Origin of the sequence: Mesorhizobium sp. M8A.F.Ca.ET.202.01.1.1 (assembly GCF_004791595.1) — a bacterium.
Taxonomy (GTDB): Bacteria; Pseudomonadota; Alphaproteobacteria; order Rhizobiales; family Rhizobiaceae; genus Mesorhizobium.
Genome location: NZ_SRUN01000008.1, coordinates 113472 through 170867, shown reverse-complemented (window position 1 = coordinate 170867; position 57396 = coordinate 113472). Strand labels below are relative to the sequence as shown.

Annotated in this window: 52 protein-coding genes and 1 pseudogene (2 of these 53 running past the window's edge); 27 read left to right on the top strand and 26 right to left on the bottom strand. The window is 65.0% G+C overall.

Features of this window, described 5'->3' with window-relative positions:
* Positions 1-1213: the 3' portion of a hypothetical protein gene (locus EN845_RS18770; protein WP_127871186.1), read on the top strand. The gene continues 380 nt to the left of window position 1, outside the view; only the last 1213 of its 1593 coding nucleotides appear in the window; the start codon falls outside the window, past its left edge; the stop codon is at positions 1211-1213.
* A 53-nt stretch (positions 1214-1266) separates the two neighbouring features.
* Here EN845_RS18770 and EN845_RS18765 read toward each other — a convergent pair whose 3' ends face one another.
* From EN845_RS18765 to EN845_RS35535, 5 genes are all read right to left on the bottom strand, one after another.
* Complete coding sequence (locus EN845_RS18765) at positions 1267-2829, bottom strand: DegQ family serine endoprotease (RefSeq protein WP_127871185.1); 1563 nt, start codon at positions 2827-2829, stop codon at positions 1267-1269.
* Between the two features lie 188 nt (positions 2830-3017).
* A complete protein-coding gene (locus EN845_RS18760; protein ID WP_127279475.1) occupies positions 3018-3737 on the bottom strand; it encodes an MBL fold metallo-hydrolase in 720 nt (239 codons plus the stop codon).
* A 34-nt stretch (positions 3738-3771) separates the two neighbouring features.
* A complete protein-coding gene (locus tag EN845_RS18755) occupies positions 3772-4938 on the bottom strand; it encodes a diphosphate--fructose-6-phosphate 1-phosphotransferase (protein WP_127279474.1) in 1167 nt (388 codons plus the stop codon).
* A gap of 92 nt (positions 4939-5030) precedes the next feature.
* Positions 5031-5798, bottom strand: a complete 768-nt coding sequence (locus tag EN845_RS18750; RefSeq protein ID WP_127279473.1) for a L,D-transpeptidase — start codon at positions 5796-5798, stop codon at positions 5031-5033.
* A 250-nt stretch (positions 5799-6048) separates the two neighbouring features.
* A complete protein-coding gene (locus EN845_RS35535; RefSeq protein ID WP_167531394.1) occupies positions 6049-6198 on the bottom strand; it encodes a hypothetical protein in 150 nt (49 codons plus the stop codon).
* A gap of 110 nt (positions 6199-6308) precedes the next feature.
* Between EN845_RS35535 and EN845_RS18740 the strand changes: the two genes are divergently transcribed.
* A complete protein-coding gene (locus EN845_RS18740; protein ID WP_127279471.1) occupies positions 6309-6932 on the top strand; it encodes a LysE family translocator in 624 nt (207 codons plus the stop codon).
* Positions 6933-7005: 73 nt separating this feature from the next.
* Here the strand turns inward: EN845_RS18740 and EN845_RS18735 are convergent, their stop codons facing one another.
* Complete coding sequence (locus EN845_RS18735; RefSeq protein ID WP_127871184.1) at positions 7006-9795, bottom strand: autotransporter outer membrane beta-barrel domain-containing protein; 2790 nt, start codon at positions 9793-9795, stop codon at positions 7006-7008.
* Between the two features lie 227 nt (positions 9796-10022).
* Here EN845_RS18735 and EN845_RS18730 point away from each other — a divergent pair, with 227 nt between their 5' ends.
* Both EN845_RS18730 and xylB read left to right on the top strand, forming a co-directional pair.
* Positions 10023-11348, top strand: a complete 1326-nt coding sequence (locus EN845_RS18730; RefSeq protein WP_127871183.1) for a tetratricopeptide repeat protein — start codon at positions 10023-10025, stop codon at positions 11346-11348.
* A gap of 80 nt (positions 11349-11428) precedes the next feature.
* Positions 11429-12883 (top strand): xylulokinase, encoded by a 1455-nt coding sequence (gene xylB / locus EN845_RS18725; RefSeq protein ID WP_127871182.1) that lies wholly within the window; start codon positions 11429-11431, stop codon positions 12881-12883.
* Positions 12884-13146: 263 nt separating this feature from the next.
* On the opposite strand, the gene EN845_RS18715 is transcribed toward xylB, so the two are convergent.
* Entirely contained in the window at positions 13147-13509 is a 363-nt protein-coding gene (locus EN845_RS18715) for a nuclear transport factor 2 family protein (RefSeq protein WP_127279346.1), read from the bottom strand.
* A 112-nt stretch (positions 13510-13621) separates the two neighbouring features.
* Between EN845_RS18715 and xylA the strand changes: the two genes are divergently transcribed.
* Positions 13622-14947, top strand: a complete 1326-nt coding sequence (gene xylA / locus EN845_RS18710) for a xylose isomerase (protein WP_127871181.1) — start codon at positions 13622-13624, stop codon at positions 14945-14947.
* Positions 14948-15155: 208 nt separating this feature from the next.
* Positions 15156-15365, top strand: a complete 210-nt coding sequence (locus EN845_RS18705) for a hypothetical protein (RefSeq protein ID WP_127279348.1) — start codon at positions 15156-15158, stop codon at positions 15363-15365.
* Positions 15366-15452: 87 nt separating this feature from the next.
* On the opposite strand, the gene EN845_RS18700 is transcribed toward EN845_RS18705, so the two are convergent.
* A complete protein-coding gene (locus tag EN845_RS18700) occupies positions 15453-16430 on the bottom strand; it encodes a GlxA family transcriptional regulator (RefSeq protein WP_127871180.1) in 978 nt (325 codons plus the stop codon).
* A gap of 79 nt (positions 16431-16509) precedes the next feature.
* On the opposite strand from EN845_RS18700, the gene EN845_RS18695 reads away from it, so the two are divergent.
* The 7 genes from EN845_RS18695 (at position 16510) to EN845_RS18665 (ending at position 24266) form a co-directional block, all read left to right on the top strand.
* Positions 16510-17427, top strand: coding sequence for a 3-keto-5-aminohexanoate cleavage protein (locus tag EN845_RS18695; RefSeq protein ID WP_091586279.1), 918 nt, complete (start codon positions 16510-16512; stop codon positions 17425-17427).
* 22 nt (positions 17428-17449) lie between these two features.
* A complete protein-coding gene (locus tag EN845_RS18690) occupies positions 17450-18079 on the top strand; it encodes an HD domain-containing protein (RefSeq protein WP_127871179.1) in 630 nt (209 codons plus the stop codon).
* Positions 18076-19170, top strand: a complete 1095-nt coding sequence (locus tag EN845_RS18685; protein ID WP_127871178.1) for a carnitine 3-dehydrogenase — start codon at positions 18076-18078, stop codon at positions 19168-19170. Before EN845_RS18690 ends, EN845_RS18685 begins: the two co-directional genes overlap by 4 nt.
* Before the next feature lie 4 nt (positions 19171-19174).
* Positions 19175-20338, top strand: coding sequence for an acyl-CoA dehydrogenase (locus EN845_RS18680; protein WP_127871177.1), 1164 nt, complete (start codon positions 19175-19177; stop codon positions 20336-20338).
* An 87-nt stretch (positions 20339-20425) separates the two neighbouring features.
* Positions 20426-22504 (top strand): acetate--CoA ligase family protein, encoded by a 2079-nt coding sequence (locus EN845_RS18675; RefSeq protein WP_127871176.1) that lies wholly within the window; start codon positions 20426-20428, stop codon positions 22502-22504.
* Positions 22497-23279: a carnitinyl-CoA dehydratase gene (locus tag EN845_RS18670; RefSeq protein WP_127871175.1), complete on the top strand. Its 783-nt coding sequence runs from the start codon at positions 22497-22499 to the stop codon at positions 23277-23279. Before EN845_RS18675 ends, EN845_RS18670 begins: the two co-directional genes overlap by 8 nt.
* A gap of 45 nt (positions 23280-23324) precedes the next feature.
* Positions 23325-24266, top strand: coding sequence for an alpha/beta hydrolase (locus tag EN845_RS18665; RefSeq protein WP_127871174.1), 942 nt, complete (start codon positions 23325-23327; stop codon positions 24264-24266).
* 19 nt (positions 24267-24285) lie between these two features.
* On the opposite strand, the gene EN845_RS18660 is transcribed toward EN845_RS18665, so the two are convergent.
* Complete coding sequence (locus EN845_RS18660; RefSeq protein ID WP_167531393.1) at positions 24286-24987, bottom strand: GntR family transcriptional regulator; 702 nt, start codon at positions 24985-24987, stop codon at positions 24286-24288.
* Between the two features lie 215 nt (positions 24988-25202).
* Here EN845_RS18660 and EN845_RS18655 point away from each other — a divergent pair, with 215 nt between their 5' ends.
* From EN845_RS18655 to EN845_RS18620, 7 genes are all read left to right on the top strand, one after another.
* The gene (locus tag EN845_RS18655) at positions 25203-26243 is read left to right on the top strand and encodes an ABC transporter substrate-binding protein (protein WP_127277784.1); all 1041 of its coding nucleotides are present in this window, start codon (positions 25203-25205) and stop codon (positions 26241-26243) included.
* A 74-nt stretch (positions 26244-26317) separates the two neighbouring features.
* Positions 26318-27403 carry an ABC transporter ATP-binding protein gene (locus EN845_RS18650; protein ID WP_127277783.1) on the top strand — a complete coding sequence of 362 codons (1086 nt, stop codon included), beginning with the start codon at positions 26318-26320 and terminating at the stop codon, positions 27401-27403.
* Positions 27400-28326, top strand: a complete 927-nt coding sequence (locus tag EN845_RS18645; RefSeq protein WP_127871173.1) for an ABC transporter permease — start codon at positions 27400-27402, stop codon at positions 28324-28326. The genes EN845_RS18650 and EN845_RS18645 overlap by 4 nt, the downstream gene beginning before the upstream one ends.
* On the top strand, positions 28323-29123 hold the full coding sequence (locus EN845_RS18640) for an ABC transporter permease (protein WP_127871172.1): 801 nt from the start codon (positions 28323-28325) through the stop codon (positions 29121-29123). The genes EN845_RS18645 and EN845_RS18640 overlap by 4 nt, the downstream gene beginning before the upstream one ends.
* Before the next feature lie 47 nt (positions 29124-29170).
* Positions 29171-30757 (top strand): gamma-glutamyltransferase, encoded by a 1587-nt coding sequence (gene ggt, locus EN845_RS18635; protein ID WP_127871171.1) that lies wholly within the window; start codon positions 29171-29173, stop codon positions 30755-30757.
* A 293-nt stretch (positions 30758-31050) separates the two neighbouring features.
* Positions 31051-32571 carry an acyl--CoA ligase gene (locus tag EN845_RS18625; RefSeq protein ID WP_167531392.1) on the top strand — a complete coding sequence of 507 codons (1521 nt, stop codon included), beginning with the start codon at positions 31051-31053 and terminating at the stop codon, positions 32569-32571.
* Between the two features lie 2 nt (positions 32572-32573).
* Entirely contained in the window at positions 32574-33554 is a 981-nt protein-coding gene (locus EN845_RS18620; RefSeq protein WP_127871168.1) for a 2-dehydropantoate 2-reductase, read from the top strand.
* Between the two features lie 73 nt (positions 33555-33627).
* Here EN845_RS18620 and EN845_RS18615 read toward each other — a convergent pair whose 3' ends face one another.
* The 11 genes and pseudogenes from EN845_RS18615 to EN845_RS18560 form a co-directional block, all read right to left on the bottom strand.
* Positions 33628-34467 (bottom strand): hypothetical protein, encoded by an 840-nt coding sequence (locus EN845_RS18615; RefSeq protein WP_127278045.1) that lies wholly within the window; start codon positions 34465-34467, stop codon positions 33628-33630.
* Positions 34468-34789: 322 nt separating this feature from the next.
* A pseudogene (locus tag EN845_RS18610) lies at positions 34790-35068 on the bottom strand (branched-chain amino acid ABC transporter permease); the annotation flags it as partial.
* 26 nt (positions 35069-35094) lie between these two features.
* Positions 35095-36858, bottom strand: coding sequence for an ABC transporter ATP-binding protein (locus EN845_RS18605; protein ID WP_127871167.1), 1764 nt, complete (start codon positions 36856-36858; stop codon positions 35095-35097).
* Positions 36859-37072: 214 nt separating this feature from the next.
* Positions 37073-38017 carry an acetamidase/formamidase family protein gene (locus tag EN845_RS18595; protein ID WP_127871165.1) on the bottom strand — a complete coding sequence of 315 codons (945 nt, stop codon included), beginning with the start codon at positions 38015-38017 and terminating at the stop codon, positions 37073-37075.
* Entirely contained in the window at positions 38007-39650 is a 1644-nt protein-coding gene (locus EN845_RS18590; protein WP_127871164.1) for an ABC transporter substrate-binding protein, read from the bottom strand. The genes EN845_RS18595 and EN845_RS18590 overlap by 11 nt, the downstream gene beginning before the upstream one ends.
* A 46-nt stretch (positions 39651-39696) precedes the next feature.
* On the bottom strand, positions 39697-40617 hold the full coding sequence (locus EN845_RS18585) for an ABC transporter permease (RefSeq protein ID WP_127278048.1): 921 nt from the start codon (positions 40615-40617) through the stop codon (positions 39697-39699).
* Between the two features lie 30 nt (positions 40618-40647).
* Positions 40648-41553, bottom strand: a complete 906-nt coding sequence (locus EN845_RS18580) for an ABC transporter permease (RefSeq protein ID WP_127871163.1) — start codon at positions 41551-41553, stop codon at positions 40648-40650.
* The gene (locus tag EN845_RS18575; protein WP_127278050.1) at positions 41531-42148 is read right to left on the bottom strand and encodes an ANTAR domain-containing protein; all 618 of its coding nucleotides are present in this window, start codon (positions 42146-42148) and stop codon (positions 41531-41533) included. The genes EN845_RS18580 and EN845_RS18575 overlap by 23 nt, the downstream gene beginning before the upstream one ends.
* Positions 42145-43239 carry a transporter substrate-binding protein gene (locus EN845_RS18570; RefSeq protein ID WP_127871162.1) on the bottom strand — a complete coding sequence of 365 codons (1095 nt, stop codon included), beginning with the start codon at positions 43237-43239 and terminating at the stop codon, positions 42145-42147. The genes EN845_RS18575 and EN845_RS18570 overlap by 4 nt, the downstream gene beginning before the upstream one ends.
* A 196-nt stretch (positions 43240-43435) precedes the next feature.
* Positions 43436-43918 (bottom strand): hypothetical protein, encoded by a 483-nt coding sequence (locus EN845_RS18565; protein ID WP_127871161.1) that lies wholly within the window; start codon positions 43916-43918, stop codon positions 43436-43438.
* A 148-nt stretch (positions 43919-44066) separates the two neighbouring features.
* Complete coding sequence (locus EN845_RS18560) at positions 44067-44936, bottom strand: helix-turn-helix domain-containing protein (protein WP_127871160.1); 870 nt, start codon at positions 44934-44936, stop codon at positions 44067-44069.
* Between the two features lie 93 nt (positions 44937-45029).
* Between EN845_RS18560 and EN845_RS18555 the strand changes: the two genes are divergently transcribed.
* Together EN845_RS18555 and EN845_RS18550 are read left to right on the top strand one after the other, a co-directional pair.
* Complete coding sequence (locus EN845_RS18555; RefSeq protein ID WP_127871159.1) at positions 45030-46574, top strand: 4-hydroxyphenylacetate 3-hydroxylase N-terminal domain-containing protein; 1545 nt, start codon at positions 45030-45032, stop codon at positions 46572-46574.
* A 5-nt stretch (positions 46575-46579) separates the two neighbouring features.
* The gene (locus EN845_RS18550) at positions 46580-47089 is read left to right on the top strand and encodes a flavin reductase (protein WP_127871158.1); all 510 of its coding nucleotides are present in this window, start codon (positions 46580-46582) and stop codon (positions 47087-47089) included.
* 323 nt (positions 47090-47412) lie between these two features.
* Here EN845_RS18550 and hpaR read toward each other — a convergent pair whose 3' ends face one another.
* Positions 47413-47808 (bottom strand): homoprotocatechuate degradation operon regulator HpaR, encoded by a 396-nt coding sequence (gene hpaR, locus EN845_RS18545; protein ID WP_245511762.1) that lies wholly within the window; start codon positions 47806-47808, stop codon positions 47413-47415.
* Between the two features lie 215 nt (positions 47809-48023).
* Here hpaR and EN845_RS18540 point away from each other — a divergent pair, with 215 nt between their 5' ends.
* The 5 genes from EN845_RS18540 (at position 48024) to hpaH (ending at position 52846) form a co-directional block, all read left to right on the top strand.
* Positions 48024-48410, top strand: coding sequence for a 5-carboxymethyl-2-hydroxymuconate Delta-isomerase (locus EN845_RS18540; RefSeq protein WP_127871156.1), 387 nt, complete (start codon positions 48024-48026; stop codon positions 48408-48410).
* A gap of 12 nt (positions 48411-48422) precedes the next feature.
* Positions 48423-49940 carry a 5-carboxymethyl-2-hydroxymuconate semialdehyde dehydrogenase gene (gene hpaE, locus EN845_RS18535; protein ID WP_127871155.1) on the top strand — a complete coding sequence of 506 codons (1518 nt, stop codon included), beginning with the start codon at positions 48423-48425 and terminating at the stop codon, positions 49938-49940.
* 14 nt (positions 49941-49954) lie between these two features.
* Positions 49955-50935 (top strand): 3,4-dihydroxyphenylacetate 2,3-dioxygenase, encoded by a 981-nt coding sequence (gene hpaD / locus EN845_RS18530; protein ID WP_127871154.1) that lies wholly within the window; start codon positions 49955-49957, stop codon positions 50933-50935.
* 238 nt (positions 50936-51173) lie between these two features.
* On the top strand, positions 51174-52043 hold the full coding sequence (locus tag EN845_RS18520; protein ID WP_127871153.1) for a fumarylacetoacetate hydrolase family protein: 870 nt from the start codon (positions 51174-51176) through the stop codon (positions 52041-52043).
* Positions 52040-52846 (top strand): 2-oxo-hept-4-ene-1,7-dioate hydratase, encoded by an 807-nt coding sequence (gene hpaH / locus EN845_RS18515; RefSeq protein WP_127871152.1) that lies wholly within the window; start codon positions 52040-52042, stop codon positions 52844-52846. The genes EN845_RS18520 and hpaH overlap by 4 nt, the downstream gene beginning before the upstream one ends.
* 24 nt (positions 52847-52870) lie before the next feature.
* Here the strand turns inward: hpaH and EN845_RS18510 are convergent, their stop codons facing one another.
* The 5 genes in view from EN845_RS18510 to EN845_RS18490 are tightly spaced (at most 48 nt apart) and all read right to left on the bottom strand, a layout consistent with a single transcriptional unit that may run on beyond the window.
* Positions 52871-53893, bottom strand: a complete 1023-nt coding sequence (locus EN845_RS18510) for a phosphotransferase (protein WP_127871151.1) — start codon at positions 53891-53893, stop codon at positions 52871-52873.
* Positions 53890-55194 carry an aminotransferase class III-fold pyridoxal phosphate-dependent enzyme gene (locus EN845_RS18505; protein WP_189522876.1) on the bottom strand — a complete coding sequence of 435 codons (1305 nt, stop codon included), beginning with the start codon at positions 55192-55194 and terminating at the stop codon, positions 53890-53892. The genes EN845_RS18510 and EN845_RS18505 overlap by 4 nt, the downstream gene beginning before the upstream one ends.
* Before the next feature lie 48 nt (positions 55195-55242).
* Positions 55243-56592, bottom strand: a complete 1350-nt coding sequence (locus tag EN845_RS18500; RefSeq protein ID WP_127871149.1) for an aminotransferase class III-fold pyridoxal phosphate-dependent enzyme — start codon at positions 56590-56592, stop codon at positions 55243-55245.
* A 21-nt stretch (positions 56593-56613) separates the two neighbouring features.
* Positions 56614-57282 (bottom strand): HAD-IA family hydrolase, encoded by a 669-nt coding sequence (locus EN845_RS18495; RefSeq protein ID WP_127871148.1) that lies wholly within the window; start codon positions 57280-57282, stop codon positions 56614-56616.
* Positions 57279-57396 carry the 3' end of a Tm-1-like ATP-binding domain-containing protein gene (locus EN845_RS18490; RefSeq protein ID WP_167531391.1) on the bottom strand. The gene runs 1154 nt beyond the window's last position, so the window shows 118 of its 1272 coding nt (coding positions 1155-1272); its start codon lies beyond the right edge, outside the window; its stop codon occupies positions 57279-57281. The genes EN845_RS18495 and EN845_RS18490 overlap by 4 nt, the downstream gene beginning before the upstream one ends.

Sequence of the window (57396 nt, the reverse complement as noted above, 5' to 3'; positions counted from 1 at the left end):
GCGATACGCCCGGCTCGCTCCGGTCGCGGTGTTTTGCGTGCTGTTCCTGCTGCCGCTGGATTTCGGCCAACGCGAGCAGATTTCCGTCATTGCCTTGCTGCCATGGCTGGCTCTGTTCTCGGTGCGCGATCACAGAGTGGACTTCCACGCCGGCAGCGCTGCCGAGCAGATCGTTGCGGGTGTAGGCGCCGCTGTCTTCGTCATGATCAAGCCTCCTTACAGTGTGCTGGCGCTGGCGGTGCCGGCCTTGGTGGTTGCGCTGCAACGACGCTCATTGCGTCCGCTTTGGACGACGGAGAATATCGTCGGCGGCATCTTGACCGTCATCTATCTGACTGCGGTCGCAGTCTTCATGCGCCCCTTCTTCACCGATGTCTTGCCGTTGCTGCGTCAGGTCTATCTGCCGATGCGCGCGCCGGTCGTTGATATGTTGACGCTCTGGCCGATCGAAGCGTTCCTGGCAATGGCGGCGACCACGCTCGCAATGGCTCGCCCCGACCGTATTCATCGCGATGCGAAAATACTGCTTCTGGCCGGGACAGCTTATGTCCCCGCTTTCCTCATGATGGGCAAGGGTTGGACCTATCAGGCGCTGCCGTTCCTGACATTTGGCGCCTTGGCGTTCCTGCTCCAATTTGTCCGGCGGCCGCCGTGGCGGGACCTGACCATCTTGGCCAGGACCGGAACCGCGCTCGGCCTGCTTCTCTTGATACTGATCGCCCTTCAGGGACAGGTCTCAGCGCTGTTGCAGCCTCGCGGCGATCTGGACGCGGCTACAGCCGCCATCGCCATCGCCGTCGATCGCCCCACCGTCATGTCGATCGGCTCTCGGCTGCAGGTCGGCAACCCACTCGTGCGGGCGGTCGGTGGCCGCCTTGTCGGTCGTCACCCCTCCGCGTGGATGGTCAGGGATTCCGGGCTGCTGATCGAGGCGGGGAGGGATCCGGTCACACGGAAGGAACTGCAAGCACTGCGGGACACATACATTCTCGATATTGCGAAGGAAGTGACCACCAAACGGCCGGACATCGTCCTTGACGATGGGACGGCGGTACCCAGTGCCCCGGTATTGCTGAAGATCGCGGACAACCCCCCTCCGCCGAGGCCACTTCGCGACAACCCCGCGGTCGCAGAAGCGCTGCGGGGCTACCGCTTGCTGCTCCAGAATGGTTCGGTGACAGTGCTCATCCGCGCCGATACAGCCGCGCGCTAGCAGCTCGTAGCAGGTTCGTCGAACCTGCTACGAGCGAAATGCGGGATCACGGTTCAGCCATTGGCGAACGGGACGGCGACATAGATCTGGCTGCCCTCGCGTTCGACCAGCAGCAGCACCGACTTGCGGCCTGACTTGCCGGCCTGCGCGATGGCTTGCGTGACCTGCCTGGCGTTCTTCACCGGCGCCTGGTTGACGGCGACGATGATGTCGCCCGGCTGGATGCCTGCGGTGGCCGCGGCCTTGTCCGGGTTGACGGTGGCGACCACCGCGCCGCGCTCGTTGTCGGCCAGGTTCATCTGCTGGCGGATGTCGGGCGTGATGTCCATCAGGCCGAGGCCGATGGCCGGCGCGCGGGAGCCCTGTTCTGTCCCCGGCGCGCTGGAATCGCCGGTGGATGCCGTTTTCACATCGTCGCTGTTGCGGCCGACATCGACGGAAATCCGCATGGCCTTGCCCTTGCGCCAGACATCCAGTGTCTTCCTGGCACCCGGCGCGACGTCGGCGACAGCCCGCGACAGATCCTTGGGATCCTTGACGTCCTGTCCGGCGAAGCTGGTTATGACATCGCCGGTCTCGACACCGGCCTTGGCCGCGGGCGAGCCGTCATTGACCTGCGAGACCAAGGCGCCGGCGGGATGATCGAGCCCGATGGCGCTGGCCACGTCCGGGGTGACCGGCTGGATCTCGACGCCGAGATAGCCGTATTCGATGTCGCCACCCTTCATCAGCTTGGCAACCACCTTCTCTGCTTGGTCCGACGGAATGGCGAAGCCGACACCGACGCTGCCGCCATTCGGCGAATAGATCGCCGTGTTGATGCCGACGACATTGCCGCTGACATCCACCAGCGGGCCGCCGGAATTGCCGTGATTGATCGGCGCGTCGATTTGAATGAAATCGTCGAACGGCCCGCTGTGCAGGTCACGGCCACGCGCCGAGACAATGCCGGCCGTGACCGTGGTGCCGATGCCGAACGGATTGCCGATCGCCAACACCTGGTCGCCTGTCATGAGCTTGTCGGAGTCGCCCCATTTCACGGTCGGCAGCGACTTGCCGGCCTTGATCTTCAGCACCGCGAGATCGTTCTTGGCGTCGTGACCGACCAGCTTGGCCGGAAGCTCCGTGCCGTCGTCGAGCGTGACCTTGATCGAGGAGGCGCCGTCGACGACGTGGTTGTTGGTGACGATGGTGCCGTCGGCGCTGACGATGAAGCCCGAACCGAGCGCCTCGGCGCGCTGCGACTGCTGTTGCTGCGGAGGCGTCTTTGGACCAGGCATGCCCTGATCGCCGAAGAACTGGCGGAAATAGTCGTCGAAGGGCGAATTGCCGCCAAAGGGCGAACTCTCAGGCGAACCTTCGCTCATGGCATCCGGTTGCGCCTTCATGACTGTCGTGACCGTGACGACAGCGGGCTTGGTCGAAGCCACGATGGGCGCGAACGATCCGTTCGGAGCCGTTATCCCTGCGACAGGGGTCTGCGTCGTCGCAGCGACGTTGCTCAAGCCGCCATTGCCGGCATTTTGAGCGAGGGAGACGACGGCGGGGGAGATGATCAGCGCGGCGCCCAGCAGGGCGGCGACGCGATGCCTACGAAGAATACCAAGAGGTGACATGGTCGTTCTGTCCGGGCGAGGGTTGATCCGGCGCCTCGGGCGGCTCTTGGGAGAAGGCGCCCGTCAGCGTGTCGACGGCCGGGATGGCCTGTCTCGCCGTACATGGCGGCCGGCCGGATCGACACGAGGTATCTAGGGTGCCGAATGGCCCGAATTAGGGTTTTTGCCCGACCTTACGAAGATTTAATTCAGAGCGCGCTTACGGATCGCAGATAGGCCGACGCGATTTCACGCATGCGCTTGCCGTCGAAACTCGGGCCGTGGCCGCCATGGCCGATGCGGATCGGCAGGTCGAGCAGGCGCCGCATCGTGCTGGCATAAGCGCCCCTGTCGGAATCCGGCAGATCGTCGATCAGCGTGTCGTCATAGATGGCGTCGCCACTAAAGAACAGGCCATCGGCCTCGTCGAAAAGCGCGATCGAATCCGGCGAGTGGCCGGGAAGGTGCAGCACGCGAAATTGCCGGTCGCCGAGGTCGACCACGTCGCCCTCGTCAAGGGTCCGCGTCAGCGGCGCCGATGGGATCTTGTAATCCGCCGACTTCCAACCCGGCTCGGGCAGCTTCGAAACCGCGCCCTCGAGATCGTGAAACATGTAGGCGTAGGTCGCGGCCTCATCCATGCTCTCGAATTGCGCCGCGCTCATCCTTGGCCCGGCCCGCAGCGGAAATTCGTGCAGCGAGCCGACATGGTCGAGGTGGATATGGGTGGCGACGACCAGAAGCGGCTTGCCTGCGGGCGTCTCTATCTGCGGCGCCAGTGGACAGATGCCCATGCCGGTGTCGACCAGAAGGTCGGCGTCGCGACCGGTGAAATGCCAGATGTTGGCGCGCACATAGTCGTGCACGAACGGCTCGGTCAGCATCATCGTCCTGTCGTCGACGATGCGCTTGCTGAACCAGTTTTCCATCAGGCGGGACCGGGCATTAATTCCAAGCCCAAGATCAGACGAACGGTTTTCCGACCTTGTATTTTTCCGGCACCAGCCGCTTGAGATAGGCCATGCCGGTCTCGGACAGTTGGTTGGCGTCGGACTTCATGAAATCGTCGGGCATGTGCCGGGTCTTGCCGGCGACGTTCTTCAGCGGCACCTTCTTCAGCACTATTTTGCTGCCATCATACTGCAGCGCGACCGAGCCGCCGCCCTGTTCGGCGACGCCGACGGCGAAGGCGCCGGCATCGAAGGCCTCCTGCGCGTCGACCGCGCTGATGGCGCCGACATAGCCGCGCGGCATGTAGCCGAGTGCGTCGACGCGGGCGCGCTTGCCCGGCAGCCCTTCGGCCAATGCCCGTTCGAGCGCCGCAGGCAGGTCGCTGCCCGACAATTTGACGTTGCCGTGCTGGTCGCGTTCGAGCTTGTCCGCCGGCACCAGGCTTTCGACCAGCGCCTTGCCGTCGGCGGTGCTGACGCCTTCCGACACGGCGACGATACAGCGCTTGTGGCGGTCGAGCGTGGCGCGCACGTCCTCGATGAAGCCTGCGGCGGAGAACGGCCGCTCCGGCACGTAGACGAGATGCGGGCCGCTGTCGGGGTCGAGCTGCCAGGCCGCGGCGGCCGCGGTCAGGAAGCCGGCATGCCGGCCCATGACGATGCCGACATAGATGCCGGGCAGCGCGCGAAAATCGAGGTCGACCGACAGGAAGGCGCCGGCGACGAATTCGGCCGCCGAGATGAAGCCCGGCGTATGGTCGTTTTCCTCGAGATCGTTGTCGATGGTTTTCGGCGCATGGACGAAAGCGATCTTGCCGCCGGCGGCATCGGTCAGGATCTGCTGCGTGCCCGAGGTGTCGTTGCCGCCAATGTAGATGAAGGCGTCGGCGCCCGCCTTCTGCAGGCCCTTCAGGATGACCTCGCAATAGGCAGCATCCGGCTTGTCGCGCGTCGAGCCCAGTGCCGCGCTCGGCGTTCCGGCAATCAGCCGCAGCCGGTCCTCGGGAATGGCCGAAAGGTCGACATAGTTGCCGTCACGAATGCCGCGCACGCCGTGGATCGAGCCCAGCACCTTGGCGCCGGGATGTCGCTTGCGGATCTCCAGAGTGGCGCCCACCACCGTCTGGTTGATGACGGCGGTAGGACCGCCGCCCTGCGCGATAACAAAAGTTCCGGCCATTCCTGACGTCTCCCGAGGTTTTCAAGGCACCTTGGCCTGTCTTCTCGCCTCGCGCAACGGAAGAGTCTGGCGGCCGCAAAACGTGGCCACGATCACATGACGACGACGGGGTTTTTCTTCGATACCCGGCTGTAGAGGTCGATGATGTCCTGGTTGATCAGGCGCACGCAGCCCGACGACATCGCCTGGCCGATGCTCCACCATTCGGGCGAGCCGTGGATGCGGTAGCCGGTGTCCTTGCCATCCTGGTAGATGTAGAGCGCGCGGGCGCCAAGCGGATTGGTGAGGCCGCCGGGCTGGCCGCCCTGCCACTTCACCAGTTCCGGCTTGCGCTGGATCATTTCGGGCGGCGGCGTCCAGGTCGGCCATTCGCGGCCGTACTGGATGTTGGCCCGGCCGGACCAGCGGAACCCGTCCTTGCCGATGCCGACGCCGTAGCGGATGGCGTCGCCACCCGGCTGGACGAGATAGAGCATGCGCTCCTTGAGATGCACGACAATCGTGCCGGGCGCCTCGCCTGTCGTGTCGACGACGATCTGGCGGCGGAATTCCGGCTTCACCTTGAGATAGGGCACCTCGGGCACGTTGAAGCCGTTGTCGGTCAGCGCGGCATACATGACGTCGGCGCTGGTGATGTTCTTGTCGACGCTGATCGAGGGCCGGATCGGCACCGACCCGGTGACCGTATCGTCGAGCTGGAGCGCCGGCAGGCCGCCGCCACCCGAAGTCGAGCAGCCGGCGACGCCGAGCAGCGCCAAGGCGCCCGCCCCGGACAGGACGGCGCGGCGGGAGAGGAGAAGATCGGTTTCGATTGCGTCGCCGTTTCGCGGCGGCGTCGGACCTTGCGGCAACTCACGCATATACCCAAACCCTACGCTGTCGGCGGGAAGCACGGTCCGGCCGGATAGCGGGCATTTTCATCATTCATGGTTGATAAAGCGTGAATGCCTTGCGCTGCTTGCGTTTGCGCATTGCCGGAAACGCCGTTCCGCCCTCCCGGCGACCGTCATCCAGTGTCAGGCACAAAATCACCCCTGTCAGGTCACAATCCCGGCGCTGGTGTTTCCTACCTCTCCCGATGATCAGCGAGGGGCCTCCATGTGCAAGACGTTAAAAACCGACATCAAGCTTTTTGCCGCTGCCATTGTCGCGGCCGCCACGGTTCTCGGTGCCAATGTCAGCCTGGCCGATATCGTGAGCACGCTGGGCGGCGCGAACTGACACCGGGCTGCCGCTGGCGCAATTGATGTCGTAGTCCATAAGGTCGTACCGGTTGCCCGACCGGAATGCGCAAAAAACAAAGATTCGGCCCTTTACATTTTTCGGGACCCAAGGATTTATCCTCTTCTTTGAGCTCAAAGGAGACGAGCATGTCCTTCGAAAACTGGGCCGCCTTCGCTGCCGCGTCGACCATCCTCCTTGTCATCCCGGGTCCGACCATCCTTCTGGTCGTGTCCTATGCGCTGGGCCAGGGCTGGCGCACCGCTTTGCCGATGGCCGTCGGCGTGGCGCTCGGCGACTTCACCGCCATGACCTTGTCGATGCTGGGCATCGGCGCGCTGCTGGCGGCTTCCGCTGGTGTTTTCACCATCCTGAAGCTGATCGGCGCCGGCTATCTGATCTATCTCGGCGTGAAACTGTTCCGCGCCGGCGGCACGCTGAGGGCCGAACCGCGCACCGACGCGGTGTCGTCGGCCAAGATGATGGCGCATGCCTGGCTGGTCACCGCGCTCAACCCGAAGAGCATCACCTTCTTCGTTGCGTTCCTGCCGCAGTTTCTCGACCGGCATGCCAGTTTCTGGACGCAGATGCTGGTTTTCGAGACGACCTTCCTGGCGCTCGCCTTCGCCAACGCCTTCGGTTACGCGCTGATCGCGGCACGCGCCCGCAACGTGGTGCGCAATCCCAGGGCGATCCGCATCTTCAACCGCACCGGCGGCACGCTGCTGGTCGGCGCCGGCATCGCCACGGTGGCGATGCGGTCCGGCAATTGAGAAAGCAGGCGCGGCCAAGGCGTGTTGAGATTCAGGTCAGGCTGGCACTAGCTGAACATCAGCACAGCTTGCTTCACCATTTGACGCTGAAGCCCAGATTGCCCTCGAGGATGCGGCGTTTGTCGCCGTCGAGGTTGGTGGTGTAATCGCCGGTGGCGAAGATGCTGACCTTGTCCGTCACCTTGGCGACGATACCGCCGCCGAACTCGAACGAGGTCGACCTGCCCTCGGTCGAGATGTCGGTGGTGTCGAAGCTGACACGGTCGGTGCCGCCGAAATCATGCCAGATATTGGCCTTGAGATAGGGCTGCAGCGCTATGCCGTTGACAGAGGCTTCGCCCTGCAGCCGAGCGCCCAGCCGGCCGGTGACGCTGCCGTCGCTATCGAATGAGACCGACGAGAAACGGTCCTTGGTATCGTCGAGCGACAGATGCTGCCAGATCAGTTGCGCCTGTGGTTCCAGCGTCCAGCCCTGCGCCAGCGCTATGGGATAGCCGCCCTCCAGCGAGGCGGTGACACCTGTTCCGCCAATGTCGATGCCAACGTCGCGCGACGACGTCGCGTCGCCGCCGAAGAAGGTGGCCATGAGCACCCCGTCGAGGTACCAGCCGCCCTGGCCGATGCGGGTCCAGTAGCCGCCGACGCTGGTGCCGCTGACATCGAGCCCGCCCACGGACAGATCATTCTGCCCCAGAGCCTGGCCGCGCACGTCACCCTTCATGCTGGCATAGGCGACGAAGAGGCCGGCGCGATCGATGCCGCCCGAAGCGGTTTCGCGTCCGAAGACGTCGAAGCCCGCCTGCAGGCCGAACAAGGTGCCGTCGAAAGACGGCGACACCGTTCCCGACCAGCCCATTTCGGCGTCCTGGCCGTAGATGCGGCCCCAGACAGGCGACAGCTCGGCGTTCGACAACAGACTCTGTTCGCCGCGCCGCTCGTGGAAGGTGCCGAGCGTCGTCATCGCAAGGTGCTCGGCCACCGGCGGCAAAGCCGAATAGGTCGGCACCTCGATGCGGTAGAGCAGGATCGTCTCGCCGGCTGCCGGCGTCGGCAGGGCCGGAACGGCGGTCGGCACCACCGGTGGTGGCGGTGGTGGATCCGCCGGCGGCGCTGGCGGCGGTGGCGGCGGCGCCTCGGGTTCGGGGTCGCTCGCCTGCACCGGCGGTGTCGAATCGACCGGCGGATTGTTGATGTCGCCGTCGGTCGGCACCGGCACCGGCGGCAGCTCGGACGGCGGTGGCGGCGGCTCGGCCTGCGGCGGCTCCGGTTCTGGTTGCGGCGTCGGTTCGAGCGCCGACGGCCCGGCGGCCGGTGTTGCCGGTGTGTTCAGCGTCGAACGCAGATACCAGTTCTCCGCGCTGCCGGCGCTGACGCCGCCCTTGAAGAGATAATATTCGAAGGCGCCGGCGGCGACCGGCGCATCGAGGGCAAAGGCGCTTGCGCTCGACGTGGCGCCGTTGACCGCCTGGACGAGCATGATGCCGTCGGACGTGGTCTGCGCCCCGGCGCCGCCGACATTGACCACAGCGATGCCGGTCGAGCCGGAGGCCGTGCCGCCGGACAGCACCAGCCGGTCGGAAGCGGAGCTGTCGTCGCCAAGCTCGGTCTGGAGGAGGAGCAGCCCGCCCATGCCGACATAATTGCCCGATATGGTCAGGCGATCGGAAGCGCCGGTGCCGCCGTTGGTCAGGTCGATGCGGCCGGCATTGACCACATCGGCCAGTTGGCCCGAGGTGAAGGCCTGGATGGAACTGTTGAAGCCACCGCCGCCATAGAGCGTGCTTGCCTGGTCGACGCTGAGCCTTCCGGTGCCCGTGCCGCTGTCGCCCAGTACGAGATTGCCGTCGAGGATCAACTGGGTATCGTTGGTGGCGTCTATGGTTTCCCAGTTCTGGACCCTGGCGATGCCTTCCAGCTTGACGTTGTCGAAGGTAAGCGCATCGGTGCCGAGGCCGCCATTCAGCGCATCGGCTCCGCCGAGATTGGCGTTGGTGAGATTGCTGAGCTTGGCGGTATCGTTGTCGGCGCCGAGGTCGACCGAGCCATAGATGATGCCGCCGCCGTTCCAGACGAAATTGTCCGCGCCGAAGCTCATCAGCACATCGCCGCCCACCGTGCCGCCTGTGATCGTCACGCTGTCGTTGCCGCCGCTGACGCTGATGTTGCCGCCGATCGTGCCACCGGAGAGAATGATGGTGTCCTGATCGAAGCCGGTGACGAGGTTGCGGTCGATGATGCCGCCCGACATGTTGAAATAGTTCTTGTCGAGCTTCATGTTGACGCGGCCGATGCGGCCGCCGGTCATCACGGCACGGTCCCCATCGTCGAAGAAATCGACGATGCGGCCGCCCGTCATGGTGAAGGTATCCAGCCCGTCGCCCTGGTTCAGCGAACCGACCTGGCCGCCGCTCATGCTGAAGTCGTCGATGCCGGCGCCCTGCTGGACATTGCCGGCGACCGTGCCGCCGCCGATGGTGAAGAAATCCGTGCCGTCGCCCTGATCGACCGCGCCGGTGATGGTGCCGGACTGCATGTCGATGCGGTCCGTGCCGGCGCCGAATGTGACATTGCCGCTCACCTGGCCGGTACCGCCGGCAGGGAAGGTCAGCGTGTTGTTGCCGCTGGTATCGTTGAGGCTGCCGCTCGAATCGCCACTATCGCAAGTGAAGGTGTCATTTCCCGGAGACGGAACCAGCACGCATGCCGCGAAGGCCGCGGAGCCAGGCAGCAACATAAGCGCTGTAGTTGCAAGTAAGCTAATAAACCCAGGATTGATTCGCCTGGGCCTTCGCCGCGTCAAAGAAATAGCCTCGCCGATGTGCTCCGAACCGCTGTTCGGAGGCTGTAATTCAAAGTGCCGCATCGCGTCCCCTCTCAGATCGCGATTTCAAGCCCCTTACCCGCGCCACATTGAAGCCACAATTCGTCCAGTTTTACAAAGCCTAATCTGCCTCTCATGGTTGATGAACTGCAAAAATAACTGACGTGGCGCAGATGTGTCCGTGAAATGGCATCGCCTTGGCCCATGCTTTAAGATGATGTTGGACCGAGGGGCATCATGCTCATCCGGGTCTGACCAAGGACTCTCGCATGCCAATCAAAGACACATTCGGCTTGGCAGTTTCGGGCGCGACGGAAGCCGGATTCGCGCTCTACGGCCAGGCCGTGCGCGAATTGCAGTGTTTCATCGGCGATCCGGTCAACTCCGTCGATCGCGCCATCGCGCAGGACCCCGGTTTCGTCATGGCGCATGTCTTCAAGGGCTACCTTTTCGGCCTTGCCACCGAGCCAGAGGCGACGGCCGTGGCCAGGACCTGCCACGAGGCGGCGCTGCCGCTTGCCGCGACAACGCGCGAACGGGCGCATGTCTCGGCTCTCGGCCACCTCGCCAACGGCCGCTGGCATCGGGCTTCCGGCATCCTTCAGGACATAGCGATCGATTTCCCGCTCGATGCCGTGGCGCTCCAGGTCGGACACCAGGTCGATTTCTTCACCGGCAACGCCCGCATGCTGCGCGACCGCATCGCCCGCGCCCTGCCGTCATGGCAGGCGGACATGCGGGGTTACCACGCCATCCTCGGCATGCAGGCCTTCGGGCTCGAAGAGATGGCTGAATACGCACAGGCCGAAAGGCTGGGTCGCAGAGCGGTCGAGATCGAACCGCGCGACGGCTGGGCGCAACATGCGGTGGCGCATGTGATGGAGATGCAAAGCCGGCAAAGGGACGGCGTTGCCTGGATGCGTGCCGATCCCGATGCCTGGACCAAGGAGAGCTTCCTCCAAGTGCACAATTGGTGGCACCTGGCGCTGTTCCACTACGATCTCGGCGAGACCGGCGAGGTGCTGGCGCTCTATGACGGACCGATCTACGGTGCCAGGTCGACGCTGGCGCTCAACATGGTCGATGCATCGGCGATCCTGTGGCGGCTTCATCTGGGTGACGTCGATGTCGGCGACCGCTGGGCGGCGCTGGCCGCCAATTGGGCGCCCAAGGCCGCCTCCGGCAATTACGCGTTCAACGACGCCCATGCGATGATGGCCTTTGTCGGCGCCGGGCTCGACGCCCCGGCCCGGACCTTGCTCGAGGCCCAGCGCGAGGCGATGCGGGGCGATGCGGACAATGCCGCTTTCACGCGGGATGTGGGGCACCCCCTGACGCTTGCGATCAAGGCGTTCGGGGAGGGCAATTACGCCGAGACCATCCGATTGATCCGGCCCATCCGGGCGATCGCGCACCGTTTCGGCGGCAGCCATGCCCAGCGCGACGTCATCGACCTGACGCTGATAGAGGCCGCCCTGCGCGCCGGCGACGCCGCGCTCGCCAAGGTGCTGACGATGGAGCGCTCGATGGTACGCCCGGACAGTCCGCTGTCCGCGCTGTTTTCGCGGCGTGCCGCCGATTTGTCGGAGAATTGACCCGGAGCGGATCTTGCCTTAAAAACTGGCTCAAGCATATTTTTCGGGTTCCGAAAAAAATAAGAACGTGGGAGGAAACCATGTATCTCGGCCTCGACCTGGGGACATCGGGCGTCAAGGCGTTGCTGATCGATGCCGGACAGGGCGTCATCGGCTCCGGCCATGGCACGCTTGACGTTTCGCGCCCGCATCCCGGCTGGTCCGAGCAGGATCCGCTGCACTGGATACGCGCCTGCCAAGACGCGATCGCCGAACTGAAGGCGTCGCATCCCGGGCAGTTCGCGGCGGTTAAGGGCATCGGCCTGTCCGGCCAGATGCATGGCGCGACCTTGCTCGACGCGGCCGATCAGATGCTGCGTCCCTGCATCCTCTGGAATGACACGCGCAGCCATGTAGAGGCGGCCGCGCTCGACGCCGATCCACGCTTCCGCGCGCTCACCGGCAACATCGTCTTTCCTGGCTTCACCGCGCCGAAGCTGGCCTGGGTGAAGAACAACGAGCCCGCTGTCTTCGCCAAGGTAGCAAAGGTGCTTTTGCCCAAGGACTTCCTGCGGCTTTGGCTGACCGGGGAACACATTTCCGAAATGTCTGATGCAGCCGGTACGTCCTGGCTCGATGTCGGCAAGCGCCGCTGGTCGGCGGACCTGCTCGCGGCGACATCGCTCGACGAGAGCCATATGCCGGCGCTGGTCGAGGGCACCGCGAAGGCTGGCGGGCTGCGCGCCGAACTCGCCTCGCAATGGGGTATCGCGGCCGGCATTCCGGTGGCTGGCGGCGCCGGCGACAACGCGGCTTCCGCCTGCGGCATGGGCACGGTCCGCGCCGGCCACGCCTTTGTCTCGCTCGGCACGTCGGGCGTGCTGTTTGCCGCCAACGCCGCCTATCTGCCCAATCCGGCAAGCGCGGTGCATACCTTCTGCCATGCGTTGCCCAACACCTGGCACCAGATGGGCGTCATCCTGTCGGCGAGCGATTCGCTCAACTGGCTGTCGGAGATCACGGGCAGGGGCGCAGGCGAGTTGACGTCGGAACTCGGCGAGACGCTGAAAGCGCCGACCGGCGTGTCCTTCCTGCCCTATCTTTCGGGCGAGCGCACGCCACACAATGATTCCGCCATTCGCGGTTCCTTCACCGGCCTCGCGCATGAATCGGGCCGCGCCGTGCTGACCCAGGCCGTGCTCGAAGGCGTCGCCTTCGCCTTCCGCGACAGCCTCGAAGCGTTGAAGACAGCCGGCACCACCTTGACGCGGGTGACGGCGATCGGCGGCGGCTCGCGCTCGCGCTACTGGCTGAAGGCCATCGCCACCGCGCTGCAGGTGCCGGTCGACATCCCCGCCGACGGCGATTTCGGCGCCGCGTTTGGGGCTGCGCGGCTTGGCCTTATCGCCGCGACAGGGGCGGATCCGCTGGCCGTGTGCACGGCGCCGAAGACAGACGCCACGATCGAACCGGATGCGGCGCTCGGCAACGCCTATGCCGATGCCTATCACCGCTACCGGGCGCTTTACCCGGCGATCAGGGCTGTAACCGCGTGAGTTGGGGCGTGTCCCACCCTCTTTATCAGGGCGCCGGCGCTGCCCCTCACCTGCCTGCCGGCATCCTCTCCCCGCATAGGGACGGGGAGAGGGGCGCTCCCGTCACCGGTTTCGCCAATCACCAGCGTAGTGACGAAGGCGCCAAGGTTGCGGCCAGCCCCCTTCTCCCCGTCACTATACGGGGAGAAGTGCCCGGCAGGGCGATGAGGGGCAGCACCGACTTTGGCGATTGGTATTCTCCACCACGTCTTGACGAGGTGACCTCACTGCGCCGGCACCTTGTCGAGGAAGCCGGTCACGCTTTTCAGGCGACCGTCCTCGATGACGCCGATGTCGGTGCCTTCGATGACGGACGGGACCCCTTCCGGCCCGAGATTCCACGAAAACCGGATCTTGTCGGCAAAGCCGTCCGGAGTCCCCTTCAGAGAGAAGCGGAAGCCGGCAAAGCGCTGCTGCACGCCGTCGATCAGCGCCGCGACGCCTTCATGGCCGTCGCCCTGCATGAGCGGATCGCGATAGCTGATGTCTTCGGTGAAAACAGCCTTGAGCAACGCTGCCCGGCGGCCGGCATCGCTCTCGTTCCAGGCGGTGATGTAGTTTTGGGCGATCGTGTTGAGGTCGGTCATGATCTGTCTCCTTCGTTTGACGGTTTTGACGTGACCGTTTTCGACCAGCACCGGCGTGAAACCAATTACGCCTGAGGTAATCAGGCAAAACTATCTTGGAGAGGAAGAGAACATGAGCAGCGGCTTTTTCGGCGACATCCAGAAGATCAAATATGAGGGACCGGATTCGACCAATCCGCTGGCCTATCGTTTCTACAATCCCGACGAAGTGGTGGCTGGCAAGCGTCTGGAAGACCATCTGCGCTTTGCCGTCGCCTACTGGCATTCCTTCGCCTGGCCGGGCGGCGACCCGTTCGGCGGCCAGACCTTCGACCGTCCCTGGTTCCCCAAGGCCGGCGGCGTCGACACGATGGAACTGGCGAAACTGAAGGCGGATGTGGCCTTCGAGATGTTCTCGCTGCTCGGCGCTCCCTATTTCTGCTTCCATGACGCCGATGTACGGCCCGAGGGCAAGGATTTCTCCGAAAGTGCGGCCCGGCTGGATGAAATCGCCGATTATTTTGCCGGAAAGATGAAGCAGACCGGCGTCAAGCTTCTCTGGGGCACGGCGAACCTGTTCTCCAACCGCCGTTTCATGTCCGGTGCCGCGACCAATCCCGATCCGGATGTGTTCGCCTATGCCGCTGCGACGGTGAAGAGCTGCATCGACGTCACCAAGCGGCTGAAGGGCGAGAACTACGTGCTGTGGGGCGGGCGCGAGGGTTACGAGACCCTGCTCAACACCGACCTTGCCCGCGAGCAGGAACAGGCCGGCCGCTTCCTGAACCTCGTCGTCGACTACAAGCACAAGATCGGCTTCAAGGGCACGATCCTGATCGAGCCGAAGCCACAGGAGCCGACAAAGCACCAATATGACTACGACGTCGCGACCGTTTACGGCTTCCTCAAGCGCTTCGGCCTGGAAAAGGAGGTCAAGCTCAACATCGAGCAGGGCCACGCCATCCTGGCCGGCCATTCCTTCGAGCACGAACTGGCCCTGGCCAATGCGCTCGGCGTCTTCGGCTCGATCGACATGAACCGCAACGACTACCAGTCGGGCTGGGATACCGACCAGTTCCCCAACAACGTGCCGGAGATGGCGCTCGCCTACTACCAGGTCCTCCAGGCCGGCGGCTTCAAGACCGGCGGCACCAATTTCGACGCCAAGCTGCGCCGCCAGTCGCTCGACCCGCAGGACCTGCTGATCGGCCACATCGGCGGCATGGATTCTTGCGCGCGCGGCCTCAAGGCGGCGGCCCGCATGGTCGAGGACAAGGCATTGTCGGGCCCGCTCGCCGAACGCTACGCCGGCTGGAACAGCGCCGAGGCCAAGGCGATGCTGTCGGGCAAGCGGACGCTGGAAGAGATCGCCGAACGCGTGGTGAAGAAGAAGATCGAGCCGCAGCCGCGTTCCGGCCGCCAGGAACTGCTCGAAAACATCGTCAACCGCTACGTCTGACGCTGCCTGGCCGTCGGCAATCCAAGCCGGCGCACTATGCGATTCGAAAGCTTGGCGCGCGGAAACATTTTGCGCGCCATGCTGAAACCGACGACAAGGTTTTGCCCCTTGCCGCCTCTCAATGACCTCGCTCTTGCCTTCAAACTGCCGTCACGAATCTCGTATAGGTATCGCTCGTGGCGGGAGAGGAAGAAGGAGGCGAACCGATATGCAGAACGAACGTGAAATCGACGCCCTGCTCTCACCTGGCGAAGCCGGATCGATCATTGACCGGCTGATGGCAATGCCGCATCCAAAACAGGGCGCACGCAGCACCAATGAATGGGACCGCGCCGTTGCCAGCCGCTTCGAGACCCATCTCGCGCGGCAGATGCGCTCGCAGATCGACGGCGGCAGCGACCGCCGGAATGCTGCCTGACTTCCCGAATCAACCCTGGCCGAATCAACCCTGGCCGAATCAACTCCGGCCCGAATCAACCCCGGCCCCAATCAACCCCGGCCCCAATCAACCCCGGCGAAGCCTGACAGGGGCTTCGCCGAAAGCTCTTGAAAATGCCCTGGAAAAAGCCGCGGCCGACGAGAACCCCGTCCGCCCGGCAATATCCGCCATGGCGATCCGCGTGTCGACCACGAGCCGGCGCGCGGCGCCCAGCCGCAGCCTGAGATAATAGGCGCCCGGCGTCTCGCCGATCGACTTGCGAAAGATGCTTTCCAGGGTCCGCGCCGTCACCCCGGCGCGTTTGGCGACCGCCTCGACGGTCAACGGCTGATCGACATGCGATTCCATCAGCCGGATGGCCTGCGCCAGGCGCGGATCATAGCCGTCGAGCCGGCCGAGCGAGACCAGCGGCTGGGCATCGGTCGCGGCCCGGGCCTGGTCGTAGATGAAGACGCTGGCGACATCGAGCGCCACGGCCATGCCGAGGCGCGTGCGAATGAGATGCAGCATCAGGTCGAAAGTCGGCGACGCGCCGCCCGAGGTGAACATCGGCCCGTCGATGACATAGCGGTCCGGACGGACGTCGACGCCAGGGAAGGCCGAGGAAAAATCCTCCATGTCCTCCCAATGGGTGGTAGCGCTGCGCCCTTCCAGCAAGCCGGCACGCGCCACCAGCCAGGTGCCGGCCTCGACCCCGCCGCACGCGCGGGCCGCTCGCGCCGCCCTCCGCAAACCTGAAAGCAGACCCGACGTCGCGTAATTCTGCGTGCCGAAACCGGCGACGACGACGAGAACGTCGGTCGGCTCCGCCGCGTCGAAACGCCCGCTGACCGCGACCGGCAGGCCGCAGGTGGTGACCGGAGCCTCGCCGGTGACCGAGACCAGCTTGAAATCGAACAGGGTCTCGCCGGAGATGCGGTTGGCGGCGCGCAGCGGGTCGACGGCCGAAGCGACGCACATGATCGACGACCCGGAAAACACCAGGAACGTCACCTTGAGGGTCTCGCGTTCGGCGCGAAAGACAGATTTTTCGCTTTTGATCATATCGCCTTCGTAAAACGCAAAGCAGCTTGGATCAAGGCGAGCGATGCTAGTGGCTGTTTCGAATGGGAGGAGAGTTTCGATGCCGCTCGCGATGAACCGTGAGGTTTTCATTACCTGTGCCGTGACCGGTTCCGGCGGCTCGCAGGACCGCAGCCCGCATGTGCCGCGCTCGCCCAAGCAGATCGCCGACTCGGCCATCGATGCGGCCAAGGCGGGTGCGGCCATCGTCCATTGCCATGTGCGCGACCCCGAAACCGGCAAGCCCAGGCGCGACGTGCATCTCTATCGCGAGGTGACCGAGCGTATCCGCGCGGCTGACGTCGACGTCATCCTGAACCTGACCGCCGGCATGGGCGGCGACATGGTGTTCGGCTCGCCGGAAGCGCCGTTGCCGCTCAACGAAAAAGGCACCGACATGGGCGGCGCCACCAACCGCATGGAACATGTGCGCCAGTGCCTGCCGGAAATCTGCACGCTTGACTGCGGCACCATGAATTTCGCCGAAGCCGACTATGTCATGACCAACACGCCCGGCATGCTGCGCGCCATGGGCGGCATGATGACGGCGCTCGGCGTCAAGCCGGAAATCGAGGCCTTCGACACCGGGCATCTCTGGTTCGCCAAGCAACTGGTCGAGGAAAAGGTGCTCAACCCCGACGCGCTGGTGCAGCTTTGCATGGGTGTGCCGTGGGGGGCGCCCGACGACCTCAACACCTTCATGGCGATGGTCAACAACGTGCCGTCGACCTGGAACTGGTCGGCCTTCGCCATCGGCCGCAACCAGATGGCCTATGCGGCGGCAGCGGTGCTCGCCGGCGGCAATGTCCGCGTCGGCCTGGAAGACAATCTCTGGCTCGACAAGGGCGTGCTGGCGACCAACGCGCAGCTGGTCGAGCGCGCCGCCTCCATCGTCACCAATCTCGGCGCCAGGATTCTTGGCCCCGAAGAAGTGCGCAAGAAGCTCAACCTGACCAAGCGAGCGCCGATAGCGGCATAAATTATTCGCAGGGAGGGTCGCTATGGCTACCGTCAAATTCACCGCGATGAAGGATGGCGACAGGCAAGACTACGAGTTCCTGACCGCCCATGAAATCGACTATGCGGCCAAGACCGGCGAGCGGCTGCTCGACGCGCTGGTCCAGCTCGACGAAGGCCTGTCCGGCTACAAGATCACCCGGCTCGGCCATTCGCTGCAGGCGGCGACACGGGCCTGGCGCGACGGCGCCGACACCGACTGGATCGCCTGCGCGCTGCTGCACGACATCGGCGACATCTACGCGCCCTACAATCACGACGAATACGCCGCGTCGATCCTGAAACCTTTCGTGCGCGAGCAATGCACCTGGGTGGTGGAGAAGCACGGCGACTTCCAGCGCCTCTATTACGCGCACCATCTCGGCGGCAATCGCCATGCGCGCGACCGCTTCGCCGGCCATGCCTATTTCGACGATTGCGATGCGTTTTGCGAGCGCTGGGACCAGTCGAGCTTCGACCCCGATTATGAGACGCTGCCGATCGAATTCTTCCGGCCCTTCGTGCTCGAAGTCTTCGCCCGCAAGGCCTACGACCCGTCGGTCATCCGCGCCGGCGAGCGCGTGCCCCTCACCGATCCCGAAACCGCCAGGACAAGAACCGGAGCCTCTCAATGAGCATCATCAACAAGGCGGCCGCCATTGGCGGCGGTGTCATCGGCGCCGGCTGGGTCGCGCGCCTGCTCTTGAACGGCATCGACGTCTCCATTTTCGATCCCGATCCCGAAGCCTCGCGCAAGGTTTCGGAAGTGATGAAGGGCGCGCGCCGCGCCTATAAGCAGATGGTGCCCGGCGGTCTGCCCAAGGAGGGCAAGCTGACCTTCGCCAAGACGATCGCCGAAGCGGTCGCCGATGCGGACTTCATCCAGGAAAGCGTGCCGGAACGGCTCGATCTCAAGCACAGGGTGCTGGCCGAGATCGACGCGCATGCGCCGGCCAACGCCATTGTCGCCTCCTCGACCTCGGGCATCAAGCCGACCGACATGCAGGTGGCGATGAAGAAGCATCCGGAGCGCTTGGTCGTCGGCCATCCGTTCAACCCGGTCTACCTGCTGCCGCTGGTCGAGATCGTCGGCGGCGACCAGACCTTCCCCGAGGCGGTCGAGGTCGCCAAGGAGATCTATGCCTCGATCGGCATGAAGCCGGTCGTGATCCGCAAGGAGATCGAGGCTTTCGTTGGCGACCGCCTGCTCGAAGCCGCCTGGCGCGAAGCGCTGTGGCTGATCAAGGACGGCATCTGCACCGTCGAGGAACTCGACGACATCATGCGCTATGGTTTCGGCCTGCGCTGGGCGCAGATGGGCATGTTCCAGGTCTACCGCGTCGCCGGTGGCGAGGCCGGCATGCGCCACTTCATGGCGCAGTTCGGGCCCTGCCTGAAATGGCCGTGGACCAAGCTGATGGACGTGCCGGAGTTCAACGACGAGCTGGTCGACCTGATCGCCACCCAGTCGGACGACCAGGCGCATGGCCTGTCGATCCGCGAGCTGGAAAAGATCCGCGACGACAATCTGGTCGCGATCATGGATGCGCTGTCGAAGCAGAACAAGGGCAAGGGCTGGGGCGCCGGCGCGCTGCACAAGGATTATACCAAACAGCTCGCCAAGCTGGCGGCGAAGAAGCCCGCGGCTTCAAAGGCGGCGGAAAAGGCCAAGGCCGCCAAGCCGGTGAAGAAAGCCGAAAAGCCGAAGAAAAAGAAGAAGGGCTGAGACCATGGATTTCGGTCTTTCGGAAGAGCAAAAGCTCATTGTCGAGACGACGCGTGCCTTCGTCGAGAACGAGCTTTATCCGCATGAGCGCGAGGTCGAGCGCACCGGCGTGCTGCGCCGCGAGCTGATCGAGGAGATCAAGGCCAAGGCGATCGAGGCCGGGCTCTATGCCGCCAACATGCCGGCCGATGTCGGCGGCGCGGGGCTCGATACGGTGACCTGGCTGCTTTACGAGAAGGAACTCGGCCGGGCCAATTACGCGCTGCACTGGACCTGCGTGGCGCGTCCTTCCAACATTCTGCTCGCCGGCACGCCGGAGCAGCGCGAAAAGTACCTTTTCCCCTGCATCCGCGGCGAGAAATGGGATTGCCTGGCAATGACAGAGCCGGGCGCCGGCTCCGATCTGCGCGGCATGACGGCATCAGCCGTGCAGGATGGCGACGACTGGGTGCTGAACGGCACCAAGCACTTTATCTCGCACGCCGATCTCGCCGATTTCGCCATCGTCTTCATGGCCTCGGGCGAGGAGGAGTCTGCGCGCGGCAAACGCAAGAAGATCACCGCCTTCTTCGTCGACAAGGGCACCAAGGGTTTCACGGTGCGCGACGGCTATCGCAACGTCTCGCATCGCGGCTACACCAACGCCATTTTGGAGTTCGACGATTGCCGGCTGCCGGCATCCCAGGTTCTGGGCGAGGTGCACAAGGGCTTCGACGTCGCCAATTCCTGGCTCGGCGCCACGCGTCTGCAGGTCGGCGCCACCTGTCTCGGCCGTGCCGAGCGGGCGCTTGGCCATGCCGTCGAATACGCCGCGCAGCGCCAGCAGTTCGGCCAGCAGATCGGCAAGTTCCAGGGCGTGTCGTTCAAGCTCGCCGACATGGCGACGGAACTCAAGGCCGCCGACCTGATGGTCTTCGAAGCCGGCTGGAAGTACGATCAGGGCACCGTCACCGACCAGGACATGGCCATGGCCAAGCTGAAGGCCACCGAAATGCTCGCCTTTGTCGCCGACGAGGCAATCCAGATCCATGGCGGCATGGGGTTGATGGACGACCTGCCGCTGGAGCGCATCTGGCGCGATGCCCGCGTTGAGCGCATCTGGGAAGGCACTTCGGAGATTCAGCGACATATTATTTCGCGGGCGCTGCTGCGTCCGTTCGGCGCTTAGAGCATGATCGCGCAAAATCGGGATTCGGTTTTGTCGGGCAAACAAGATCGTTTGTCCTGAGATCGCGCAAAAAACGAAAAGATGACCATGCATAAACTTGAACGTCTCCTGCGCCCGAAATCGATCGCCGTGTTCGGTGGCGTGCAGGCCGCCGCCGTCGTGGCGCAATCGATCAAGATGGGCTTTGCCGGCGATATCTGGCCGGTGCACCCGACCAAGGACGAGGTTGCCGGATGCAAGGCCTACCGCTCGGTCGCGGATCTGCCCGGCGCGCCGGATGCCGCCTTTGTCGGTGTCAACCGGCACCTGACCATCGAGGTGGTCAAGGCGCTGGCCGAGCGCGGGGCCGGCGGCGCCGTCTGCTTTGCCGCCGGATTTCTCGAAACCGAGGCCTATGACGACGACGGCGAACGGCTGCAGGCCGAACTGGTCGCGGCCGCCGGCCAGATGCCGATCATCGGGCCGAACTGCTACGGCCTGATCAACTATGCCGACGGCGCGCTTTTGTGGCCCGACCAACATGGCGGCATCAGGCTGGACGAGGGCGGCAAGGGCGTCGCCATCATCACCCAGTCGTCCAACATCGCCATCAACATGACGATGCAGAAGCGCGGCCTGCCGATCGCCTTCCTGATGACCGCCGGCAACCAGGCGCAGACCGGCCTGTCGGAAATGGCGCTCGGCCTGATCGAGGATGAGCGTGTGACGTCGCTCGGCCTGCATATCGAGGCCTTCGACTCGGTAGCCGGCTTCGAGCGCCTAGCCGCACGGGCGCGCGAGCTCAGGAAACCGATCATCGCCATGAAGGTCGGCCGGTCCGAACAGGCGCGGCAGGCAACCGTTTCGCACACCGCATCGCTGGCCGGCTCGGACGCTGCTTCCGGCGCCTTCCTGAGGCGGCTTGGCATTGCGCGGGTCGATTCCATCCCCGCCTTCATCGAGGCGCTGAAGCTGCTGCACATCACCGGCCCGCTGCCTGGCTACAAGCTCTCGTCGATGAGCTGTTCGGGCGGCGAAGCGTCGGTCATGGCCGACAGTGCCGAAGGGCGCTGGGTCAACTTCCCGGTGCTGACCGACACCCACCGCGCCCATGTCAAATCGACCCTCGGGCCGCTGGTCGCGGTGGCCAACCCGTTGGACTACCACACCTTCATCTGGAACAACGAGCCGGCGATGACGGCCACCTTCACCGCCATGGTGTCGGGCGGCTTCGACTTGAACATGCTGGTGCTCGACTTCCCGCGCCCCGACCGCTGCTCGGTGACCGACTGGTGGGCGACGCTGCGCGCCTTCGAATCGGCGCTGAAGACCAACAAGGCGCATGGCGCCATTGTTTCCTCGCTGCCGGAGAACCTGCCGGAGGAATACACCGCCGAGCTGATGGCGCGCGGCATGGTGCCGCTGTTCGGCATTTCCGAGGCGATGGACGCCGCAGGCGCAGCAGCCTTCATCGGCTGGGCCTGGCGCGAGCCGCAGGCGCAGCCGGTGGATACGAGAGCTGCCGGCGCATCCGACGCGCCGCGCGTTACGCCTGACGAAGCCGAAGCCAAGGCGCGGCTGATCAAGGCCGGGCTTTCCGTGCCCAAGGGCGAGCGGGCCGGCAATGCGGTCGAGGCGGTGATCTCGTCGATGGCGCTCGGCTTTCCTGTTGCCCTGAAGGCACTGGGCGTCACCCACAAATCCGAGGTCGGCGCTGTCCGGCTCAACCTCAAGGACGCCGAATCGGTCAGCACGGCCGCACACGACCTGTTGCCGCTCGGCACCGGACTCTATGTCGAGCGCATGGTGCGCGACGGCGTCGCCGAACTGATCGTCGGCTTCACCCGCGACCCGATGTTCGGCGCCGTCATGACGCTGGGCACCGGCGGCGTGCTGGTCGAACTGCTGCGCGACAGCGTCACGCTGATGCTGCCGGCGACGCGCGACGACATCGAGGCCGCGCTGCGCGGGCTGAAACTGTTTCCGTTGCTCGAGGGCTATCGCGGCCGGCCGAAGGCCGATGTCGCCGCGGCCATAGACGCGATCGCTGGCATCGCCGGTTTCGTGCAGGAGAATGCCGGCGAGATCGAGGAACTCGACATCAATCCGCTGATCGTCTGCACACAAGGCAAGGGCGCCTGGATCGCCGACGCGCTGCTGGTGCTGGGAGAGAACAAGAATGTCTGACGTCATTTCGACTCGCCGCGAAGGCACCATCCTCGAGGTCACGCTCGACCGGCCCAAGGCCAATGCGATCGACCTGAAGACCTCGCGGCTGATGGGCGAGACCTTCAAGGCATTCCGCGACGATACCGGCCTGCGGGTCGCCATCGTCAAGACGGCAGGCGACAAGTTCTTCTGCGCCGGCTGGGACCTCAAGGCGGCGGCCAGCGGCGACGCGGTCGATGGCGACTATGGCGTCGGTGGTTTTGCCGGCCTGCAGGAACTGCGCGACCTGAACAAGCCGGTCATCGCCTGCGTCAACGGCATGGCGGTCGGTGGCGGCTTCGAGCTGGCTCTGTCCTGCGATCTCATCTACGCCTCGGACCATTCCTCCTTCGCACTGCCCGAAATCCGTGCCGGCACGCTGGCCGATGCGGCGACGATCAAGCTGCCGAAGCGCATCCCCTATCATGTCGCCATGGACCTTCTGCTCACCGGCCGCTGGATGGATGTCGCCGAGGCGCATCGCTGGGGCCTGGTCAACGAGGTGCTGCCCAAGGAAAAGCTCGAGGACCGCGTCTGGGAGATCGCCCGCCTGCTCGCCAGCGGCCCGCCGCTGGTCTTCGCCGCGATCAAGGAGACGGCACGGGTGGCAGAATCGCTGACCTTCCAGGATGCGATGAACAAGGTGACGCGCCGGCAGTTGCCGACCGTCGACGCGCTCTACGGGTCGGAGGACGGTATGGAAGGCTTCCGTGCCTTCGCCGAAAAGCGCGAGCCTGTGTGGAAGGGGAAGTGATCCCACGGAGATGACAGCGCCATCCCCGAAAATTGGTCAGCCAGCATGACTGACTACGCAAAACTCATCGACGCCGAGACCTGGGCCTTCATCGAGCGGACCAATTCCTATTATCCGCCCGACACGATCGACTATACGATCACCCAGCAGCGTGAGATCTATGACCGGATGTGCCGCGAGTTCTTTGCCGGCTATCCGCAAGGCGTGACGGCCGAAACCACGGTTGTTGCCACGCCTGCGCAAAACGTCCCGATCCGCATCTACCGCAACGCGACGCCGGACGATGCGGCGATGGTGGTCTACATCCATGGCGGCGGCTTCATTCTCGGCGGGCTGGACAGCCATGACGATGTCTGTGCCGAACTTTGCGGCCGCACCGGCCATGAAGTGGTCTCGGTCGATTACCGGCTGGCGCCTGAGCATCTGCATCCAGCCGCTTTCGATGATGCGATGAGCGCCTTCGAATGGGCCGCAGGGACCTACGACCGCCCGGTCGTGCTGTGCGGTGACAGCGCCGGCGGCAACCTTTGCGCCGCCGTTGCGCACGCGACGCGTGGCCATGTGAAAAAGCCGATCGGCCAGGTGCTGATTTATCCCGGTCTCGGCGGCGATCGCTTGCGCGGCTCCTATGTGAGGCACGCCGAAGCGCCGATGCTGACGGTACGCGATCTCGAATTCTACAAGCACATCCGAACCGGGGGCGTGGATCAAACCGGCGACATCACGCTGTCGCCGCTGGCCGATGCCGATTTCGCCAATTTGCCGCCGACCGTGCTGATCACCGCCGAATGCGACCCCTTGTCATCCGACGGCGAGGCTTATCGCGACCGCATCGTCGCGGCAGGCGGGCGCGCCACCTGGTTCGAGGAGCCCGGCCTGGTGCACGGCTATCTCAGGGCCCGGCACAGCGTCGGCCGCGCCCGCGCGAGCTTCACCCGCATCGTCGACGCTGTGGCCACGCTCGGAAAGGGCGGCTGGACCTGGTAAGGGCAGGGCCCGTCCCCGCTCAAGAGGCCTTGGCCAGGAAACTCTGATAGTCCGATTTCGCCTGCAGCAGGCGCAGCACGTTCTCGCGCGATCCCCGCACATGGGCGCGCGCCAGGGCGCCGGCCCGGCTGGCATCGCCAGCGCAGATCGCCTCGACGATCTCGGCATGCTCGTCGCGGGCGATCTTCCATTCATCGAGCCACAACAGTTCGGTCCAGACATAATGCTGGCACTTGTCGAGGATGCCGCACAGCATGCCGTGCAGCATCGCATTGCCGCTGATTTCGGCGATGACACGGTGCAGGTCGATACCGACTTCCAGTTCCTGGAATTTCTCGCGCGTGGTGCGATCCGGGATGGCGGCCAGCCGTTCGCATTCGGCCAGCATGGCGCGCAGCCGCGCCTTGTCCTTGTCGGTCGCCGCGGTGGCCGCGAGTTCGGTCGCATGGCCGTCGAGCAGTTCGCGGATGTCGAAGGCCTCGCGGAACATGTTGATGTCGAACTCGGTGACGGCATAGCCCTGGCGCGGCCGGCCGGTGACCAGCCCGTCGCGCTCCAGCCGGTTGAAGGCTTCGCGCACCGGCGTGCGGCTGACATTGAGTTTCGCCGCGATGTCGCTTTCGGTGACGCGCGAGCCCGGCGGAATCTGGCCGGTCACGATCATCGCCTTGAGCGCGGAATAGACCGAGTCGCGCAGTGTGTTTTTGGTTTCCTTGGCCAAGTTCCGTTCCCAGTTCTCCGGCCGCTTTAGCCGGACATTGCCTCGTTTGTAGTCGCAGTCGGCGCAATTTGCCACGCCTGCGGCATCGTCCCATCGCGTCGAACTGATCGTGCCTGTCGCAGTTGACAACATCGATCTCTCGGCTACATTCTAAATTGTATACAAAATCGCATGCCAAATCAAAAACAAATGGGAACACCGGTCGGAGAACCGAAATGAACAGGATCAGAAACGTTAGCGTTGTGGCGATCGCGGGCCTCGTGGCGGCGTTCGCAGTGCCCGCCGTCGCCGCCGACACGATCACCGTCGCCTCGTGGGGCGGCACCTATCAGGAGGCGCAGACCAAGGCCTTCTTCAAGCCGACCGCCGATGCGCTCGGCATCACCATCAAGGAAGACACCACCAACGGCCTCGACGACGTGCGGCTGCAGGTGACCGGAAATGCAGTGAAGTGGGACATCACCGAGCTCGGCGCCGACGAATGCGCGCGCGGCTCGAAGGAAGGCCTGTTCGAAAAGCTGGATTACGGCATAATCGACAAGAGCGGCATCAACCCGAAATTGGTGCATGACGACTGGGTCGGCATTTCCTACACCTCCGTCGTGTTGATCTACCGGACCGATGTCTTCGGCGACAAGGGCCCGAAGACCTGGGCCGACTTCTGGAACGTGGAAAAATTCCCGGGACGGCGCGCGTTGAGCAGCAGCCAGGCGACGGAGACGCTGAGCGTTGCCGCACTCGCCTCGGGCCTGCCGATCGACAAGGTCTATCCGGTCGATGTCGATAGCGCCTTGAAATCGGTCGACAAGATCCGCGGCCATGTCGATGCCTGGTGGACCTCCGGCGCCCAGGCCATGCAACTGGTGAAGGACGGCGAAGTCGACATGGCGAGCATCTGGAACGGACGCGCCGGCACCCTGAAGAAGGCAGGCGCGCCGGTCAGCTTCTCCTTCGACCAGGGCGTGCTCACCGCCGACTGCATGGTCATCCCCAAGGGCGCCAAGAACAAGGAAGCGGCGATGAAGGCGCTGGCGATGTTCGTCAGCCCGCAATTGCAGGCCAATCTGCCGCTCTATGTCGACAATGGGCCGGTCAACGAGAAGGCCTTCGAGACCGGCAAGATCCCGCCCGAGCGGATCAAGGACATCAATTCGGCGCCCGAAAACGTCAAGAAGCAGGTGCTGCAGGATGCCGAGTTCTGGCGCGACAACCTTGTCGAGGCGACGGAGAAGTTCAACAATCTGATCCAGCAATAGGCCGGAACCCTGACATTGCGGGGCGGCGCGAACGCCGCCCCGCTCCTTCAGTCTCTGCCCGGGAGAAAACGATCTTGTCCATTGCACCATCCGCGCTGCCGATCAGCATGCGCCGGATCGAGAAGAGATTTGGCAGCGTGCCGGTGCTGCGCGACCTGAACCTCGATGTCGAGGCCGGCGAGTTCCTGACCCTGCTTGGCCCCTCCGGCTCGGGAAAGACGACGCTGCTGATGATCCTGGCCGGTTTCGTCAGGGCCAATGCCGGGAGCATCAAGGTCGGCGGCGACGAGATCATCACCACGCCGCCGCACAGGCGCAACATCGGCATGGTGTTCCAGAACTATGCGCTGTTTCCGCATATGAACGTCTTCCACAACATCGCCTTCCCGCTGAAACAGCGCGGCGTCGCGGCCGGCGAGACGGCGCAGCGGGTGGAGAAGGCGCTGGAGCTGGTGAAATTGCAGGGACTGGGCGAGCGCCGCGTCGACCAGCTCTCCGGCGGCCAGCGCCAGCGCGTGGCCCTGGCGCGCGCCATCGTCTTCGAGCCGCGCATCGTCTTGATGGACGAACCGCTGTCGGCGCTCGACAAGGGCCTGCGCGAGCACATGCAGATCGAGTTGCGCGCGCTTCATCGCCGTCTTGGCATGACGACGGTCTATGTCACGCACGACCAGCGCGAAGCCATCACCATGTCTGACCGCATCGCCGTGATGAACGGCGGCCGCATCGAACAGCTCGACCGGCCCGAAACGCTTTACGCCGCGCCGAAGACACAGTTCGTGGCCGGCTTCATAGGCGAATCGAACTTCATCCCGGTCGAAAGCCGCAACGGATCGGTCTGGTATGGGGACAGGCGGATCCAGACCGGGGCACCGACACCGCCGGCTGGCCCGCATCTGATGGTGGTGCGACCGGAGAAGCTCAGGCTGGTCACGGCAGCCGACCCGTCGGCCGGCATCAATGTGCTCGAAGCGACGGTCAGCGACATCATTTACCAGGGCGACAGTTTCGTTTGCTACGCCAGCCTGCGCGACGGCCGGCAGCTGACGTTGCGCGACTATTGCCGCAGCGATGTGCTGGCCAGGATGCCGGCGCCCGGCCAGCCGATCATGCTCGGCCTCGACGCGAAGGACACGATCCTGGTGGCGGCCGAGGGATGAGCGCGCAATCCGCCCTGTTGCAGGAGATCGCCGGCCCGGCGGGGCAGGATCTCAACGCGCAGGCGCTGCGCGCCGACGCGCGGCGCGAGTCGCTGCGGCTGCTGGCGCTGCTGGCGCCGAGCCTGTTCCTCGTCTGCGCCATCATCATCGTGCCGATCGGCTGGCTGTTCTGGCTGTCGCTGTTCGACGAGACCGGCGCCTTCAGCGCCGCCAATTATGCGCGTTTCTTCGAACAGGCCTCCTACATCAAGACCTTCATCAGCACCTTCAAGGTCGCCTTCATCGTCACCGGCGCCTGTGTGCTGCTCGGCTATCCCCTGGCCTATATGCTGTCGCAACTGCCGCGCCGGGCCGCGTCGATCTGCCTGATCTTCGTCATCCTGCCGTTCTGGACCTCGGTGCTGGTGCGCACCTATGCCTGGCTGGTGATCCTGCAGCGCAAGGGCCTGATCAACAGCTGGCTGATCGATCTGGGTGTGATCAGCCAACCGCTGTCGCTCGCCAACAATTTTTCCGGCGTGGTCATCGGCATGACGCACATATTGCTGCCATTTCTCGTTTTGCCGCTCTATGCCTCGATGAAGACCATCGACACCGACTGCCTGCGCGCCGGCATGAACCTCGGCGCCGGCCCGGCCGCGACTTTCCGGCAAATCTTCTTTCCGCTGTCGCTGCCCGGCCTCGCCTCGGGCGTGGTCATCGTCTTCGTGCTCTGCCTCGGCTTCTTCGTCACCCCGGCGCTGATGGGTGGCGGCAAGGTGGTGATGTGGGCGATGCGCATGGAACAGACCACTAGCCTGTATTCCAACTGGGGGGCTGGTGCGGCACTCGGCGTCGTGCTGCTGGTGGTCACGCTGGCGCTGCTCGGCCTGTTCCAGTGGCTGCTCGGCGCGCGCGCCACCGGCGTATGGAGCTCGCGATGAGCGACGGTATCGGCCTGCCGATCTCGCACCGGCAACGCCTGTGGCTCTACGGCTTCGGCGGCCTCGTGCTGTTGTTCCTGATCGCGCCGTCCGTCATCATCGTCATCATGTCGTTTTCGGATTCGACGCTGCTGCAATTCCCGCCGCAGCAATGGTCGCTGCGCTGGTACCAGAGCTATTTCCAGTCGCTGGAATGGCGCGATGCGACCATCGTGTCGGTCAAGGTAGCTATCATGACCGCGCTGTTGGCGACGCCGCTCGGCACCGCTGCCGCCTATGCGATCAACCGCGGCACGCTGCGCTTCAACGGCACCATCAACGCGCTGCTCACGGCCTCGCTGATCATCCCGGTGATCCTGGTCGGTATCGGCACGTTCTTCCTCTACGCGCGCATCGGCCTCAACAACACGCTGACCGGCCTCGTCATCGCGCATACGGTGCAGGCGCTGCCGCTGGTGGTGCTGACGGTGCTTTCGGGCCTGCGCTCCTACGACATGAACCAGGAGCGGGTGGCGCGCAGCCTGGGTGCGGGACGCATCGCGGCGTTCTGGCAGGTGACGATGCCGCAGATCCGCTTCTCGATCGTCTCTGGCGCGCTGTTTGCCTTCATCACCTCCTTCGACGAAGTTGTCGTTTCGCTGTTCATCTCGGGCGGCGAGACCACGACCCTGACACGCCGCATGTTCAACGCGCTGCGCGACCAGATCGACCCGACCATCGCCGCCATCTCGACCTGCCTGATCGTGCTGTCGGTGCTGCTTTTGTCGCTGGCACAGATTTTCGGCCGGCGGCATTGATTTCATCGGACCAATTCGCAGAAATGACCTAGGGATATCCAGACAGAATGCGTGATTTCCAGTTTCCCGGCCGCTCGCCGGTTCGTGCCACCGAAGCGATCGCCGCGACATCGCATCCGCTTTCGACGCTTGCGGCCATCGAGATGCTGCGCGCCGGCGGCAATGCGATGGATGCCGCCATCTGCGCCGCCGCCGTGCAGGGCGTGGTCGAGCCGCAATCGACCGGCATCGGCGGCGATTGCTTTGTCCTCTACTGCCCCAAGGGACAGAGCGAGGTGCTCGCCTTCAACGGCTCCGGCCGGGCGCCGGCGGCCGCCACCGTGGACTGGTATCTGGACAGGGGTTTCAGCGAGCTTCCCAAACAGGGGCCGCATGCGGTGACCGTGCCGGGCGCCATCGACGCCTGGTGCCGGCTGCTGGAAGACCATGGCAGCAAGAGCCTGGCCGAGGTGCTGGCGCCGGCGATCCACTATGCCGAGAACGGCTATGTCGTGCACGACCGCGTCGCCTTCGACTGGGCGGACCCGGAGATCGACCTTGCCGGGGACGAACATGCCGCCCGCATCTTCCTGCCCGGCGGCACCGCGCCGAAAGCAGGCGACGTGCACCGGCAGCCGGAGCTTGCCGCCACCTTGCGGGTCATCGCCAAACAGGGCCGCGCCGGATTCTATGAAGGTGCCGTCGCCGACGACATGGTGCGCCGGCTCAAGGAACTGGGCGGGCTGCATTCGCATGAGGATTTTGCCGCGACCCGGGGCGACTATGTGGCGCCGGTGAGCATCAGCTATGGCGGCCACGAGATCCACCAGATGCCGCCGAACAACCAGGGCCTGACGGCGCTGTTGATGCTGAACGTGCTGTCGGGCTTCAAGCTTGGCGAGCTCGATCCCAACGGCGCCGAGCGCCTGCATCTGGAGATCGAGGCCGGGCGGCTGGCCTATCGCGACCGAGACCGTTTCGTCGGCGACCAGGACCGTGTCCAGGTGCCGGTGCGAGAGCTGCTGTCGGCCGCCTATGCCGAGCGGCTGCGCGCCGAGATCGACCGCGAGCGCGCCATGACCCACCTGCCGGATGTGCAACTGCCCGGCAGCGACACGGTCTATATCTCGATCGTCGACCGCGACCGCAACGCGGTCTCCTTCATCAACTCGACCTATTATTCCTTCGGCAGCGGCGTCGTCGGCCCGAAGACCGGCGTGGTGCTGCAGAACCGCGGCTCGAGCTTCCGCCTCGACCATGCGCACCCCAACGCGATCGCGCCCGGCAAGCGGCCGATGCACACGATCATGCCGGGCATGGCGACGAGGAACGGCCGCGTGGTGATGCCGTTCGGCGTGATGGGCGGCGGCTACCAGCCCTTCGGCCATGTCCACCTTCTGACCAACATGATCGATTTCGGCATGGACCCGCAGCAGGCGCTCGACGCGCCGCGCGTGTTCTACAATGACGGCATGGTGGAGGCGGAGCGCAACGTGCCCACCGAGGCGATCGAAGGCCTGCGCCGGCGCGGCCACGCCATCGCCGAGCCGCACCATCCGCTCGGCGGCGGACAGGCGGTGCTGATCGACTGGGAGAAGGGAACGCTGACCGGGGCGTCGGACCCGCGCAAGGACGGGATGGCGCTGGGATATTGAGGTATGGGTACCGGTAGAGCGTACTGATGGGATTCAGTTCAAGGTTGCTCGCTACTTCTCCAGGCGCTGGCGCTGCCCCTCACCTGCCTGCCGGCATCCTCTCCCCGTATAGTGACGGGGGAGAGGGACGGTCCGCTCCCTCGGCGCTTTTCTGCAACGCTGGCAGTTGGCGAAACGATCGGCGAACAGCCCTTTCCCCCGTCGCTATACGGGGAGAAATGCCCGGCAGGGCAATGAGGGGCGGCGCGAACCTCCGCTGGACTTTCACAAGCTTTGAAACATAGTCGGTGATCATGACCCAAACCCACCCAGACCTCTCCCGCCGCCTCGCCGCCGGAGACGACAACGCCCCCGCCATCCTGGCGCCCGACAGGCCCACGCTGACCCATGGCGGTCTGCGCGCGCTGATCGCCGCCACCGCCACTCAGCTGCGCGCCCTCGGCATCGGCCAGGGCGACCGGGTGGCGATCGTGCTGCCGAACGGACCGGAGATGGCGACGGCCTTCATCGCGGTGGCCGCCGCAGCCTCGACGGCGCCGCTCAATCCGGCCTACCGGGCCGACGAACTCGATTTCTATCTCACCGACATCGGCGCCAAGGCGATCCTCGTCGCGGAGACCGAGACCGGTCCGGCCGTGACGGTGGCCGAGCGTCTCGGCATCGCCGTGCTGCGGCTCATCGTGCGGCCAGATGCGCCGGCCGGCAACTTCGTCATCCAGGGGGCGGCGGTCGGTCCGCAGGCGGCGCCCGCGATGGCGGGGGACGACGACATCGCGCTGCTGCTGCACACCTCCGGCACGACGTCGCGGCCCAAGCTGGTGCCGCTCAGCCATGCCAATGTCGCGGCCTCCGCCCGCCATATCGGCGCGACGCTCGGCCTGACGGCCGGTGACCGCTGCCTCAACATCATGCCGCTGTTCCACATCCATGGGCTGATCGCGGCGGTGCTGTCCTCGCTCGCATCGGGCGGCGGCATCTACTGCACGCCAGGCTTCAATGCGCTGCGCTTCTTCCAATGGCTGAGCGAGGCGAAGCCAAGCTGGTACACGGCGGTGCCGACCATGCACCAGGCGATCCTGGCGCGCGCGGCGCGCAATGCCGAAGCGCTGGGGGCGGCACGCCTGCGCTTCATCCGCTCGTCCTCGGCATCGCTGCCGGCGCAGGTCATGGCCGAACTCGAAGCGACCTTCGGCTGCCCGGTCATCGAATCCTACGGGATGACCGAGGCCGCGCACCAGATGGCCTCGAACCGGCTGCCGCCGGGCCTGCGCAAACCGGGCAGCGTCGGTGCGGCGGGCGGACCCGAAGTGGCGGTCATGGCGCCGGACGGACGGCTGATGCAGGCCGGCGAAACCGGCGAGATCGTCATTCGCGGACCCAATGTCACGTCAGGCTACGAGAAGAACCCGGACGCCAACGCCACGGCCTTTGCACATGGCTGGTTCCACACCGGCGACCAGGGCGTGCTCGACGGCGACGGCTATCTCAAGGTTACCGGCCGGCTGAAGGAGATCATCAACCGCGGCGGCGAAAAGATCTCGCCGCTCGAGGTCGACGACGTGCTGATGGACCATCCGGCGGTGGCGCAGGTCGTCACCTTCGCCATGCCGCATGACAAGCTTGGCGAGGAGGTGGCGGCGGCCGTGGTGCTGCGCGAAGGCATGAGCGCCACCGAGGGCGATATCCGCGCCCACGCCGCGACCCGGCTCGCCGATTTCAAGGTGCCGCGCAAGGTGCTGATCCTGGATGAGATCCCCAAGGGCGCCACCGGCAAGCTGCAGCGCATCGGGCTCGCCGCCAAGCTCGGGCTCTGACGATGAAGATCACCATCTTCGGCGCCGGTGCCATCGGCGGCTATCTCGCGGCCAAGCTGGCCATTGCCGGCCGCACCGATCTGTCGATCGTCGCCCGCGGCGCGCATCTCGAGGCGATCAAGGCAGATGGCCTGCGCCTGATCGAGGACGGCAAGGAAACGACCGCCCCGGTCAGGGCCGCCGCCAAGGCGGGAGACCTCGGCGCGCAGGATTATGTCGTGCTGGCGCTGAAGGCGCATTCCGTCGCGCCCGCGCTCGACCAGATCGCACCGCTGCTTGGACCCGACACATCCGTCGTCACCATGCAGAACGGCGTGCCCTGGTGGTATTTCTACAAGGCCGGCGGCGCGCTCGAAGGCACCAGGCTGCAGCAGGTCGATCCCGGCGGCACGATCTGGGAACGGCTCGGCCCGCAGCGCGTCATCGGCTCGGTCGTCTACCCCGCCGTCGAGGTCGACGCGCCGGGCCTGATCCGCCATGTCGAGGGCAGGCGCTTCTCGCTCGGCGAGCCCTCGGGCGAGAGGAGCGAACGGACCACGCTTCTGGCCGGGGAGATGGTCAAGGCCGGGTTGCAGGCGCCGGTCCGCGACGACATACGCGGCGAGATCTGGATAAAACTGTGGGGCAACCTCTCCTTCAATCCGATCTCGGCGCTGACCGGCAGCACGCTGGCCGGAATCGTCGCCGACGAGGGCACCCGCACGCTCGCCCGCGCCATGATGCTGGAAGCGCAGGCGATCGGCGAAAGCCTCGGCGTGCGCTTCCCCATAGACGTCGACCGCCGCATCAAGGGCGCCTGCGATGTCGGCGAACACAAGACCTCGATGCTGCAAGACCTGGAACGCGGCCGCCCTATGGAGATCGACGCGCTGGTGGGCGCGGTGCAGGAACTGGGGCGGCTGACGGGGCAGCCGACGCCGGCGATCGATGGGGTGCTGGCGCTGGTGCGGCGGCTGGCGGTGGAGCGCGGGTGTTACGGGTGAGGAGGCGGGCTGAGCCTGCGCTTGCGCGCCATCCCTCTCGACAAGAGCTGAACGCGATCGAAAGCAGGCGTGCTCAGTTGGTGCTGGTTGTTGCGGTAAACCCGCACTGCTTCTGTTCCATCTCGATCTGTTTCGTGATGCGGACGGCGTTCTGTGCGTAGGCCTCCGTCACCGAGCCACTATTCACGGTCTTGTCCTTCAGTGGGCTGACGCCCGCGCAGAGATGGAAAACATGCGGCTCCGTGGACTTCGCGGCTCCGTTTTCGGGCGCGATCCAGTAGACGACATCCTGACCTGCGGGATTTGCCGCGTCCTTCGTCGCCGCAGCCACCGCGGCCGAGTCGGTGGCTATCGCCTGCGCCTGGGCGGCGACGTCGGGCGAACAGGCGGTGGTGGGCTGCCCCGACTTGATCTGGGCTGCGCAGGCGTTCATATCCTGGGTGTATTGTTCGACCGACGGGGGTTTGAAACTGATCCCCATGACAGTCGCGAGCACGGCCAGCGCAGCGCCGAGGCCGCCGGCAACCTTCTTGGTCTGCGGATCCATGTTTTTGTCGGTGAGGATCAGGAAAACCAGCGGGAGGAAGGCTATCAGCGTGATGATTGCGCCGAGCTGGTTTTGGAAGAAGAACCTGGCTGTGTCGGATGCACGGGCCGGATCGTGCCTGTTGGCCGCCTTCCACAGCAAATTGCCGGCGATTGCGAAAATCGCAATGCCGACCAGAAGGCCGATGATCAGCGGCAGGTGTCCCTGGTCGAACCTGTTCTGGCGAAGCAGAATAATCCCGTAGATCTCGCCGCCAATGGCGACGATCCACGACAGTGCGGCGAAAAGGCGAAGACGCGTGGCGGAGGACTTCTGGCCCTGCGTCGCTTGCCAATCCTTGGTAACGTCTGGCTTGTTGTCGGTCATTGACCAGATCCCCTGATATCGACACTTATGCGAGCGGCATTGGACCAGAAGGCCAACCCGCCCTGCGCTGCGTCATTCAACAAACGTCTCCTGCCTCAGCGACGCGGTGAAAATGCGAATACCACATCCATATTGCGCATGATTGGATCCGTCCATACCCACGGAGGCGGACGCCTATGCGGCGATGGCTCCGTTCTTCTTCATCTCCGGCTCGAACTTGACGCTGCCTTCTCGCTTGCCTCGCCGATCAAGACGTTCCCACTCTGGGCAAAGCGCACCTTGCGGCAGCCTGCTCAATCGCGGTTAGTCGATCTGGACCTGATCAGCCCCTGCCCGGCCGTTTGAGAAGCCGCGCGTAAAGTTCGCCGACGATGTCGCGTCGGAAAATGAGCACGCACACCATGAAGATCAGCCCCGTCGTGATGGTCACCGGGAAGCCTGACGTGGCCAGCGTGTTTTCCAGGCCGACGACGAGGCTGGCGCCGATGATCGGGCCGACCATGGTGCCGATGCCGCCGAGAAGCGTCATCAGGATCACCTCGCCCGACATCTGCCAGGTGACGTCGGTGAGGGTGGCGAACTGGAAGACGATCGCCTTGAGGGAGCCCGGCCAGCGGCGGCCGTCCCTCAGCCCTCGGCGGCGACGAGATGGCCGTCGCCGACGTCGCTCAGCGCCAGTTTCAGCGGCGCCTCGCCGATCCGGCGCGTCGCGCTGGGGATTTCCTGATCGAGGCGGGCGAAACGGTTTCTGCGCCGCGCGGGATCGGGCACCGGCACGGCTTCGATCAGCCTTTTGGTGTAGGGGTGGCGCGGGTTTGAAAAAACCTGGTCGCGCGAGCCCATCTCGACGATCTGGCCGAGATACATGACGGCGACACGGTCGGAGATGTTCTCGACCACGGCCATGTCGTGCGAGATGAAGAGATAGGCGACGCCGAATTCGCGCTGCAGTTCCTTCAGCAGGTCGAGCACGCGCGCCTGCACCGAGACGTCGAGCGCGGAAACGCTTTCGTCGGCGATGATCAGTTTCGGGCGCAATGCCAGCGCACGGGCGATGCAGACACGCTGGCGCTGGCCGCCGGAAAATTCGTGCGGGTAGAGCTCCATCTGGTTTGATGAAAGGCCGACACGGTCGAACAAGGCCGACACCCGCTCGCGGCGCTCTTCCTTCGAGGCGATGCCGTGGATGACCAGCGGCTCGGCGACGAGGTCGCCGACGCGCATGCGCGGGTCGAGCGAAGCAAACGGATCCTGAAAGATCATCTGCACGTCGCGGCGCACCGCCTTGCGCTCGTCCCGGCCGAGGCCGGACAGGTTGCGGCCGCCGACGACGATGTCGCCGCTATACGGCACCAGCCCGGCCAGCGCCTTGGCGGTGGTCGACTTGCCGCAGCCTGATTCGCCGACCAGCGCCAGCGTCTCGTTGGGCGCGATCGAGAAGCTGACGCCCTCGACGGCATGGACGCGGCGGGTGACCCGACCGAAGACGCCGCCGCGCAGGTCGAAGCGGACATGGAGGTCTTTCACATCGGCGACATTGGCCGGCATTGCGGCTTCGGCAATCTCTTTCGACGCCTGCCGACCGACGCCACTGCCGATACGCGGCACGGCGGCGAGCAGCTCGCGCGTATAATCGGCTTGCGGGTGAGCGAAAATGTCAGATGTCTTGCCTTCCTCGACCATGCTTCCATGCCGCATGATGATGACGCGGTCGGCCATCTCGGCGACCACGCCCATGTCGTGGGTGATCAGGATGACGCTGGTGCCATGCTGCCGTTGCAGGTCCCGCAGCAGCTCCAGCACCTCGCCCTGCACGGTGACGTCGAGCGCCGTCGTCGGCTCGTCGGCGATCAGCACGTCGGGCTCCAGCGCCAGCGCCATGGCGATCATCACCCGCTGGCGCATGCCGCCGGAGAGCTCATGCGGAAACTGTTTTAGCCGGCTTTCGGCTTCCGAAATGCGCACCGCCTTCAGCGCCTCGATGGCACGCTGGCGGGCCTGCGCAGGCGTCAGGCTGGTGTGCGCCTCGATGGATTCGGTGAGCTGGCGACCGATCGACAGCACCGGATTGAGCGATGTCATCGGCTCCTGGAAGATCATGGCGATACGGTCGCCGCGGATACGGCGCATGCGGCGTTCGTCAAGCGTGGTCAGCTCGGTGTCGGCCAAACGGATGGTGCCGGCGGAGATGCGCGCGGCGGGCTGCGGCAGGAGCTGCATGATGGCAAGCGCGGTCATGGACTTGCCGGAGCCGGACTCGCCGGCGATGCAGAGTGTTTCGCCGCGCTCGAGCGTCAGGGAGAGGTTGGAGACGACCTCGCGGGAGCCCTCCTCGCCGCGCACGGAGACGGAGAGGTTGGCGATGGTGAGGATGGGGTTGGTGGTGGTCATTGCAGGCGCAGGCTTCCGAGAGGTTTAGCGCGGCACGCCCCCCTCTGTCCTGCCGGACATCTCCCCCTCGAGGGGGGAGATTGAACGGCACGCAGGCCTTCGCCAATTTCCAACGCTGCAATCGGGGAAGCCGGCATGAATGACAGCCAATCTCCCCCCTTGAGGGGGAGATGCCCGGCAGGGCAGAGGGGGGTGCCTTGGCGCTGACCTGGCCTCATTCAAACACGCAACGCGGAAAATAGAACGACACCACCCAGTTGGGCATATCGACGATCTCGCTGATGCGGAGATCGCCGCAGACCGAGGCCAGCATGTAGGCCTCGACCGGATCTATTCTGTAGCGCCCGGCGAGCAGGTCGACCATCTGGGCCACCGCTTCCTTCGCGCCCGCCATCAAGTCGGGGCCTATGCCGGTCGTCACCTCATAGCCCTTGGCGTCGAGATGGCGCGTCACCGGGCCAGATGTGGTGAAGCGCGGCGTCTTCAGCCGCGCATCTTTCACCAAATCGAGCTTGAGCACGACGTCCATCGGGCTTTCGATCGCGGTGCCGCAGACCTCGCCGTCGCCTTGCGCGGCATGGGTGTCGCCGACCGAGAACAGCGCGCCCGCCACCTCCACCGGCAGATAGAGCGTGGTCCCGGCGGCAAGGTCGCGAATGTCGAGATTGCCGCCGACGCGACGTGGCGGCACCACCGAGTGGTGGCCCATCTCGGCCAGTGCATTGCCGATGGTGCCGGCAAAGGGCTTCAACGGCACGCGGGCATTTTTGCCGAACAATGCTGGCTCCAGTGAAGCCGCATCGTATTTCCAGATGTTCAGCGCCGGCTCCTTGAAGTCGTCGGCGAGCAGGCCGAAGCCCGGAATGTTCGCCGTCCAGCCGAAGCCGGACGGTTTGAACATCTCGATCGTCACCTTCAGCGCATCGCCGGGCTCGGCACCCTCGACGAAGATCGGTCCGGTAACCGGATTGATCCCCGCGAAGTCGAGCTTGGCAATGTCGGCGGCGGTGCTATCGGGCCTCAGCTGGCCACCGCCGGCATCGAGGCACTGGAACTCGATGGTGGAGCCGGGCGCCACGCGCTGCGCCGGGACAAACGAATTGTCCCAGCCGAAATGGTGGTGGCGCCCGTGGATGGTGTAGTCGCAGTTATTGCACATCTTTTACGTACACATTGTCGTAGTTGATTGGAACGTGGACCGGGTCGACATAGAGGTTGTCGGCGCCTCCCATGCGGGCCGATTTCATGGTGAATCGCTGCTCGTTGAAGACCGGCGCCCAGGGCGCGTCCGCCATGATCTTCGCGTAGATGTCGCTCCACATCTTGCTGCGCTCCCCGGCCTTCGCAGGGTCGACAATCGAGTCGGCCTCGGCCGCCTTGGCGTCGAGTTCCTTGTTGCAATACCACGACCAGTTCCAGCCGCCCGGCACGGCACCGGCGCAGCCCAGGATTGGACCGTAGAAGTTCGACGGATCGGGGAAGTCGGCGATCCAGCCCATGCCGCCCGACCAGATCATCGGCGCGCCGGCCTTGTCGCCGCCGGCGGCGATGACGTTGGCCTGCGCCAGCGACTGGATGCTGGCCTTGATGCCGATCGCCGCAAGGTCCTGCTGGATCGCCTGGGCGATGCGTGGGTTGGGGTCGGTGTTCATGGCGAACAATTGCGTCTCGAAACCATCGGGATGGCCGGCCTCGGCAAGCAACGCCTTGGCCTTGGCGACGTCGTAGGGATAACCCTTGTACTCCTTGTCATAGCCCGGCATCGATGGCGGCAGCGGCTGGTTGGCCGGCACGGCGCGGCCGTTGATGATCTGGATGATGCGCGCCTTGTTGAGCGCCATGTTGACGGCTTGGCGCACCTTCACATTGTCGAACGGCGCCATGGTGGTGTTCATGGTGACATAGCCGGTGTGCAACTGGCCGCCCTCGACCACGCGCGCCTTCTGCTCGGGATCGGCCATCACCTCCTGGAATTTTGCCGGAGGAATGCCGTCGAGCGGCAGGTCGATCTCACCTTTCTGCAGGCGCAGCAAAGCCACGATCGGCTCCTGGCCAACCTCGAAGGTGATCTTGTCGAGATGCGGCAGGCCTATGTGCCAATAGTCCGGATTGCGCTCGAAGACGATGCGCTGGCCGAGCGTCCACTCGGCGAGTTTGAACGCCCCGGTGCCGACCGGATGCTTGCCGAAATCGGCGCCATATTTTTCCACCTCTTCCTTCGGCACGACATGCGAGAAGTTGATGGCCATGACATGCAGGAAGGTGGCGTCGGGGCGGGTCAGCTCGAACTTGACCGTGTAGGGGTCGACGACGGTGACGCCGGAGAGGCCTTCGGCCTTGCCCGCGGCGACATCGTCATAACCCTTGATCGAGCCGAAGAAGCCGGCGCCGGGGCTCTGCGTCTTGGGGTTGGTGACGCGGTCGAGCGAATATTTGACGTCGTCGGCCGTCATCTCGCGGCCATTGTGGAATTTCACGCCATGGCGCAGCTTGAAGGTGAAGGTCTTGCCGTCCGGTGAAATCTCGTAGCTCTCGGCGAGGTCGGGCTTGAGGTTGGTGGTGCCGGGCTCGTAATCCATAAGTCCGTCGAACAGGCTCTTGATCATCGACCAGTTCTGCCAGTCATAGCCGATCGCCGGATCGAGCGTCGTGACATCGTCCTTGTATGTGGCGATGATTTCGCCGCCCTGCCTGGCGTTGGGGTCGATCGTTTCCTCGGCGCGGGCGCTGGTCATGCCGAGCAGCAGCGCCAAGGCCGATGCGGCTACGGTCGATGCGAGAAACTTCTTCATTGTCGTGTTCCCTTTCTCTGTTTGTTTTCTGGTTTCATCTGGGCGCTCATCTCAGTTTGATACGGGGGTCGATGAACGGCGCGATGATGTCGGCCAAGAGGTTGCCGAGCACGATGGCGAAGGCCGAAACCAGCGTGACGCCCATGATGATCGGAATGTCGACGCGCTGGATGGCCTGCCACGCCAGCTGGCCGATGCCGGGCCAGCCGAACACGCTTTCGACGACGACGATGCCGCCCATGAAGATGCCGATGTCGATGCCGATCATGGCGATGACCGGCAGGATGGCGTTGGGCAGCGCGTGGCGGAAAATGATGGCGCCGCGCGCCAGCCCTTTCGCACGCGCGGTGCGCACGTAATCCTGGCGCAGCACGTCGATCATCGACGAGCGCATCATACGCGCATACCAGCCGGCGCCGAGAATGCCCATGGTGAGCGAGGGCAGCACGAGATGGCGCCAGGTGCCATAGCCACCGATCGGAAACCAGCTCAGCCTGACCGCAAAGACGTAGAGCAGCAACAGGCCGACGACGAATTGCGGCGCCGAGACGCCGACGAAGGAGGCGACCATCAAGGTCTGGTCGGTGGCGGTGCCGCGCTTGACGGCGGCGATCAGGCCCATCGAGAGCCCGATCAGCAATTCGCACAGGATGGCGCCGACCATCAGAAGCAGGCTGGCCGGTAGCCGCGAGACGATCAGCTCGGTAACCTCGGAGCGCTGGATGTAGGAGCGCCCGAGATCGCCGCCGACGAGCTTCACCAGATAGTGCCAGTACTGGACGACGAAGGGCTGGTCGAGGCCGAGCTGCTGGCGGATGTTCTCCACCGTCTGCGGCGTGGCGCTGCGGCCGGCGATCTGGCGCACCGGATCGGCGGGCAGGAGATAGAGCAGCGCGAAGGTGATCAGCGAGACGCCGAGCAGGATGAGCAGCGACTGGATCAGTCGGCGGCCGAGATAGGCGATCATGACCGGCCTCCCATTATTCCCGGCCCCCCATTATTCCCGGCCCCTTTGCGTCGGGTCGAGGATGTCGCGCAGCGCGTCGCCGATCAGGTTGAAGGCCAGCGCCAGCGCCAGGATCGCGGCGCCGGGAAAAAACACCAGCCAGGGTGCGGCCTGGAAATAGGTCTGGTTCTCGAAGATGATGTTGCCCCACGATGCCGTCGGCGGCTGCACGCCGATACCGAGGAAGGAAAGCGTCGCCTCCAGCAGCACCGTGGTCGAGATGCCGAGCGTGCCCCAGACGATGATGGTGGGCAGGAGATGCGGCAGGATGTGGCGAAACAGGATGCGCGGTGCGCTCGCGCCGATGGTGCGCTCGGCGTCGATGAACTCGCGTTCGGCGAGCGAGGAGGTTTCGGTGTAGATGACGCGCGCGGTCTGCACCCAGTTGACCAGGGCGATGACCATGGCGACGATCCACAGGCTGGGCTGGAACACCGCCGCCAGGCAGATGGCCAGCAGCAGCGCCGGGAAGGCCATCATCAGATCGGTGAAACGCATCAGCGCGCTGCCGACCCAGCCGCGGAAATAGCCCGCGCTGACGCCGACAAGCGTGCCTATGAGCAGCGCCACGCCATTGGCGACGATGCCGATGATCAGCGAGGTGCGCGCGCCGTAGAGGATGCGGGTCAGAAGATCGCGCCCGAGCAGGTCGGTGCCCAGCCAGAATTTCGCGGTCGGCGGCAGCGGCGAGCCCTCGATGGTCAGGCCGTCGAACATCTGCTCGTTGGGATCGTAGCCGGTCAGCCACGGCGCCAGGATCGCGCCGGCGACGACGATGGCCACGATGACCAAGCCGAGCAGCGCCAGGCGGCGCTTGGTCAGCCGGCGCCAGACGCCGGCGCGCGGCTTGGCCGGCATGCGCCCGGCCGTGAGATCAGGCGCGATGGGACTGGTCATCGCCGCCTTCCTCTTCGGTCTTGGCCTCGTCCGTCATCGCCACGATACGGCGCGCGGCGTCCTCGACGCTGATCTGCCAGCTCATCGCCAGCGAGCGCAGCTGCGCATAGGCGCGGTCGTCGTCGCCGCCTTTCGACAAAGCCGAGACAGCCCGCACGATGGTCTGGCGCTCGGCGACACGCTGGCGCAGCGCGGCGATCTCGCCGGCTAAATGCTTTCGAGCCTCGAAACTCTGGCGCGCGATCAGCAGCGCGCTGTAGACGCCGGCATTGCCGACCGGCTTCAGGAGCTGGGCATCGGCCTTGTGCGACAGCGCCCATTCGATGCGGCCGGGCGCTTCGGAACCGATCAGCGCCACCAGCGGCATCGGCGCCTCGCCCGGCTTCCAGGGGAATTGCTCGTCGAAGCCGAGATCGGCGTCGAAGAAGACGAAGTCCGCGGCCAGCGCCTCCGGCGCCAGTTCCGGCCAGCAGTCCACGGTGACAAGCCCGATGGCCGACAATTGCCTGGTGATCGCCTGCACCGTCGGGTGCGGGCGATGCAGGACAAAGGCCCTGGCGCCGCCGAGATTGGGGATGCGCGGGGTTCGGGTCACGACACCACCCTGAGGCGCGGCCGGCCGAATGTCTTTGCCGGGTCGTAGCGCGACAGATACGGGTCCGGCGCGACCTCGTCCTCGCGGCTGACGACTTCGAAGAAGCCGTCGGCGATCCGGCCGATGATGACAGGCAGCGTCGCGTGCTGGGAGTGGGCGTCGATGGCGATCGGGCCGAGCCGGGTGGAAAAGCGCCGTTCCGCGAAAGCCTTGGAGAATTCCGCCGGACCGGCCTCGGGATCGCGCAACAGCACGTCGGCCATCACCTGCACCGAGGCATAGGCGGAGGCCTCGAAGGACGAGGCGAAGGCGGCCGGCCTTGGCGCGAAATAGGGCCCGACCGACAGGTGGCCCTTGCCGGTCTCGCCGATCGCCGGCAGCTCACCCTCGGTGAGGTTGCAGGAGATGACCGGGCAGTTTTGCGAACTGAAGGCGGGATCCTCAACGCCCAGGTCACGATAGGCCGCCAGGAAGGCATAGGACGAGGTGCCGATCAGATTGTTGAGGACGAAGTTCGGCCGCGTCGCCCGGATTTCGGCGATCAGCCGCGACACGTCGATCTCGCCGATGCGCAGGTAGCGCTCGCCCAGCACCTTGCCACCGGCGTCCGCGATCAGGTCGCGCGCGACGCGGTTCATCTCCCAGCCCCAGATGTAGTTCGACCCGAGTAGAAAACCGTTGGCGCCGAAGCGCGGCACGACATGAGCCAGCAGCGGCACCAGGTGCTGGTTGGGGCAGGCGTGCATGTAGACGACATGCTCGTTGGCCTCGAAACCCTCATAGGGGCAAGCATACCAGAGCATGCCGCCGGCCTTCTCAAGCACCGGAATCGTCTCCTTGCGGCTCCAGGAGGTGACGCAGCCGACGACATGACGGGCGCTGCTGGTTTTGAAAATATCCTCGCACAGCGTCGCGTAGCGATCGGCATTGCTTTGCGGATCGCGCTCGACCGGCACCAGCTCGATGCCTGAACTCCTGTCGGCGTTGATGTCGGCGATGGCGCGCATGGCGCCCATGCGACACGCGTCGGAAACGAGCTGATAACTGCCCGAGCGGGAATAGAGGATGCCGATTTCGATGCGCCGTTTCAAACAGGACCCCAGAAATGACAATGCCCCGCAGCCAGCGCCGGAAAGGCGAGGCATACGAGGCATGTTTGCCGCCCGGCGATCAGAGCCGGTATTTGGCCTTAGCGTATTCGGTCCGGCGGGTCAGTCAAGCCCTCAACGCCATCCGCGTCAAACAGCGAAGGCCGGCCATCGCTATTTCCCGCGAAATCCGCTGCCGCTATTTGGCGGCCGGCCTGTGTTGGCGGGCATAGGCCACGCAGGCATCCACGGTGCTGACACAAAGCGCGTCGCGCCTGTTTGGCAGATTGTTGTCGCCGGCGTAGGCAACTTCGGCGACGCGGCCGCCGACCATGCGGACCTGCGTGTCGCAATAGCCGCCGGGAGCGACATTGAGGGAGCCACCGAGCGCCGGGACCGGTCCCACCGACAGGGTGGGGACGACGATGCTGAGGTTGCCGCGCTGAACGACGCGCTTATAGGTCCAGATCTGGCCGGATCCGCCGGCATCCGCGGTGGCGGTTGGAAACCCCGCGCACATACGAACGTCGGCTTCGCTGAGGCCTATCATCTCCTTGCGAGCCGCCGCCGCCGTGGGATCAACCTTGGCGATGCGCGACGTGTCGTCGGGAACGACGCAGGAAGACTGGACGACGACGATGAGACCAGAAAGGGCAAGCTTTCGAATACAGGAAAATGTCATACCGAATGTTGAGATCGCGTGGCGCCCGGCCGCTCTCCCTACCTAGGCATGCAGGCCGCCGGATCAACCCGCGCACCTTCACGAAAAGGTGGCCGTGGCCGCATCGGGGAAGAATGCTGGCTTCAGGCACAATCAATCAGCGTAAGGATCACTGGCCCCGCAATTGCCTCCGCCGCCACGCGGCCGGCGCCTCGCCGGTACGCTCGCGGAAGAAGCGGGAGAAATAGGCCGGATCGTCGAAGCCGATTTCGTAGGCGATGTCCTCGACCGTGCGCACGGTGAACAGCAGCAGCCGCTTGGCTTCCAGCAACCGGCGCTCGCCGACCACCCGCTTGACGCCGCTGCCCAGCACCGCGTGGGCGGCCTTGTCGAGCAAATGCGGCGTCGTGGCGAGGGCCTCGACGTAGCGGTCGACCGGCCAGTTGTCGCGGAAATGCGCATCGACGAGCCTCCGCAGCCCCCGCGCCAGTGAAGTGTCGGAAGAGCCCCGGGCATCCGTCGGCTCAGGAGCGAGCCTCGCGATATGGGAGAGCGCGACAGCGATCAGCGCCGGCAGCACCTTGTCGCTGCCGCCCTGCGCCTCGGCGTATTCGGCGGCGATCATGTCCAGCACCGTTGCCAGCCTTTGCCATGCGGCGTGCTGGGGCAGGGCGTCGGTGAAGACCGGCCGGTCGAGCGGCAGCAGGCTGTGGCCAGCAAGCGTGGCCAGCGCATCGTCGGCGACCGAGACGACGATGGCGTCGGTGCCTGGTCCGATCGAAAAACCATGCACGATGGTGCTCGGCACGAAGCTGACGGCCGGCGCCGAAAAGTCCCAGGAGCGGTCCTCGATGCGGTAGGTGCCGGAGCCCCCGGTCCAGTAGGTGATCTGGCCCATCTGCGGGTGCTTGTGCGCGGCGACCTGGCCAAGGTGAATGTTGCTGCGCGCAAGCACCGTCTCGACATGCAGGAAGCCAACATCGAGCGGCCGCACCGGTTCGCCATAGACGAAGAAATCGGGAATGGAATTCTGGCTCATGGCGCCGGAAAAAGTCCAATCGGTTTTGCCGTTCCGTCCATACCCGATCGCCAGCGGAGGCGCTAGGGTTGCGGTACAAAGTGGAGGAGCATCATGCGGTCGGAAGATTTTCGCGCGGACAAAGCGCGCCCGTTCACGGGGGCGGAGTATCTGGAGAGCCTGCGCGACGGGCGCGAGGTCTATATCAATGGCGAGCGCATAGCAGACGTCACCACCCATCCGGCGATGCGCAATTCGGCGCGGTCGCTGGCGCGGCTCTACGATGCGCTGCATGACGGCAAGCGTCGAGAGACGCTGACCTCTGCGACCGACACCGGGTCGGGTGGCTATACCCACAAATATTTCCGCGTCGCCAAATCCTCCGGCGAACTCGCGGCCCAGCAGACGGCGATCGCCGAGTGGTCACGCATGTCCTATGGCTGGATGGGGCGCACGCCCGACTACAAGGCGGCGCTGATGAACACGCTCGGCGCCAATGCCGACTGGTACGGACCGTTCAAGGACAATGCGCTGTCCTGGCACAAGCGGGCGCAGGAAGCCGTGCTGTTCATGAACCACGCGATCGTCAACCCGCCGATCGACCGCCACAAACCGGCCGAACAGGTGAAGGACGTCTTCGTCCACATCACTGGGGAAACTGATGCCGGCATCTATGTTTCCGGCGCCAAGGTGGTGGCGACGTCCTCAGCGCTGACGCACTACAATTTCCTGGCGCAGGGCTCGGCGACGGTGACCGAGGATCCGTCGCTGTCGGTGATGTTCATCGTGCCGATGAACGCGCCGGGGATAAAGATGTTCTGCCGCGTCTCCTATGAGCAGACGGCCAACACGGTCGGCGCGCCCTTCGACTATCCCTTGTCGTCGCGCTTCGACGAGAACGACGCCATCCTCGTGCTCGACAATGTCTTCATCCCCTGGGAGGACGTGCTGGTGCTGCGCGACGCGCAGAAGATCCTGTCCTTCCACCCGGCATCCGGCTTCATGCACGGCTACTGCTTCCAGGGCTGCACCCGTTTTGCCGTGAAACTCGACTTCCTCGCCGGTCTGCTGGCCAAGGCGCTGCGAGCCACCGGCGGCGACGCGTTTCGCGGCAACCAGGCGGCGCTTGGCGAGGTCATTGCGCTGCGTCACATGTTCTGGAGCTTCTCCAACGCCATGGCGTACAACCCGATCCCGTGGGCGAACGGCGCGGTGCTGCCCAATCTCGACGCGGCGCTCGCCTACCGCACCTTCATGTCGGAAGCCTATCCGCGCGTCATCGACACGGTGCGCCGTGTGATCGCGTCCGGCCTGATCTATTTGCCGTCGTCGGTGCGCGATTTCAACAATCCCGAGATCGACAAATATCTGGCGCAATATGTGCGCGGCTCCAACGACATGGGCCATATCGAGCGCATCAAGATCATGAAGCTTTTGTGGGACGCGACCGGCACCGAATTCGGCGGCCGCCACGCGCTCTACGAGCTCAACTACGCCGGCGCGCCGGAAGAGGTGCGGCTGCAGGTGCTGAAGGGCGCCGAGCGCGGCGGCCGGCTGAAGGCGATGGAGGAACTGGTCGACACCTGCATGGCCGACTATGACGAGCATGGCTGGACGGGGAATACCTGGCTGCCGCCGCTCACTCCAACGGCCGGATGAAGCCGATGGCCGCGCAGATTTCGAAGGCCGATTTCCGCGACGCCATGGCAAGGGTCTGCGCGCCGGTCAACATCATCACCACCGACGGGCCTGCCGGACGCGGCGGCTTCACCGCCACCGCCATGTGCAGCGTCTCCGACGAACCGCCGACGCTGCTTGTGTGCATGAACGGACGGTCGACGCAGGCCGCCATGTTCCTCGCCAACCGGCGCTTCTGCGTCAACGTGCTGACGCATGACCACATGCATCTGGCGGGAAAGTTTGCCGGCGCGACCAGGGATATGGCGGCCCGTTACGAGGCGGCGCGCTGGCAGATGCTGGCCTCGGGCACGCCGGCACTGTCGGACGCCATCGTCAATTTCGACTGCGAGATCGAGACGGTGCATCTCGTCGGCACGCACAATGTCATGATCGGCCGCGTAACCGACGTCAGGCACGGCAGCGGCGGCTCGGCGCTTCTCTACGTTGACCGGAACTATACGCAGCCGACGCGGTTGGGCAGTTTTGGCGGGTGAGGCGAGGCCTTGGGAGCGCGGTACAGGCATTGGAGATCGGCCGCCGCCCTCTCAACCTCGTCATCCCTGGGCGGAGCAGCCGCGAAGCGGCGTCGCGGAGACCCTGGGATCCATTCCGTGACATTAGACGACGAGTGCAGCGGTGCAGAATCTGCACCGTGGGGGCGCTCAGGAGTCCCGGCATGGATCCTAGGGTCTGCGCGACGGAGCTTCGCTCCTGCTTCGCCCTAGGATGACGACACGATGGATGTCGCGGCTAATCGCGAAGGCGTGTTGCTGTCCTGGCGGCGATCATGCGAGCCGCCGCGACGAACCGAAAAGCCTCAGCTCTCGCCGTCGATCAGGGTCTCCAGCAGGTCGAGCAACTGCTCCAGCCGCTCATGGCCGAAGCGCTTTTCGATGTCGTCGTAGATGACGCGGCGCTCGGGCGAGAGCGCATCGATCAGGGCCGAGCCAGCCGGCGCGATGGTCAACACGACGCGGCGGCCGTCGCCTTCCGCCTTGTTGCGGGTGATGAATTTCCGGCCCTCGAGCGCCTTGATGATGCGGGTCAGGCTCGGCGGCAGCACCGAGGCGCGCTCGGCAAGCTCGGTCGCCTCGACCGGGCCGGCCTCGCTCAGCACGCGCAGAACGCGCCATTGCTGCTCGGTCACGTCATGCGCGGCAAGCATGGGGCGAAACCGCGCCATCACGGCTTCGCGGGCGTGAAGCAATGCCATCGGTAAGGAGCGACGAGTGTTTTCCGGCAGCAAGAAGCAGCGCCCCCAATAAATGCGGTGGTCGGCGAGTCTTGACCCCACATGGACCAACGTCAAACCCCGACCTTTCCATCCCGTATCGTCGCCTCCAGCCCGATGCAAGACTTGACTTTGGGGGTACATCATGTAATTAACGCGTTAACTACAAAATGCAAGAATCCAGGGAACGAAACGCGGTGCCGCACTTCTCCATCGAGTATTCGGCCAATCTCGATGCCAAGGTCGACATGAGTGAATTGTGCGCGCTGGTATTGCGCACGGTGCTCGACACCGGGCTGTTCGAGACCGGCGCCGTGCGGGTGCGGGCTTTTCGCGCCGACGCCTACGCCATTGCCGATCGCCTGCCGGAAAACGCCTTTCTCGATATGTCGTTTCGCATCGGTAGCGGCCGCAGCGCCGAGGACAAGAAACGCACCGGCGAGGCCGTGTTCACCGCGGCAAGCCAATACCTGGCAACGCTGTTCGAGACCCCGCATTTCGCCTTGTCGCTGGAGATCAGGGAAATCGACCCGGTGTTGAGCTGGAAGAAGAATGCAATCCACCCGCGGCTGCGCGGCAAGTGACGAAAGACCGACATGTCCGATCTCGAAGGCAATCTGAAAAAGGCGCAAGCCTACCTCGCCCGCTTCAAGCGCGATGGCGTGCTGAACCAGATCGGCGGCGAAGCGGTGCCTGCCGCCGACGGCTCGACCTTCGAGACGTTGTCGCCGGTCGATCTCAAGCCGCTGGCCAAGGTCGCGCGCGGCGGCATCGCCGACATCGACCGCGCGGCAAAAGCGGCGAAGGCGGCATTTCCGGCCTGGGCCGGCATGCCTGGCGAGGCGCGCAAGAAGCTGCTGCACAAAATAGCCGACGCGATCGAGGCGCGCGCCGAGGAGATCGCCTTCGTCGAATGCATGGACACCGGCCAGGCGCTGAAGTTCATGGCCAAGGCCGCACTGCGCGGCGCCGAAAACTTCCGCTTCTTCGCCGACCGCGCGCCGGAAGCGCGCGATGGCGAAACGCTACGGACGCCTGGCCAGGTCAACATGACGACGCGGGTGCCGATCGGGCCGGTCGGCATCATCACGCCGTGGAACACGCCATTCATGCTGTCGACCTGGAAGATCGCGCCGGCACTGGCCGCCGGCTGCACGGTGGTTCATAAGCCGGCTGAGTTCTCCCCGCTGACGGCGCGGCTGCTGGTCGAGATCGCCGAGGAGGCCGGCCTGCCGAAGGGGGTGTGGAACCTGGTCAACGGCCTCGGCGAACATGCCGGCAAGGCGCTGACCGAGCACCCCGACATCAAGGCGATCGGTTTCGTCGGCGAAAGCCGCACCGGCTCGATGATCATGAAGCAAGGCGCCGATACGCTGAAGCGCGTGCATTTCGAACTCGGCGGCAAGAACCCGGTGATCGTCTTCGCCGATGCGGATCTGGAGCGCGCGGCGGATGCGGCGGTATTCATGATCTACTCGCTCAACGGCGAGCGCTGCACCTCCTCGTCGCGGCTGCTGGTGGAGGCCTCGGTCTATGACCGGTTCACCGATCTGGTGGCGGAGAAGGCCAAGCGCATCGAGATAGGCCATCCGCTCGACCCCAACACCGTGGTCGGGCCACTGATCCATCCGGTGCACGAGGAGAAGGTGCTGTCCTATATCGAAATTGGCAAATCGGAGGGCGCGGTGGTCGCCGCCGGCGGTGGCAAGTTCGCCGGTCCGGGCGGTGGCTGTTATGTCAGCCCGACATTGTTTACCGGCGCGACCAACAGGATGCGCATCGCCCAGGAAGAGATTTTCGGGCCGGTGCTGACCGCGATCGCCTTCAAGGACGAGGCGGAGGCGCTGGCGCTGGCCAACGACACGCAATATGGCCTCACCGGCTATCTCTGGACATCCGACGTGACCCGCGCCTTCCGCTTCACCGATGCGCTGGAGGCCGGCATGATCTGGGTCAATTCGGAGAATGTGCGGCATCTGCCGACGCCGTTCGGTGGCGTCAAGAACTCCGGCATCGGCCGCGACGGCGGCGACCATTCCTTCGACTTCTACATGGAGACGAAGAACGTCGCCTTCGCCACTTCGGCGCACGCAATCCAGAAACTCGGCGGCTGACCGGAGGAAACCAGATGCCCTTGCCCAAGCCCAACCTCTACCCCGCCTTCAACATCGTTCGGCTCAGCCATGTCGAGCTCGCGGTGACCGACCTTGCCCGATCCCGCGCCTTCTATGTCGACACGCTCGGCCTGCAGGTCACCGACGAGACATCGGGCGCCATCTACCTCAGGGCCATGGAGGAGCGCGGCCATCACTGCATCGTGCTGCGCAAGGCAACGACGCCGGAAGCCCGCGATCTCGGTTTCAAGGTTTTTTCCGACGAGGACCTCGACAAGGCAGAGCACTTCTTCAGGGGCAAGGGCCTGCCGGTCGAATGGGTCGAGCGTCCCTACCAGTCGCGCACCTTCCGCACGCGCGACCCGCACGGCATTCCGCTGGAATTCTACGCGACGATGGAGCGGTTGCCGCCGATCCACCAGAAATACGCGCTCTACAAGGGCGTGAAGCCGTTGCGCATCGACCATTTCAACTGCTTCTCGCCCAATGTCGACGAGTCCGTCACCTTCTACAACGAGCTCGGTTTTCGCGTTACCGAATATACGGAAGATGCCTCAAGCGGAAAGCTGTGGGCGGCCTGGACGCATCGCAAGGGCGGCGTCCACGACATCGCCTTCACCAACGGTATCGGCCCGCGCCTGCACCACGTCGCCTTCTGGGTGCCGACGCCGCTCAACATCATCGATCTGCTCGACCTGATGGCGACCACCGGCTACCTGCCGAACATCGAACGCGGCCCCGGCCGCCACGGCATTTCCAATGCGTTCTTCCTCTATGTCCGTGATCCCGACAATCATCGCATCGAGATCTACTGTTCGGACTACCAGACGGTCGATCCCGACCTCGAGCCGATCAAATGGGATTTGAAGGACCCGCAGCGCCAGACGCTGTGGGGCGCGCCGGCGCCGAAAAGCTGGTTCGAGGAGGGCAGTGTCTTTGCCGGCGCGGAGGTGCGGCAGCCGGATCTGGCGGCTTCGCCGATTGTGGCGCCGTGATGGGCTATTGGGAGATGTCGGCGTTCCTTCGCGCCCCCCTCTGTCCTGCCGGACATCTCCCCCACTTGGGGGGAGATTGGCTGTCATCCCTGCCTTCGCCAATTTTCAACGTTGCTGGTGAGGCGCCGACGGCGCGGCCGGCTGATCTCCCCCCTTGTGGGGGAGATGTCCGGCAGGACAGAGGGGGGCGCCGTAGAACTCGGCGATTCCGGTCGGCAAATAGAACCGGAGTTGCAGCATGAGCGCCCGCCTCGCCACCTTCACCGCCGGCGGCAAGACACGCTATGGCGCCATCACCGCCAAGGGTGTCGTCGACCTGTCGGCCCGCCACGGCCAATGGCCGACATTGCGCGAGGTGATCGAGGCCGGCGCCCTGCGGCGCCTGGCGGAAGAGGCGGAGGCCTTCGCCCCCGATTTCCCGCTCGACGCCATCACCTACGACATACCCATTCCCTCCCCGGAAAAAATCATCTGCGTCGGCGTCAACTATCCGGACCGCAACGAGGAGTACAAGGACGGGCAGGCGGCACCTTCGAACCCGTCGCTGTTCATTCGCTTTGCCAGTTCCTTCGTCGGTCATGGCGCGCCGTTGGTGCGGCCGCCGGAATCACCACAGCTCGACTATGAGGGCGAAATCGTCATCGTCATCGGCAAGCCCGGCCGGCGCATCGCCGAGGCCGATGCGCTGGACCACATCGCCGCCCTGTCGCTGTGCAACGAAGGCACCATCCGCGACTGGGTGCGGCACGCCAAATTCAACGTCACGCAAGGCAAGAACTTCGAGCGCACCGGCTCGATCGGCCCGTGGCTGGTGCCGTTCACGGACGAGGCGCAGATCGCCGACATCGCGCTGACCACCCGCGTCAATGGCGAGGCGCGCCAGCAGGACCGCACCAGCCGGATGATCTTTTCCTTCCGCAAGATCATCAATTACATCTCGACCTTCACCACGCTGGTGCCGGGCGATATCATCGTCACCGGTACACCGACCGGCTCCGGCGCCCGCTTCGACCCGCCGATCTGGCTGAAACCGGGCGATGTGATCGAAGTCGAGGCCGACGGCATCGGCGTGCTCAGAAACGGTGTCGTCGACGAGGCAACAGCATGACCCCAAGCCAGGTGGAAGACGCCGCCAACCGGCTGTTCGAGGCCGAGCGTTCGCGCCGCCAGATCCGGCTGCTCAGCCTCGATTTTCCCGAGGCGACGATGGAGGATGCCTACCGCGTCCAGGCGGCGCTGGTGAAGCGCAAGACCGATGCCGGGCTGAAGCCGAAGGGCTGGAAGATCGGCCTGACCTCCAAGGCGATGCAATATGCGCTGGCCATCGACACGCCGGATTCGGGCGTGCTCTTCGACGACATGTTCTTCAGCGACGGCGCGGCCATTGCCGCCGGCCGTTTCATCCAGCCGCGCGTCGAGGCCGAGATCGCCTTCGTCATGAAGGCGCCGCTTAAGGGGCCTGGGGTGAGCGTCTTAGACGTGCTCAACGCAACGGACTACATCACGCCGGCGCTGGAAATCCTGGACACGCGCATCGAGCGCATCAATGCCGAGACCAAGAAGGCGCGCACCTTCTTCGACACCATATCCGACAATGCAGCCAATGCCGGCATCGTCATCGGCGGGCGGCCGCAGCGGCCCGATGAAGCCGACATGCGCTGGATCGGCGCCATCGTCTCGCGCAATGCCGAGGTCGAGGAGACCGGGCTCGGCGCCGGCGTGCTCAACCATCCGGCCATGGGCGTGGCCTGGCTGGCCGACCGGCTCGCCCGCTACGGCCTATCGATCGCGGCCGGCGAAGTGGTGCTGTCGGGTTCCTTCGTGCGGCCCGTGGAGGCACGGCCGGGCGACACGATCGTCGCCGATTTCGGCGGTTCGGGAACGGTCAGCATCCATTTCGCGAAAGGCTGACGGTTCCCCGCCAGCCACACCGCCTCATTTGTCGCGCAAATAGGCCGCTATCACATCGGCGGCGATGTTCGACATGCGCAGGCCGACTTCGCGGGTGATGTCGCCCTCGACGCGGCTTTGCACCCAGCCCAGAAACGCGAAGGCCCGCAGCGCGGCGAACAGCGGCAGCGCAGCGATGTCCTGCGCGGTCAACTCCCGCTGCTGCCGGTAGCCGTCGAGCAGCGAGGCCTCGATCAGCGGATAGAGTGGCTCGTCTCGGTTCTGGTAGAGCGCAACCGCAAGGTCGTACATGTGCCAGCCAAAGCCGCAATCATCGAAGTCGATGATGCGCACCGCACCGTCATGGATCAGCACGTTCTCGCGCACCAGATCGGCGTGGATGATGCCGAAATTGCGGGCGCTGCGTTCGTGTTCCGACAGCGCCTTCGCGGCCTTTTCCCGCGCTTGGAAAACCAGATCGCGGCGCGCGCCGTCGAGGAAGGGTGAGGTCTCGAAGCGTCCCCAGTTCGGCGCCGCGCCGAAGAAGCCGTCGAAGTCCCAGGCATGGCGGGTGAAGCCTGAAGGCGGCGTCCAGGCGGCGGTGACAGTGTGCATGTGGGCGATGCTTCGCCCGATCTCCCTGAAGACCTGCTCCAACTGTTCCGGCGTATGGTCCAGCGGTACGCCGCGCGCGCCGACGGCGCGGCCCTCGAGCCAGCTCAGGCAGTCGACCTGGCGTGGTTGCGTCAAAGCCGCGGTCCCGACGAGCACGAACGGGTCGCCGGCTTGCGTTGCGATCGGAGACGGGGTGGCGACGCCGGCGGCTTGCAGAAAGCCCATCCATTGCAGTTCCCCGCGCAGTGCGGCATCCGTGTGGTAGCCAAGCCGATGCACGCGCATCACGGCCGGCCGGCCATCGAGCAGGTGGATCCGGAAGACCGCATTCTCGCGGTATTTCAAGAGCACCGGCTCGCCGCCGCGAACGCCCCAATGGTCCAGCGCGCGTCTGGCAAGGTCGGTGACATCAGCTGCCGTTTCCGGCCCGGCATGCGTCGAGACGGCGTTCACCCCGGCACTCCGCCGACTTCGCCGACTTCGCCGACTTCGCCGAGCACCTCATCGAGCGTTTCGATCAGGACATCGGCGTTTTCGCGGGAAAACGGCATTGGCGGGCGTATCTTGAGCACATTGCCGTGGATGCCGGTCTTGCCCATCAGCACGCCACGGTCGCGCATCGCGTTGATGACGCGGCCGGCGATGTCGGGCGCCGGCTCGCGTGTCTTGCGGTCGTGAACCAGTTCGGCGCCGAAGAATAGCCCGGCGCCCCTGACCTCGCCGATCGATTCATGACGATCGGCCAGTGGCCGCAGCAGGCCGAGCGCATAGGCGCCGACATCGCGCGCATTGGCAACGAGGTTTTCGTCTTCCAGTACATCGAGGACGGCATTGGCCACCGCGCAGGAGACCGGATTACCGCCGAAGGTGTTGAAGTAGCGGAAGGCGTCGCGGAAGGTCGCCAGTATCTCCTTCGTGGTAACCACGGCGGCGACCGGGTGGCCGTTGCCCATTGGCTTGCCCATGGTGACGATGTCGGGAACGAACCCGGCGCGCTGATGGCCCCAAAAATGGCTGCCGGTGCGGCCGAAACCGGGCTGTACCTCGTCGGCGATCATCAGACCGCCGGCTTCGCGCACCGCCGATATGGCGTCATCGAAAAAGCCGTTCGGGAGTGCCGGAAAGCCCTCATTGGCGAGCAGCGGGCAGAGGATCATGCCGGAAAGGCCGATGCCGTCTCTGGCCAGCGAGGCGATCGCCTCGCGCACGGCATCGCCGAAGGCCTTGCCATTGGCCATCGCATCGGGATGGCGATAGCTGTCGGGGGCCGGCACCAGCCTGACATGGTGGGCGCGGCCGCCGACCGGCGGCATGCGGGTTGAGAGTTGCGAAACGGCTGCGGTGTTGCCGTGATAGGTGGCGTCGGTGGCGATGATGCCCATCTGGCCGGAGACCGCCTGCGCCATGCGCAGCGCGATGTCGTTGGCCTCGCTGCCGGTGCAGGTCAGGATGGCGGTGGAGAGGCTGGCATCGAAGGTGGCGGTCAGCCGCTCGGCATAATCGAGGATCGCGGTGTGGAGATAGCGCGTGTGGGTGTTGAGCAGGCTCGCCTGCCGGCACAGCGCCTCGACCACATGGGGGTGGCAGTGGCCGACATGGGCGACATTGTTGTAGGCGTCGAGATATTTGCGGCCATCGGCGTCATAGAGCCAGGCACCCTCGCCGCGCACAAGATGCACCGGCTCGTCATAGAACAGTTGCGATTTCGCACCGAGCACCCGGCCACGCCGGCTAACCAGTGTTTCCCCAGCCAGTTCCTGCTGCGATTGGGCCATCGGTGTACCAAAACTCCGTTGCATGCGTCAGACCTTCGACAGGCCTGCGTCGATCGCCTCACCGATCTTCGCGACATCGGCGGCGCTGATGATGAGCGGCGGCGACAGGATGATGTTGTTGCCGGAGACGCGCAGCATGACGCCGGCCTCGTAGGCCGCCTCCGAAACGACAGCCATGGTCTTCTTGTCGGCGGGTTTCTTCGTCGCGCGGTCGGCAACCAGTTCCACCGCCGCCATCAGGCCCTTGTACCTGACATCGCCAACGATCGCGTGCTTGGCCTTCAAACCTTCGAGAACCGCCGCCAGTTCTGCGCCGCGCGCGGCCGCGTTTTCGTCGAGGCGAAGCCGTTTGGTCTCGGCCAAGGCCGCCAACCCGGCCGCGCAGCCGACCGGATGGCCGGAATAGGTGTAGCCGTGGCCGATCGCGCCGAAGCTGGTCTTGTCGGCCTCGAATACGTCAGCAACCTTGGCGCCGATCAAGGTGGCACCGAGCGGGAAATAACCCGAGGTGATCGCCTTGGCGATGGTCATGAAATCCGGCTTCACGCCGGACAGCCGCGACCCGGACCACGCGCCGGTGCGGCCGAAGCCCGTGACCACCTCGTCGGCGATCAGCAGGATTTCGTGGCGGTCGCAGATTTCCCGCACCAGCGGCATGAAGCTTTCATGTGGAACGATGACGCCGCCCGCGCCAAGCACAGGCTCCATGATGAAGGCTGCGATGGTGTCGCCGCCCTGGAAGGCGATCTCGTCCTCCAGCGCCTTGGCGCACAGCTTCGCCAGCCGCGCCGGATCGGTCTCGTCGAACGGGTTGCGGAAGGTCCAGGGTGCGGGAATGTGGAAGACGCCGGGCAGCAGCGGTTCGTAATTGCGGCGGAAATTGGCGTTGCCATTGACCGAGGCACCGCCGAAATGCGTGCCGTGATAGCCCTTCTTCAAGGCGAGGAACTTGGTGCGGTCGCCCTGGCCGCGGACCTTCCAATATTGCCTCGCCAGCCGCAGCGCGGTTTCGACCGAATCCGAGCCGCCCGAAGTGAAGAAGGTGCGCACCATGCCTTCCGGCGCGAACCATTCCCCAAGTTCGTAGGCGAGCTCGATCGACGGTCCGGTCGAGGTGCCGCGAAAGCCGGAGTAGTAAGGCAGTGCGCCGAGCTGGTCGGCGATGGCCTGCTTGATCGGGTCGCAGCTGTAGCCGAGATTGACGTTCCACAACCCGCCGACGGCGTCAAGGACGGTGTTGCCGGCGATGTCGGTGACCATGACGCCCTCGCCCTTCATGATCACCTTGGGCGGATTGGCCCGCATCTCGGCCGGATGCGCCATCGGGTGCCAGATCGGCCTGGCGTTGGTCTCGGTGAGGAAGTTGATGTCGCGCATCACAAGGCTCCGCAAAAGGTCTCAGGCAACTGGAACGAGGCCGAAATGGCCGAGGGCCTCGGCATAGGAATGGGCCGGCCGGGCAACGTCGAAATGAACCGTGCGCATGCCGGCGGCACGGCCGCCATCGACATTGCGCTGCTGGTCGTCGACGAAGACACAGGCTCCGGCGGGCAGGCCAAGCGCTTCGGTGACAAAGGCGTAGGCACGCGGGTCGGGCTTGAGGATGCCGGTATAGGTGGCGTCGACGATGACGTCGAACAGGTCAAGCAGCGGCAGCCGCCGGCGGAAGCCGGCGCCGTAGAACAGGTCGAGTTCGTTGGACAGGATCGCCAGGCGAAATCCCGCCGCGTGGACGGCGCGAATGGCGCTGATGGCTTCCGGCCGCACCACCTTTTCGGGCTCGGCGCCACGCGCGCGCTGGACGAAGGTTTCCATCGCCTGCCAGTCCTCGCCTACGAGCCGGCCGACCTCGCTGGTACGCGTGCGCCAATAGTCGCGCTCGGTGATCTCGTCGGCCTGCATGGAACGCCACAGCGGATCGCTGTCTGGACCGAACGGGCCGAGCCACTGCAGCGTTCCGGGCTTCAGTCCCAACGCCTGTTCGGTCAAGGCGTGCGTCTCGAACAGCGTGCGGGTGACGACACCGCCGAAATCGAGCACCAGGGCCTGGGCGGGAACGGCGCTCACGCCGCGACCTCCTTGGCCGGGGCACCGCGCGGGATGATGCCTTCCTCGACCCAGCGGTCGAAGATTTCCAGCGCCTTGCCGACAAAGTCGTCGCTGTTGATATGGGCGTCGATC

Excerpts from the sequence above, each read along its gene's own strand:
- ggt (WP_127871171.1), top strand. The coding sequence starts at position 29,171 with ATGCGTGATTTCCAGTTTCCCGGCCGCTCGCCGGTTCGTGCCACCGAA.
- EN845_RS18580 (WP_127871163.1), bottom strand. The coding sequence starts at position 41,553 with ATGACCAGTCCCATCGCGCCTGATCTCACGGCCGGGCGCATGCCGGCC.
- EN845_RS18750 (WP_127279473.1), bottom strand. The coding sequence starts at position 5,798 with ATGCGTGAGTTGCCGCAAGGTCCGACGCCGCCGCGAAACGGCGACGCA.
- EN845_RS18655 (WP_127277784.1), top strand. The coding sequence starts at position 25,203 with ATGAACAGGATCAGAAACGTTAGCGTTGTGGCGATCGCGGGCCTCGTG.
- EN845_RS18685 (WP_127871178.1), top strand. The coding sequence starts at position 18,076 with ATGAGCATCATCAACAAGGCGGCCGCCATTGGCGGCGGTGTCATCGGC.
- EN845_RS18595 (WP_127871165.1), bottom strand. The coding sequence starts at position 38,017 with ATGTGCAATAACTGCGACTACACCATCCACGGGCGCCACCACCATTTC.
- EN845_RS18605 (WP_127871167.1), bottom strand. The coding sequence starts at position 36,858 with ATGACCACCACCAACCCCATCCTCACCATCGCCAACCTCTCCGTCTCC.
- EN845_RS18555 (WP_127871159.1), top strand. The coding sequence starts at position 45,030 with ATGCGGTCGGAAGATTTTCGCGCGGACAAAGCGCGCCCGTTCACGGGG.
- EN845_RS18715 (WP_127279346.1), bottom strand. The coding sequence starts at position 13,509 with ATGACCGACCTCAACACGATCGCCCAAAACTACATCACCGCCTGGAAC.
- EN845_RS18735 (WP_127871184.1), bottom strand. The coding sequence starts at position 9,795 with ATGCGGCACTTTGAATTACAGCCTCCGAACAGCGGTTCGGAGCACATC.
- EN845_RS18665 (WP_127871174.1), top strand. The coding sequence starts at position 23,325 with ATGACTGACTACGCAAAACTCATCGACGCCGAGACCTGGGCCTTCATC.
- EN845_RS18645 (WP_127871173.1), top strand. The coding sequence starts at position 27,400 with ATGAGCGCGCAATCCGCCCTGTTGCAGGAGATCGCCGGCCCGGCGGGG.
- EN845_RS18565 (WP_127871161.1), bottom strand. The coding sequence starts at position 43,918 with ATGACATTTTCCTGTATTCGAAAGCTTGCCCTTTCTGGTCTCATCGTC.
- EN845_RS18690 (WP_127871179.1), top strand. The coding sequence starts at position 17,450 with ATGGCTACCGTCAAATTCACCGCGATGAAGGATGGCGACAGGCAAGAC.
- EN845_RS18730 (WP_127871183.1), top strand. The coding sequence starts at position 10,023 with ATGCCAATCAAAGACACATTCGGCTTGGCAGTTTCGGGCGCGACGGAA.
- EN845_RS18620 (WP_127871168.1), top strand. The coding sequence starts at position 32,574 with ATGAAGATCACCATCTTCGGCGCCGGTGCCATCGGCGGCTATCTCGCG.
- EN845_RS18625 (WP_167531392.1), top strand. The coding sequence starts at position 31,051 with ATGACCCAAACCCACCCAGACCTCTCCCGCCGCCTCGCCGCCGGAGAC.
- EN845_RS18765 (WP_127871185.1), bottom strand. The coding sequence starts at position 2,829 with ATGTCACCTCTTGGTATTCTTCGTAGGCATCGCGTCGCCGCCCTGCTG.
- EN845_RS18680 (WP_127871177.1), top strand. The coding sequence starts at position 19,175 with ATGGATTTCGGTCTTTCGGAAGAGCAAAAGCTCATTGTCGAGACGACG.
- xylA (WP_127871181.1), top strand. The coding sequence starts at position 13,622 with ATGAGCAGCGGCTTTTTCGGCGACATCCAGAAGATCAAATATGAGGGA.
- xylB (WP_127871182.1), top strand. The coding sequence starts at position 11,429 with ATGTATCTCGGCCTCGACCTGGGGACATCGGGCGTCAAGGCGTTGCTG.
- EN845_RS18640 (WP_127871172.1), top strand. The coding sequence starts at position 28,323 with ATGAGCGACGGTATCGGCCTGCCGATCTCGCACCGGCAACGCCTGTGG.
- EN845_RS18755 (WP_127279474.1), bottom strand. The coding sequence starts at position 4,938 with ATGGCCGGAACTTTTGTTATCGCGCAGGGCGGCGGTCCTACCGCCGTC.
- EN845_RS18585 (WP_127278048.1), bottom strand. The coding sequence starts at position 40,617 with ATGATCGCCTATCTCGGCCGCCGACTGATCCAGTCGCTGCTCATCCTG.
- EN845_RS18615 (WP_127278045.1), bottom strand. The coding sequence starts at position 34,467 with ATGACCGACAACAAGCCAGACGTTACCAAGGATTGGCAAGCGACGCAG.
- EN845_RS35535 (WP_167531394.1), bottom strand. The coding sequence starts at position 6,198 with ATGGACTACGACATCAATTGCGCCAGCGGCAGCCCGGTGTCAGTTCGC.
- hpaE (WP_127871155.1), top strand. The coding sequence starts at position 48,423 with ATGTCCGATCTCGAAGGCAATCTGAAAAAGGCGCAAGCCTACCTCGCC.
- EN845_RS18560 (WP_127871160.1), bottom strand. The coding sequence starts at position 44,936 with ATGAGCCAGAATTCCATTCCCGATTTCTTCGTCTATGGCGAACCGGTG.
- hpaR (WP_245511762.1), bottom strand. The coding sequence starts at position 47,808 with ATGGCATTGCTTCACGCCCGCGAAGCCGTGATGGCGCGGTTTCGCCCC.
- EN845_RS18550 (WP_127871158.1), top strand. The coding sequence starts at position 46,580 with ATGGCCGCGCAGATTTCGAAGGCCGATTTCCGCGACGCCATGGCAAGG.
- hpaH (WP_127871152.1), top strand. The coding sequence starts at position 52,040 with ATGACCCCAAGCCAGGTGGAAGACGCCGCCAACCGGCTGTTCGAGGCC.
- EN845_RS18500 (WP_127871149.1), bottom strand. The coding sequence starts at position 56,592 with ATGCGCGACATCAACTTCCTCACCGAGACCAACGCCAGGCCGATCTGG.
- EN845_RS18670 (WP_127871175.1), top strand. The coding sequence starts at position 22,497 with ATGTCTGACGTCATTTCGACTCGCCGCGAAGGCACCATCCTCGAGGTC.
- hpaD (WP_127871154.1), top strand. The coding sequence starts at position 49,955 with ATGCCCTTGCCCAAGCCCAACCTCTACCCCGCCTTCAACATCGTTCGG.
- EN845_RS18700 (WP_127871180.1), bottom strand. The coding sequence starts at position 16,430 with ATGATCAAAAGCGAAAAATCTGTCTTTCGCGCCGAACGCGAGACCCTC.
- EN845_RS18740 (WP_127279471.1), top strand. The coding sequence starts at position 6,309 with ATGTCCTTCGAAAACTGGGCCGCCTTCGCTGCCGCGTCGACCATCCTC.
- EN845_RS18675 (WP_127871176.1), top strand. The coding sequence starts at position 20,426 with ATGCATAAACTTGAACGTCTCCTGCGCCCGAAATCGATCGCCGTGTTC.
- EN845_RS18760 (WP_127279475.1), bottom strand. The coding sequence starts at position 3,737 with ATGGAAAACTGGTTCAGCAAGCGCATCGTCGACGACAGGACGATGATG.
- EN845_RS18695 (WP_091586279.1), top strand. The coding sequence starts at position 16,510 with ATGCCGCTCGCGATGAACCGTGAGGTTTTCATTACCTGTGCCGTGACC.
- EN845_RS18705 (WP_127279348.1), top strand. The coding sequence starts at position 15,156 with ATGCAGAACGAACGTGAAATCGACGCCCTGCTCTCACCTGGCGAAGCC.
- EN845_RS18520 (WP_127871153.1), top strand. The coding sequence starts at position 51,174 with ATGAGCGCCCGCCTCGCCACCTTCACCGCCGGCGGCAAGACACGCTAT.
- EN845_RS18590 (WP_127871164.1), bottom strand. The coding sequence starts at position 39,650 with ATGAAGAAGTTTCTCGCATCGACCGTAGCCGCATCGGCCTTGGCGCTG.